This is a genomic window from Galactobacter caseinivorans, from assembly GCF_003640665.1.
Lineage (GTDB): Bacteria > Actinomycetota > Actinomycetes > Actinomycetales > Micrococcaceae > Galactobacter > Galactobacter caseinivorans.
Genome location: NZ_QQXL01000004.1, coordinates 1 through 56,834, shown reverse-complemented (window position 1 = coordinate 56,834; position 56,834 = coordinate 1). Strand labels below are relative to the sequence as shown.

The 56,834-nt window shown below is 68.0% G+C and carries 52 protein-coding genes, 1 tRNA gene, 1 pseudogene and 1 riboswitch (1 of these 55 running past the window's edge); of the genes and pseudogenes, 33 read left to right on the top strand and 21 right to left on the bottom strand.

The features are described 5' to 3' along the window. On the top strand, nt 1-844 hold the 3' portion of the coding sequence (locus tag DWQ67_RS07495) for a GNAT family N-acetyltransferase (protein WP_121484988.1). Its footprint begins 260 nt before the window's first position; the window shows 844 of its 1,104 coding nt (coding positions 261-1,104); the start codon falls outside the window, past its left edge; it ends in the stop codon at nt 842-844. Between the two features lie 78 nt (nt 845-922). Beyond that, nucleotides 923-1,486 carry a DUF4442 domain-containing protein gene (locus DWQ67_RS07490; protein ID WP_121484987.1) on the top strand — a complete coding sequence of 188 codons (564 nt, stop codon included), beginning with the start codon at nt 923-925 and terminating at the stop codon, nt 1,484-1,486. 12 nt (nt 1,487-1,498) lie between these two features. On the opposite strand, the gene DWQ67_RS07485 is transcribed toward DWQ67_RS07490, so the two are convergent. Beyond that, a complete protein-coding gene (locus tag DWQ67_RS07485) occupies nt 1,499-1,993 on the bottom strand; it encodes a DUF3817 domain-containing protein (protein ID WP_121484986.1) in 495 nt (164 codons plus the stop codon). 200 nt (nt 1,994-2,193) lie between these two features. Then, nucleotides 2,194-2,526, bottom strand: a complete 333-nt coding sequence (locus DWQ67_RS07480; protein WP_233555974.1) for a cell division protein CrgA — start codon at nt 2,524-2,526, stop codon at nt 2,194-2,196. Between the two features lie 118 nt (nt 2,527-2,644). On the opposite strand from DWQ67_RS07480, the gene DWQ67_RS07475 reads away from it, so the two are divergent. From DWQ67_RS07475 to DWQ67_RS07465, 3 genes are read left to right on the top strand one after another with little or no spacing between them, the layout of a single operon-like run. Next, nucleotides 2,645-3,385 (top strand): class E sortase, encoded by a 741-nt coding sequence (locus DWQ67_RS07475; RefSeq protein ID WP_199712666.1) that lies wholly within the window; start codon nt 2,645-2,647, stop codon nt 3,383-3,385. Nucleotide 3,386: 1 nt separating this feature from the next. Next, nucleotides 3,387-3,599 (top strand): hypothetical protein, encoded by a 213-nt coding sequence (locus tag DWQ67_RS07470; RefSeq protein ID WP_121484985.1) that lies wholly within the window; start codon nt 3,387-3,389, stop codon nt 3,597-3,599. After that, nucleotides 3,596-4,240 carry an anthranilate synthase component II gene (locus DWQ67_RS07465; RefSeq protein ID WP_121484984.1) on the top strand — a complete coding sequence of 215 codons (645 nt, stop codon included), beginning with the start codon at nt 3,596-3,598 and terminating at the stop codon, nt 4,238-4,240. The genes DWQ67_RS07470 and DWQ67_RS07465 overlap by 4 nt, the downstream gene beginning before the upstream one ends. A gap of 55 nt (nt 4,241-4,295) precedes the next feature. Here the strand turns inward: DWQ67_RS07465 and pknB are convergent, their stop codons facing one another. Genes pknB through DWQ67_RS07430 form a run of 7 tightly spaced genes read right to left on the bottom strand, consistent with a single transcriptional unit; the run spans nt 4,296 to nt 13,949 of the window. Next, nucleotides 4,296-6,563, bottom strand: a complete 2,268-nt coding sequence (gene pknB, locus DWQ67_RS07460; RefSeq protein WP_121484983.1) for a Stk1 family PASTA domain-containing Ser/Thr kinase — start codon at nt 6,561-6,563, stop codon at nt 4,296-4,298. 33 nt (nt 6,564-6,596) lie between these two features. After that, nucleotides 6,597-8,261: a protein kinase domain-containing protein gene (locus DWQ67_RS07455; RefSeq protein WP_121484982.1), complete on the bottom strand. Its 1,665-nt coding sequence runs from the start codon at nt 8,259-8,261 to the stop codon at nt 6,597-6,599. Continuing rightward, a complete protein-coding gene (locus DWQ67_RS07450; protein ID WP_121484981.1) occupies nt 8,258-9,715 on the bottom strand; it encodes a penicillin-binding transpeptidase domain-containing protein in 1,458 nt (485 codons plus the stop codon). Before DWQ67_RS07450 ends, DWQ67_RS07455 begins: the two co-directional genes overlap by 4 nt. After that, nucleotides 9,712-11,205 carry an FtsW/RodA/SpoVE family cell cycle protein gene (locus DWQ67_RS07445; RefSeq protein WP_121485190.1) on the bottom strand — a complete coding sequence of 498 codons (1,494 nt, stop codon included), beginning with the start codon at nt 11,203-11,205 and terminating at the stop codon, nt 9,712-9,714. Before DWQ67_RS07445 ends, DWQ67_RS07450 begins: the two co-directional genes overlap by 4 nt. Before the next feature lie 5 nt (nt 11,206-11,210). Further along, nucleotides 11,211-12,638, bottom strand: a complete 1,428-nt coding sequence (locus DWQ67_RS07440) for a PP2C family protein-serine/threonine phosphatase (protein WP_121484980.1) — start codon at nt 12,636-12,638, stop codon at nt 11,211-11,213. Nucleotides 12,639-12,640: 2 nt separating this feature from the next. Beyond that, entirely contained in the window at nt 12,641-13,141 is a 501-nt protein-coding gene (locus DWQ67_RS07435; RefSeq protein ID WP_121484979.1) for an FHA domain-containing protein FhaB/FipA, read from the bottom strand. 4 nt (nt 13,142-13,145) lie between these two features. Beyond that, entirely contained in the window at nt 13,146-13,949 is an 804-nt protein-coding gene (locus DWQ67_RS07430; RefSeq protein WP_121484978.1) for an FhaA domain-containing protein, read from the bottom strand. A gap of 349 nt (nt 13,950-14,298) precedes the next feature. On the opposite strand from DWQ67_RS07430, the gene DWQ67_RS07425 reads away from it, so the two are divergent. The 5 genes from DWQ67_RS07425 (at nt 14,299) to DWQ67_RS14250 (ending at nt 19,050) form a co-directional block, all read left to right on the top strand. Continuing rightward, a tRNA-Leu gene (locus tag DWQ67_RS07425) sits at nt 14,299-14,382 on the top strand. Nucleotides 14,383-14,516: 134 nt separating this feature from the next. Next, entirely contained in the window at nt 14,517-15,578 is a 1,062-nt protein-coding gene (locus DWQ67_RS07420; protein ID WP_121484977.1) for an LLM class flavin-dependent oxidoreductase, read from the top strand. A 109-nt stretch (nt 15,579-15,687) separates the two neighbouring features. Next, a complete protein-coding gene (gene phoA, locus DWQ67_RS07415) occupies nt 15,688-17,184 on the top strand; it encodes an alkaline phosphatase (protein ID WP_121484976.1) in 1,497 nt (498 codons plus the stop codon). Between the two features lie 277 nt (nt 17,185-17,461). Beyond that, nucleotides 17,462-17,992 carry a hypothetical protein gene (locus DWQ67_RS13885; RefSeq protein ID WP_199712643.1) on the top strand — a complete coding sequence of 177 codons (531 nt, stop codon included), beginning with the start codon at nt 17,462-17,464 and terminating at the stop codon, nt 17,990-17,992. A 353-nt stretch (nt 17,993-18,345) separates the two neighbouring features. Further along, complete coding sequence (locus DWQ67_RS14250) at nt 18,346-19,050, top strand: transglycosylase family protein (RefSeq protein ID WP_325049619.1); 705 nt, start codon at nt 18,346-18,348, stop codon at nt 19,048-19,050. Between the two features lie 303 nt (nt 19,051-19,353). On the opposite strand, the gene DWQ67_RS07400 is transcribed toward DWQ67_RS14250, so the two are convergent. After that, the gene (locus tag DWQ67_RS07400; protein WP_121484975.1) at nt 19,354-20,838 is read right to left on the bottom strand and encodes an APC family permease; all 1,485 of its coding nucleotides are present in this window, start codon (nt 20,836-20,838) and stop codon (nt 19,354-19,356) included. 403 nt (nt 20,839-21,241) lie between these two features. Here DWQ67_RS07400 and DWQ67_RS07395 point away from each other — a divergent pair, with 403 nt between their 5' ends. Then, nucleotides 21,242-22,936, top strand: a complete 1,695-nt coding sequence (locus DWQ67_RS07395; RefSeq protein WP_121484974.1) for an MFS transporter — start codon at nt 21,242-21,244, stop codon at nt 22,934-22,936. Nucleotides 22,937-23,063: 127 nt separating this feature from the next. Here DWQ67_RS07395 and DWQ67_RS07390 read toward each other — a convergent pair whose 3' ends face one another. After that, nucleotides 23,064-25,076: an acyltransferase family protein gene (locus DWQ67_RS07390; RefSeq protein WP_121484973.1), complete on the bottom strand. Its 2,013-nt coding sequence runs from the start codon at nt 25,074-25,076 to the stop codon at nt 23,064-23,066. A gap of 215 nt (nt 25,077-25,291) precedes the next feature. On the opposite strand from DWQ67_RS07390, the gene DWQ67_RS07385 reads away from it, so the two are divergent. From DWQ67_RS07385 to DWQ67_RS07345, 9 genes are all read left to right on the top strand, one after another. After that, nucleotides 25,292-25,780, top strand: a complete 489-nt coding sequence (locus tag DWQ67_RS07385; RefSeq protein ID WP_121484972.1) for a carboxymuconolactone decarboxylase family protein — start codon at nt 25,292-25,294, stop codon at nt 25,778-25,780. Beyond that, the gene (locus tag DWQ67_RS07380) at nt 25,761-26,771 is read left to right on the top strand and encodes a pirin family protein (protein ID WP_121484971.1); all 1,011 of its coding nucleotides are present in this window, start codon (nt 25,761-25,763) and stop codon (nt 26,769-26,771) included. The genes DWQ67_RS07385 and DWQ67_RS07380 overlap by 20 nt, the downstream gene beginning before the upstream one ends. A 34-nt stretch (nt 26,772-26,805) precedes the next feature. Beyond that, a complete protein-coding gene (locus DWQ67_RS07375; RefSeq protein ID WP_121484970.1) occupies nt 26,806-27,141 on the top strand; it encodes a GNAT family N-acetyltransferase in 336 nt (111 codons plus the stop codon). 186 nt (nt 27,142-27,327) lie between these two features. Continuing rightward, on the top strand, nt 27,328-27,756 hold the full coding sequence (locus DWQ67_RS07370; RefSeq protein WP_121484969.1) for a universal stress protein: 429 nt from the start codon (nt 27,328-27,330) through the stop codon (nt 27,754-27,756). Between the two features lie 11 nt (nt 27,757-27,767). Beyond that, the gene (locus DWQ67_RS07365; protein WP_121484968.1) at nt 27,768-28,622 is read left to right on the top strand and encodes a type 2 periplasmic-binding domain-containing protein; all 855 of its coding nucleotides are present in this window, start codon (nt 27,768-27,770) and stop codon (nt 28,620-28,622) included. A gap of 182 nt (nt 28,623-28,804) precedes the next feature. After that, the gene (locus DWQ67_RS07360; protein WP_121484967.1) at nt 28,805-29,614 is read left to right on the top strand and encodes an enoyl-CoA hydratase/isomerase family protein; all 810 of its coding nucleotides are present in this window, start codon (nt 28,805-28,807) and stop codon (nt 29,612-29,614) included. A 224-nt stretch (nt 29,615-29,838) separates the two neighbouring features. Continuing rightward, entirely contained in the window at nt 29,839-30,762 is a 924-nt protein-coding gene (locus DWQ67_RS07355) for a carbohydrate kinase family protein (RefSeq protein ID WP_121484966.1), read from the top strand. After that, nucleotides 30,759-31,568 (top strand): HAD family hydrolase, encoded by an 810-nt coding sequence (locus tag DWQ67_RS07350; protein ID WP_121484965.1) that lies wholly within the window; start codon nt 30,759-30,761, stop codon nt 31,566-31,568. The genes DWQ67_RS07355 and DWQ67_RS07350 overlap by 4 nt, the downstream gene beginning before the upstream one ends. Next, nucleotides 31,565-32,392: a glycerophosphodiester phosphodiesterase family protein gene (locus DWQ67_RS07345; RefSeq protein WP_199712642.1), complete on the top strand. Its 828-nt coding sequence runs from the start codon at nt 31,565-31,567 to the stop codon at nt 32,390-32,392. Before DWQ67_RS07350 ends, DWQ67_RS07345 begins: the two co-directional genes overlap by 4 nt. A gap of 94 nt (nt 32,393-32,486) precedes the next feature. On the opposite strand, the gene DWQ67_RS07340 is transcribed toward DWQ67_RS07345, so the two are convergent. The 6 genes and pseudogenes from DWQ67_RS07340 to DWQ67_RS07315 form a co-directional block, all read right to left on the bottom strand. Beyond that, nucleotides 32,487-33,854: a hypothetical protein gene (locus DWQ67_RS07340; protein WP_147433646.1), complete on the bottom strand. Its 1,368-nt coding sequence runs from the start codon at nt 33,852-33,854 to the stop codon at nt 32,487-32,489. An 84-nt stretch (nt 33,855-33,938) separates the two neighbouring features. Beyond that, nucleotides 33,939-35,170 (bottom strand): annotated as a pseudogene (locus tag DWQ67_RS07335) (uracil-xanthine permease family protein). 184 nt (nt 35,171-35,354) lie between these two features. Next, nucleotides 35,355-36,821, bottom strand: coding sequence for a bifunctional hydroxymethylpyrimidine kinase/phosphomethylpyrimidine kinase (gene thiD / locus DWQ67_RS07330; protein WP_121484963.1), 1,467 nt, complete (start codon nt 36,819-36,821; stop codon nt 35,355-35,357). Then, nucleotides 36,818-37,477: a thiamine phosphate synthase gene (locus DWQ67_RS07325; protein WP_121484962.1), complete on the bottom strand. Its 660-nt coding sequence runs from the start codon at nt 37,475-37,477 to the stop codon at nt 36,818-36,820. The genes thiD and DWQ67_RS07325 overlap by 4 nt, the downstream gene beginning before the upstream one ends. Continuing rightward, entirely contained in the window at nt 37,474-38,364 is an 891-nt protein-coding gene (gene thiM, locus DWQ67_RS07320; protein WP_121484961.1) for a hydroxyethylthiazole kinase, read from the bottom strand. The genes DWQ67_RS07325 and thiM overlap by 4 nt, the downstream gene beginning before the upstream one ends. Next, nucleotides 38,354-38,453, bottom strand: a riboswitch (TPP riboswitch). Its footprint overlaps the gene before it by 11 nt. Before the next feature lie 153 nt (nt 38,454-38,606). Beyond that, nucleotides 38,607-39,200 (bottom strand): TetR/AcrR family transcriptional regulator, encoded by a 594-nt coding sequence (locus DWQ67_RS07315; protein ID WP_121484960.1) that lies wholly within the window; start codon nt 39,198-39,200, stop codon nt 38,607-38,609. A 132-nt stretch (nt 39,201-39,332) separates the two neighbouring features. Here DWQ67_RS07315 and DWQ67_RS07310 point away from each other — a divergent pair, with 132 nt between their 5' ends. Both DWQ67_RS07310 and DWQ67_RS07305 read left to right on the top strand, forming a co-directional pair. Then, nucleotides 39,333-40,772 carry an aldehyde dehydrogenase family protein gene (locus DWQ67_RS07310; protein ID WP_121484959.1) on the top strand — a complete coding sequence of 480 codons (1,440 nt, stop codon included), beginning with the start codon at nt 39,333-39,335 and terminating at the stop codon, nt 40,770-40,772. A 96-nt stretch (nt 40,773-40,868) separates the two neighbouring features. Beyond that, nucleotides 40,869-41,456 (top strand): NADPH-dependent FMN reductase, encoded by a 588-nt coding sequence (locus tag DWQ67_RS07305; RefSeq protein WP_233555973.1) that lies wholly within the window; start codon nt 40,869-40,871, stop codon nt 41,454-41,456. Here DWQ67_RS07305 and DWQ67_RS07300 read toward each other — a convergent pair. After that, a complete protein-coding gene (locus tag DWQ67_RS07300) occupies nt 41,453-42,931 on the bottom strand; it encodes an amidase (protein ID WP_121484958.1) in 1,479 nt (492 codons plus the stop codon). The genes DWQ67_RS07305 and DWQ67_RS07300 overlap by 4 nt on opposite strands. 149 nt (nt 42,932-43,080) lie before the next feature. Between DWQ67_RS07300 and DWQ67_RS07295 the strand changes: the two genes are divergently transcribed. Further along, nucleotides 43,081-43,407, top strand: a complete 327-nt coding sequence (locus tag DWQ67_RS07295; RefSeq protein ID WP_121484957.1) for a rhodanese-like domain-containing protein — start codon at nt 43,081-43,083, stop codon at nt 43,405-43,407. After that, a complete protein-coding gene (gene pheA, locus DWQ67_RS07290) occupies nt 43,404-44,339 on the top strand; it encodes a prephenate dehydratase (RefSeq protein ID WP_121484956.1) in 936 nt (311 codons plus the stop codon). The genes DWQ67_RS07295 and pheA overlap by 4 nt, the downstream gene beginning before the upstream one ends. A 104-nt stretch (nt 44,340-44,443) precedes the next feature. Here pheA and DWQ67_RS07285 read toward each other — a convergent pair whose 3' ends face one another. Further along, nucleotides 44,444-45,481: a diacylglycerol/lipid kinase family protein gene (locus DWQ67_RS07285; protein ID WP_158595396.1), complete on the bottom strand. Its 1,038-nt coding sequence runs from the start codon at nt 45,479-45,481 to the stop codon at nt 44,444-44,446. A 132-nt stretch (nt 45,482-45,613) separates the two neighbouring features. Between DWQ67_RS07285 and serS the strand changes: the two genes are divergently transcribed. Together serS and DWQ67_RS07275 are read left to right on the top strand one after the other, a co-directional pair. Beyond that, nucleotides 45,614-46,900 carry a serine--tRNA ligase gene (serS, locus tag DWQ67_RS07280; protein WP_121484954.1) on the top strand — a complete coding sequence of 429 codons (1,287 nt, stop codon included), beginning with the start codon at nt 45,614-45,616 and terminating at the stop codon, nt 46,898-46,900. 135 nt (nt 46,901-47,035) lie between these two features. Then, on the top strand, nt 47,036-47,893 hold the full coding sequence (locus DWQ67_RS07275) for an HAD family hydrolase (RefSeq protein ID WP_121485186.1): 858 nt from the start codon (nt 47,036-47,038) through the stop codon (nt 47,891-47,893). An 8-nt stretch (nt 47,894-47,901) separates the two neighbouring features. Here the strand turns inward: DWQ67_RS07275 and DWQ67_RS07270 are convergent, their stop codons facing one another. Both DWQ67_RS07270 and DWQ67_RS07265 read right to left on the bottom strand, forming a co-directional pair. Then, nucleotides 47,902-48,537 (bottom strand): hypothetical protein, encoded by a 636-nt coding sequence (locus tag DWQ67_RS07270; RefSeq protein WP_121484953.1) that lies wholly within the window; start codon nt 48,535-48,537, stop codon nt 47,902-47,904. A gap of 113 nt (nt 48,538-48,650) precedes the next feature. Further along, nucleotides 48,651-49,139: an inorganic diphosphatase gene (locus DWQ67_RS07265; protein ID WP_121484952.1), complete on the bottom strand. Its 489-nt coding sequence runs from the start codon at nt 49,137-49,139 to the stop codon at nt 48,651-48,653. A 138-nt stretch (nt 49,140-49,277) separates the two neighbouring features. On the opposite strand from DWQ67_RS07265, the gene dacB reads away from it, so the two are divergent. The 7 genes from dacB to ftsH all read left to right on the top strand — a co-directional run bounded on the left by dacB (nt 49,278) and on the right by ftsH (nt 56,674). Then, a complete protein-coding gene (gene dacB / locus DWQ67_RS07260) occupies nt 49,278-50,648 on the top strand; it encodes a D-alanyl-D-alanine carboxypeptidase/D-alanyl-D-alanine endopeptidase (RefSeq protein WP_158595395.1) in 1,371 nt (456 codons plus the stop codon). Between the two features lie 125 nt (nt 50,649-50,773). Continuing rightward, nucleotides 50,774-51,007, top strand: a complete 234-nt coding sequence (locus DWQ67_RS07255) for a type II toxin-antitoxin system ParD family antitoxin (protein WP_121484950.1) — start codon at nt 50,774-50,776, stop codon at nt 51,005-51,007. Beyond that, on the top strand, nt 51,004-51,303 hold the full coding sequence (locus DWQ67_RS07250) for a type II toxin-antitoxin system RelE/ParE family toxin (RefSeq protein WP_121484949.1): 300 nt from the start codon (nt 51,004-51,006) through the stop codon (nt 51,301-51,303). The genes DWQ67_RS07255 and DWQ67_RS07250 overlap by 4 nt, the downstream gene beginning before the upstream one ends. A gap of 123 nt (nt 51,304-51,426) precedes the next feature. Further along, entirely contained in the window at nt 51,427-52,632 is a 1,206-nt protein-coding gene (locus tag DWQ67_RS07245; protein ID WP_121484948.1) for a zinc-dependent metalloprotease, read from the top strand. Next, nucleotides 52,633-53,685 (top strand): tRNA lysidine(34) synthetase TilS, encoded by a 1,053-nt coding sequence (gene tilS, locus DWQ67_RS07240; protein ID WP_121484947.1) that lies wholly within the window; start codon nt 52,633-52,635, stop codon nt 53,683-53,685. It begins immediately after the preceding gene. 106 nt (nt 53,686-53,791) lie between these two features. Beyond that, entirely contained in the window at nt 53,792-54,343 is a 552-nt protein-coding gene (gene hpt / locus DWQ67_RS07235; RefSeq protein WP_121484946.1) for a hypoxanthine phosphoribosyltransferase, read from the top strand. A 210-nt stretch (nt 54,344-54,553) separates the two neighbouring features. Next, the gene (gene ftsH, locus DWQ67_RS07230; RefSeq protein WP_121484945.1) at nt 54,554-56,674 is read left to right on the top strand and encodes an ATP-dependent zinc metalloprotease FtsH; all 2,121 of its coding nucleotides are present in this window, start codon (nt 54,554-54,556) and stop codon (nt 56,672-56,674) included. The last annotated feature ends 160 nt before the right edge of the window (nt 56,675-56,834 follow it).

Here is a 56,834-nt window from a genome sequence, read left to right as displayed (position 1 = left end):
GGAGTGGGAGACGCCCGGACTGGAGCGGGAGCGCGACATTCGCGTGGTGGAGGTTGAAGGCACCCTCATCGGCTGGGTCACGGTCTACCTGAGCGGGGCCCCACGAGACGGGGAGATCCGGGTTCACGTCAGCGGAGGCGTGCACCCGGAGTACCGCAAGCGTGGCGTGGGCACAGCGCTGGTGACCTGGGGCATGTTCCATGGGCGCGGCCTGGCGCAGGAGAAGTTCCCAGAGTCGACTCCGGCGCTGGAGGCGTGGGGCCGCGAGGAGGATTCTGACTCGGCGGAGCTCCTGAGCAACCTGGGCTTTGAGGCGGCACGCTGGTTCACGGATATGCGCGTGGTGCTGGATGAGTGGAGTGATCCAAGCGGCAGGACAGAGGATGACCCCCGCGGGCGAATCCCCGCCTTTTCCGGCTCCAACAATGACTCGGAGGCGGTGCGCCTGGCCCACAATGAAGCCTTCAGGGACCACTGGGGCTCCAGTGAGAGCACGCGGGAGCGGTGGGAAAGCTTCCGGAGTCGCCGTGTGAATCGCTCTGAGCTCTCCCGTATCGCGGTGGATCCCGCGCTTGACCCGCTGGATGCGGTGGACGCCTACATCCTCTCCGAGGAGTGGGAGCCGGGTGAGCTCTACGTCGCGCTGGTGGGAACCCGCCGCAGGGCGCGGGGTCGTCACCTGGCCACCGAGTTGCTGGCTGACGTGGTGCGGGCGGCCAAGCGGGCCGGCATGGACCGCGTGGACCTGGGAGTGGATGCTGCGAGCCCCACGGGCGCCAACGGCGTCTATGAACGGGTAGGGTTCAAGCCGGTGCGCATTGGCGTCTCCATGAAGCGGTACTAAAGGAAACGGTGCTGAAGACACCATGGCCCGCGGCCGGGTCGTTTGTTACTGACCAGTAGCGTCACGTACCGTGAAGCCATGAACGCACCCACGCGCCGTCGGGCAGGCCTGCGCCTTCCCGCACCCGTTTCCAAGGCGGCCAGCACCGTCCGCCACGCCAGCTCCGGCGCGTGGAGCGAGGTGCTTGGCTCGCCGCGCACGCTGAAGTGGGGCATGAACATCTGGCCGCCGTTCCTGGGAGCGGGCGTTGTGGTGGAGCATATTGACCCGGAATGGCGCAGCGTGCGGGTGCGTCTGCGCCGCTCGCCGCTGAACGCCAACTATGTGGGCACCCAGTTTGGCGGCTCGCTGTTTTCCATGGCGGATCCGTGGTTCATGCTGTTGGTCCTGCGCGGCCTTGGTCCCGGTTACGTGGTGTGGGATCAGGCCGGCGAGATCGAGTTCGTCTCTCCGGGCCGCCGCGCCATACATGCGACCTTTAGCGTGAGCCAGGAGCAACTGGAGCAGCTACGAGCCCAAGCTGAGGGAGGCGAGAAGGTGCTGCGCTGGTTTGAGACCGAGCTGACGGCGCCGGATGGCACCGTGGTGGCGCGCTATCGCAAGCGGATCTACGTCCGGCGCAAGCGCGCGTCCCAGGGGTAGAGCGGCGGGGGCTTAGCCCTTGGGGACTGGGGGGCCAAGAATCAGCAGCACGGTGACCACTGCGGCCACCAGGACCACGCCGAGGACCACCGCGAGCCACGGATTGCGCAGCGCCCAGGCCTGCAGCTTCTCTGGCAGGCTGGAGGGTGCCTCGCCGCCTGCTCGCAGGCGCCACTGCGCTCCGAGGAGCCCGCGCCGGTCCATGCTGCGCTCAAACGGGTAGGTGCAGAACGGGATGATCGCGGACGCCAGGCCAAGCAGGCCGCGGCCCAGGCTCCAGCGGCCGTCGATCCACACAAAAACGGTCACCACGCAGTACGCCACAAAGACGATGCCGTGGATCATGCCAAACACGGGCACAAAGGCCTGGCTCACGCCGGAGTACTTGAGCACCATTCCCAGGATGAGCAGGGCCCACGTGACCATCTCCGCCAGGGCAAGGAAGCCGTAGAGGCGCTTGGGGGAGAGCGCGGCGGGGGCGCTTTGCGCGGGTGCTGGCGTGGGCATGTGGGGCTCCTTGGGGCGTGGTGCCCGCTGGCTGTGGTGGTGCGTCAACAGTTATCGACGCCGCGTCGGTAAGACTCCAGAATACACTGCCCGACGGCGCGCGATGCGTCAGCGGGCGACGTCAGGGAACGGCGAAGGGACCCCGGCGTGAAGCCCGAGGTCCCTTCGCAGCAAGTGACAGCGCACTCGGCGCCGGAAAACTAGTCCCGCCAGCCCATCATCATGATGAAGCCGACCAGGGCAATGCCGAAGCCGACGAAGATGTTCGCGTTGCCGATGCCGGGAATGGGGATCTGGACGCCCACGAGGCTGGCGACGTAGAAGGTGATGATCCACAGCAGGCCAAGGATCATGAGGCCGAACATGATGGCCTTGTACCAGACCGGGACCGGCCTGTATTCCTGCGCTTTGGCGGCCTTGCGGCGCTGCAGCTCGCGCTCCTCCGCGGCGCTTGCGCGCTTGGCGGGGTTGCCGATCTTCTCCAGGTCGGAGTCTGCGGACTCAGAGGGGCGGGACGGCTTCGACTCGGGCACGGTTTCCTCCTGCGACCCCGGTATGGGGGCGACGGGCGATAGGCTGGACCGACCCCGCGTGCGCGCGGGATCACGGTTTAGTCTAACCGTCCGCCACGCCACGCACAGGGAGATACACGTGGGATCCAGCCATAGAGCAGGGCAGAGGCCTCGCCGCGGCGCTGTTTCGATCATCGTGGGAGGCTTCGGCGAGCTCCTGCTGACTGCCGGCGTGCTGCTGTTGCTCTTTGTGGCCTGGCAGCTGTGGTGGACCAACCTGGAAGCGGAGGGCGTTCAGAAGAACGCCTTGACCACCATCACCCAGGAATGGAAGGCCCCGGCAGCAGAGCCAGGAGCCAAGAATCGGGTGATCCCGATTGAGGGCGAGACCTGGGGGATTCTCTACGTTCCACGGTACGGCGGGGCCTATGCCAAGCCGATCGCGGAGGGGACAAGCATGGAGGTGCTGGACACGGTGGGCGTGGGGCATTACGCCTCCACGCAGATGCCGGGGGAGAAGGGCAACGTGGCGTTGGCTGGGCACCGCCAGACGCACGGACAGGTGTTCTGGGATCAGGACAAGCTGGCCGATGGCGACAAGGCGTATATCCAGACCAAGGAAGGCATCTACACCTATACCTTCCAGAACACGCAGATTGTGCCTCCCAGCCGGTCAGACGTGATCCTCCCGGTCCCCGGGGACCCCCAGGCGGAGCCCAAGGACAGCCTGCTCACGTTCACCACCTGTGATCCGCCCTTCAGCACCTCCATGCGGATGATCACGCACATGAAGCAGACAGAGTTTGCGCCGGTCGGTGAGGCGGCTCCCTCTGAGATCGCCGACTTGGTGAAGAAGACCGTCCCCGGAGGGAAGAGCTGACGTGTACTCCTGGATCTTTCGCCACCTGCCCGGCCCGCTCTGGATCCGCATCATCCAGACGTTGCTGCTCATCGCCTTCGTGGTGCTGGTTCTCATGAACTTCGTGTTCCCCTGGGCCAACCAGTTCTCCCCGTGGACCGAGTCCACCATCGACGCCGCCGCAGCGCCCCACGCCCTGACGGGCACGCCCACCCACATCGAGGCCACCGCATGAGCACCACAGTCCTGGTGATCGATAACTACGACAGCTTCGTCTTCACCCTGGTGGGCTACCTGCGAGAGCTTGGCGCGCACACCACGGTGATCCGCAACGACGATCTTCCGTTGGATCAGGTGCTTGCGCTGATGGAGGAGCATGATGGCGTGCTGGTCTCCCCGGGCCCCGGCAACCCCGCGGGCGCCGGGGTCTGCCTCGACGTGATTCGGCACAGCGCCGCTACCTCCCAGCCCATGCTGGGCGTCTGCTTGGGCCACCAAGCGCTGGCCGAGGCCTTTGGGGGCGTGGTCTCCCACGCGGAGGAACTGATGCACGGGAAGACGTCGCTGGTGCGCCACCAGGGGCATCCGCTGTTTGCGCGGGTGAGCGACCCGTTTACTGCCACCCGCTACCACTCGCTCTCCGTGGAGCCGCCCACGGTTCCGGCCGAGCTGGAGGTGATTGCCAGCACCGAGGGTGGGGTGATCATGGGCCTGGCCCACCGCACCGCACCGCTGTGGGGCGTGCAATTTCACCCCGAGTCCGTGCTGACGGATGGCGGCTATCAGATGCTGGGCAATTGGCTTGAGACCCTAGGGCTCGACGCCGCTGGGGAGCGGGCCGGGGCACTGTCGCCCCTCATTCGGCGCGAGCCATAACCCCAGGCGCCTACCCAGGCGCCTGCCCGGGGCCGGGCGGGCGCCTGGGTAGGTGTTACTCCTCCGGTGCCTCGGCCGGCTTCTGCACCGTGAGGGTCACCGATGAACCCTGCTTCACCTCTTCGCCTGAGGGGACGCTCTGAGCGAGCACCTGTCCCGGCTTGGTGGTGTCCTGATCCACCTCGGTGATTTGGACCTCGAGGCCGTAGTTGTCGGTGTTGCGCAGCAAGTCGCTGGCCTCCTGACTTGTCATGCCGAGCACGGAGGGCATGGTGACGGTCTTGGGACCATTGGAGACCTTGAGGGTCACCGGCTCGTCGATTCCCAAGGTCTCGCCGCTCTTTGGCGTGACGGCAAGGACCTCATCCTTATCCGCCTTGTCATCCACGCGCTCGATGGTGATGGAGTTGAATCCGGCGTCGTTCAACGACTTGGTGGCCTCGTCCACGGACTTCCCGACCAGGTCCTCCGGAATCTTGGTCTCGCCCTTGGAGACCGAGAGCTTCACCTTGCCGCCGACCTTGATCTTGGAGCCGGGGGCGGGATTAGTCGTGACCACCAATCCCTTGGCGATGTCCGAGTTGTCCACCGTGGTGACCTTTTTGTCCACCACCAGGCCAAGGTCGGTGAGCTCCTTGCGCACCTCCTCCTCGGTCTTGCCGTCCAGCCCCGAGGGGATGTTGACCTGGCCCTTGGAGACCAGGATCGTGACGGCGGAACCGCTCTCCGCGGAGCTACCCTCCTTGGGGTCGGTGCCGGCCACCAGGCCCTTCTCCACCTTGGCGTCCTCCACCTCCCGCGTCTGCGGGGCCACCTCGAGGTTCAGGCCCTGAAGGGTGGTCCTCACCTCATCAACGGTCTTGCCGCTCAAGTCCTTGGGGATCTTGACGTTGGCAGGTCCCTTGGAGGCGTGAATCGTGACCTGGCTGCCCTTCTTCACCTTCTGACCCGCCACGGGGTCGGTGTCGATGACCTCCCCCTCTTTCACGGTGTCGGAGAAGGCCAGTTCAACTGAGGGGCTGAGTTCTAGTTCCTTGAGTTTTTGCTCGGCCTGCGCCGAGGTCTGGCCGGAGAAAGAGGTGATCTCCACCAGGGCATTGCGCTCGCGCTCGTCCGCGAGCCACCGGAAGAAGAACACGCCGGCCACCGCGATGATGGCGACCAGCACCAGCGAGACCACCCAGATGAGCGTCTTGCGGCTGCGCACCTCCTCGAGGTCGTCGTCATCCTCCTGGGACTGACGCAGGATGGCGGGCTGCAGGCCCGTCTCATCCACGGCGGGCTGATAGCCGGTCTGAGGGTCCTGATAGGCGCCCTGGAACTGCTCGGTCGGGGCGCCAGCGGCGCCGACGGCCAGGGGAACAGCCTGCGTCGCGTCCAGGGCAGAGTCCTGGCCTTGCGCGGGCATCTCGCCACGCTGGGCGGCGCGCAGGGCGGCAGAGAACTCATCTGCCGTCTGGAAGCGCTGGGTCCGGTCCTTGGTCAGCGCAAGGGCCAACACGGCGTCGAGCTGAGGGGTGACCGTGGGGTTCAGCGAGGAGGCGGCCTGCGGGATCTCGCCCACATGCTGGTACGCCACAGAGACCGGGCTGTCGCCGATGAACGGCGGGCGGCCCGTGAGCAGCTCAAAGAGCAGGCAGCCGGTGGAGTACAGATCCGAGCGCTCGTCCACGCTCTCCCCGCGCGCCTGCTCCGGGGAGAGATACTGCGCGGTGCCCACCACGGCCTGGGTCTGCGTCATGGTGGCCGCTGAATCCGCCAAGGCTCGGGCGATGCCAAAGTCCATGACCTTGACCGTCCCGGCCTCCGTGATCATCACGTTGGCGGGCTTGATGTCGCGGTGAACAATGCCTTGGGCGTGGCTGGTGTTCAGTGCCGCCAGCACACCCAGGGTCGCGTTGACCGCGTCCTGTGCGGGCAGCGGACCACCGGAGAGGCGCGACTTGAGCGTATGTCCACGCACAAACTCCATGACGATGAAGGGAACCTTGAGCGGGACCACCTCACCCGGCATCAGCACATCGGTATCGCCCGTGTCATACACGGCCACGATCCCGTGGTCGTTGAGCCCGGCTACGGCCTTTGCCTCGCGTCGGAACCTGGCCTGGAACACGGGGTCCCTTGCCAAATCGGAGCGCAAAATCTTCACGGCCACGTCGCGGCCAAGGAGGAGGTCGCGAGCCAGCCACACGTCCGCCATTCCTCCGCGACCGATGGGGTCGCCGAGCTCGTAGCGATCGTTGAGGACCCGCTGGCGGGGCGTTGCGGCGCCCGTCTCATCACGGCCCTCGTCGGTATGGCGTCCATTCGACTGGTCGCTCACGTGTCACCTCCTGGCAACGTGGATCTGAAGAAGTTAATTATTCTCCCCAGCCTTCTCGCTGGAGGACTTCGTGGTGGGCGGGGTGCTCTGAGTCTCCGGGGGCTCAGAGCTCTCCGGCGTCTCGCTCGTCTCCGTGGGCTCCTGCGTCTGCGCCGGAATGGCGTAGTACAGCACAATCGGCGTGCTCGTGGTGACCCGGCGGCCCTTGGGACTGATGTTGATGACCGTGCCCTCGTCCACCTGCTGACTGGTTGCGGTGGCCTGCGTGGTCACCGTGTAGCCCAGCCCCTCCAGCTCGGCCTGGGCCTCTTCGAAGGGGCGCCCAATGTAGTCGCTACCGCGGATCAAGGTCCCTTCCTCGCTCTCCTCCGTGGCAGAGGTCTCCGGTTCCGAGCTGGACTCGGTGGTGGGCGCGGAGGAGCTCTCTGACTGGCTAGAGGAGGACGAGGAGGAGCTCTCTGACTGGCTAGAGGAGGACGAGGAGGACGAGGAGGCTGGGGGAGCGGAACTGCTCGGCTCTTCCTTGTTTCCCGTCAACATGGGGACAAAGATGATGCCCAGGATCACCAAGACCAACGCGGCCGCGGCCACGATGCCCCAGATGAGTCCCTTTTTGCTCTTGGGCTCGTTCTGGTCCAACTCATCATCCGGGTCCATCCCCGACTGCGAGTACTGCCCTGAACGGGCCGTGGCCGCCAGCGAGGGCTCGTCCTCCGCCGGCAGCATCGGCAAGGCGCTGGTCCGCGGTGCGGCCTGGGCGGAGAGGGCCTGGGTGGACTGCGTGGGCATGTCATTGGCTGTGGTCATGGCCTGCGTCGCCACGCCGCCGGCCGCCATCAGCGCAAGCATGCTTGGAACGGCGTTGGTGGCGTCCTGAACACGCCCGGAGCGCAGCGCGTCAGCGGCCAGGGCCAGCTTGTTTGCGTCCGCGGGGCGGTCAGCCGGATCCTTGGCCAGCATGGACAGCACCAGGGCGCGCACCGGCTCCGGGATGGAATCCGGAAGCGCCGGCGGGCGGTCGTTGACCTGCGCCAATGCGATGGCGATCTGGGACTCGCCAGAGAAGGGGCGGCGGCCTGCGAGGCACTCGTAGCCGATGACACCCAGCGCGTACAGATCAGACTGGCCGGTGGCGTTCTGGCCCGTGGCCTGCTCCGGGGCCAGGTACTGGGCGGTGCCCATCACCTGTCCGGTCGCCGTGAGCGGAACCTGGTCTGCCAGGCGGGCGATGCCAAAGTCGGTGATCTTGACCTTGCCGTTGGGCATGATGAGCAGGTTGCCTGGCTTGACGTCGCGGTGCACCAGCCCACGCACGTGGGCGGAGGCCAGGCCGCGGGCGGTCTGGGCGATCACGGACAGGGTGAAGTCCGGGGTCAGCACGCGCTCGCGCTCAATGATGGTGGAGAGGGGCTCGCCAGGAACCAGCTCCATGACCAGATACGCGGAGCCGTCAGCCTCGCCGTAGTCAAAGACGTTGGCGATACCGTCGTTGTTCAACAAGGCAGTGTGGCGTGCCTCTGCTCGGAAGCGCTCAAGGAAGCCGGGATCACCCGTGTACTCCTCCTTGAGGATCTTGATGGCCACGACGCGTCCAAGGACGTCGTCGAGCGCCTTCCAGACCTCACCCATGCCTCCAATGGCGATCCGGTCGGTCAGCTGATACCGGCCGCCGAGGGAGTTGCCGCTCGTGGGTCTCACTTGTTGAACACCGCCTCTTCCACTTTTTTCATGATCGTGCTCGTGAGACCGTGCGTCTCGCTATAGGGGAGGTCCTGCACGTTGACCGTGATGGCCACCGTTGGATCATCTGCCGGGGCAAACCCGGTAATCCAGGCATGGACGCGGTTCGTATTACCGATCTGCGCCGTGCCCGTCTTGGCTGCAAGATCCACACCGGAAACCTTGGCCTTCATGGCGGTACCGGATTCCACCGGTCCGCGCATCAAGTCAGTGATGTCGTTGGCGATCTTGGCGGTGGTGACCGTCTTGTACTCCTCGGCCTTGTAGCCCTGGAGCACCTGCAGATTGGGGCTCGTGACCTGCTTGACCAGCTGGGGCTTCATGAGCTTGCCGTCATTGGCCAGGCCCATGGCCACCATGTTCATCTGCAACGTGGTGGCCTGCACATCAAACTGTCCAAGCGAGGAGTAGGCCAGCGTCGCGTCGTTGAGCTCCTTGGGGAACACGGAGGTGGACGTGGGCGCCAGCCCGAGCCAGTCCGGCTTGGCATTAAAACCGAAGCGCTCCGACACCTCCCGCAGCTTGTCCTGGCCAATCTTCTGGCTGGCCTGACCAAAGGGGGTGTTGCAGGACTGAGCCACGATGAACTTCAGCGAGGCCTTGCCGGGCTGGCTGGAGCAGGTTCCGCCGTCAAAGTTGCCCAGCATCTTGTTGGTGCCAGGGGGAGTCCACTTCGGAGAGTTGTCATACTCGCCATCCGCGGCAAAGTCCCCGGTCTCAAAGCCGGCCACCAGGTCAAGGAGTTTGAACGTGGACCCGGGGGACACGCGCTCATACACCGACTGGTTGGTGGCGATGCGCAGCCCCGGGGTGGAGTTGAGCTTGGTGCGGTTCTTGGCCAGTTCGGCGGAGGACTGCACGGCCATCAGATTGGTGTCAAAGGTGGGCTTGGACGCCATCGCCAGGATCTCACCAGTCTTGGGATTGGTCACCACGACGGAGCCCTTTTTGCCATCCGGAAGCGCGTCGTAAGCCGCCTTCTGGATCTTGGGGTCAATCGTGAGCTCCACGTTGGCACCCTGATCTGCGGTGCCGGTAAAGAGGTTGGAGAGGCGGTCAAAGAACTGATTATCCGAGGTCCCCGCGAGGGTGGACTCCAAAGAGGACTCCAGCTGCGTGGACCCGCTGCCCAGGCTGTAGTACCCGGTCAGGCCGGAGTAGAGCTCCGGGTCGTTGTAGACGCGCTTGTAGTCAAACTGCCCGCCGTCCGTCTTCACGGACTCGGCGATGGGCTTGCCCCCGGCCAGGATGGCGCCGCGCGGGTTGCCGTAGTTGGCCAGCAGCTGGCGGCTATTGAGGGCGTTGTTGTTCAGGGCGTCTGCGGCAAAGAACTGCACGTAGGTGGTGGCGCCAAGAATGATGGTCAGCAGCACGACGGCGGCGACCCAGATGCGTCGAATGGCCTGGTTCACGAGGTCTCACCTCCCAGGCGCTGGGTGGAGTCCGGAGTGGCGTCAAGGGCCGAATCCGTGGAGACCTTCAAGTGGCGGTCGATCATGCCCTGTTCTTGAGTGGAGAGGGTGCCGCCGCCGGTGGAGGGGCGGCGGGCGTTGTGAGAAATCATGAGCAAGATGGCGATCAGCACCCAGTTGGCCAGGAGCGAGGAGCCACCGGCGGAGAGGAAGGGTGTGGTGAGCCCGGTCAGGGGCATGACGCGCAGCACGCCGGCGGTGACGATGAAGAACTGCAGCGCCAGGATGAAGCTGAGGCCGGTGGCCAGCAGCTTGCCAAAGCCGTCCCGCGCGCCAAGGGCGGCGCGGATGCCGCGGCTGATGAGGAGCAGGAACAACATGACGATGGCGCTGAGGCCAATCAGGCCCAGCTCCTCGCCGAGGGAGGCGTAGATCATGTCCGAGTTGCCCAGGGGGATGCTGTTGGGCTTGCCCTCGCCAAAGCCGGTGCCGGGCAGGCCGCCGTTGGCCATGGCAAACAGGCCCTGGACAATCTGGTAGCTACCGCCCGTGGCCTGGTAGACGGTGGGATCAAGCGCGTCCAGCCACACGTGAACGCGGCGCTGAACGTGGCCCATGAACATCATGGCGAAGGTGCCGCCGGCGGCCACAAAGACCAAGCCGATGGCGATCCAGGAAATGCGCCCGGTGGCGACGTAGATCATCACCATGAACAGGCCAAAGAACATCAGGGCGGAGCCCAGGTCCTTCTGGAAGACCAGGACCGCCAGGGCCACCAGCCAGGCCACCAGCATGGGGCCCATGTCGCGCAGGCGGGGGAACTGCAGGCGGCCAATCTTCTTGCCTGCCAGCAGGATCAGGTCTCGCTTGGAGCCAAGGTAGGAGGCAAAGAAGAACGCGAGAGTGATCTTGGCGAACTCGCCGGGTTGGACCGAGAAGGGGCCAAGCTTGATCCAGATGTTGGCGCCGTTGATCTCGCGACCAATGCCCGGGACCAGCGGCAGGATCAGCAAGAAGACGGAGAGCGCCAGCCAGATGTAGGTGAAGCGGCGCAGAATGCGGTGGTCCCGGATGGCCCACAGGATGATCACGGCGCAAGCCATGCCCAGTCCGGTATATAGCAGCTGAGACGTGGCGACCGTGGTGGCCTTGGCCGCGCCAAGGTCCAGGCGGTGAATCATGGCCAGCCCAATGCCATTGAGTGCAATCACGATCGGAAGAATGAACGGATCGGCATATTTAGCCCAGATGCGCAGGGAGATGTTCATCCCAAGGCCGAGCAGGCCCATCACCAAGATATGCGTGATCCAGGATGTATCGTTTGCCGGCGCCACCGGTGAGGCGGAAACCAGGAAGTCCGCGAGCGCCGCCACACCAAGGGCCGGGATCATCAGGAAGAGCTCCAGATTGCGCTTGGCGCGCTGGGGCTTCACCTTGACCGGCTTGGACGCACGGCCGGAGCCGCCGGCCGGGGCAGCGGGGGGTGCCATGGAGGTCACTGGGGCACCTCTTCGGTGCAGTAGGCCGGCTCTTCCGTGGTGGCCCCATTGGGCGCGGCCCCGGGCGCGGTCACGTCGCAGTTCTGCTTGGCCGTGGTCAGGACCTGAGCCAGCGTTTCCATGGCCTCCTGCCGGGTATCCCCGGGAATGCCGGAGTTGAGGCCGGACTGGGTGAAGGCGGGCAACGCGTCAAGGGGGATCTGCGTCTGGGCATCCACGTGGGAGAGCTTGAGCGGGCCAAGGTCCTGGGAGACACCCTGGAAGAGCGCCACCTTGCCGTCATTCACTCCGACGTAGTAGCGGGTTTGGGTCCAGGAGTAGCCGAGCCAGAGGACGGAAGCGAGCATTGCCACGCAGACGACCAGGATGGCAGGGAGGATCCAGCCGCGTCTTTTTCTAGGCGGCTCGTCAGTGAGCAGCTCGGAGTCCGTGGCAACGCTCTGCGTTTCCTCCTGAGCCGTCTTGTGATTGAGCAGCGCGGCCGCTCGGCGTTCGCCAGAGCGCTGGGTCACGATGGCCAGCTGGCCGGATTCGGTGGCCAGCAGGGCAGCGCCCACCAGCTCATGGGGGCGGTTGGCCATGTCGTGGCGCAGGATGGCGCGGTTGGCCTCCAAGTCGCCGTCCGCGGCCACACGCAATTGCGCCGTATCAGGGGAGGGGTCCTCGGGGAGTGCGCTGAGGTCAAGCGAAGGTGGCGTCGCAGCGTCGTCCAGCACCTCAACCACCACAGCGGTGACGTTGTCCGGGGAGCCGAGCTCCAGCGTGCGCTCCACCAGGCGGTCCGCGGCCTCGCGGACCGTCGCGGAGTCCCGCATGATCTGCTCGGTCTCTTCCTCAGGGACCACGGCGTTGATGCCGTCCGAGCAGAGCATCCACCGCTCTCCCGGTTCCACCGGGTACTCAAAGAGATCCAGCTCGGGGGAGGCGTCTGAGTCGCCGAGCACCCGCATGATCACGTTGCGGTGCGGATGCACCTTGGCTTCCTCAGCGGTGATCCGGCCCTCTTCCAGCAGCTTCTCCACGAAGGTGTGATCGCGGCTCATCTGTTCCCAGACGCCGTCCTTGAGGCGGTAGGCGCGCGAGTCGCCGATGTGCGCGTAGCGGAAGCGATCCCGGGTCAAGAGCAGCGCGGTGACCGTGGTGCCCATGCCAGAGAGCTTGGGGTTTTGATCCACCAGCTCGTTCAGGATGATGTTGGCCGACTGGATCTCATCCGCCAGCATGGTGGCCGGATCCTCGACGTCGGAGCGGTCAAGGTGCACCAGGTCCAACACGGTGGACGCGGACGCGACATCGCCACCCACGTGCCCTCCCATGCCGTCGGCAACCACGGCAAAATAACGCCCGGCATAGCCCGAGTCGTCGTTTTTCTTGCGCACCTTTCCAACATCTGAGTGCGCGGCAAAGTCTAGATAGAGCGCCATGGTCAGGGCCTCAACTCCATGACGGTCTTGCCAATGCGGATGCGCTGACCCAGGTCAACGGGCTGCGCCCGGCTGAGCTGCGCATCGTCAAGGAAGGTGCCGTTGGTGGAGCCAAGGTCCTCGAGGAACCAGCGGCTCCCCTGGGGAAAGAGGCGCGCGTGGCGGCCAGAGGAGTAGTCATCATCCAGGACCAGCGTGGCCTCCTGGGCGCGCCCAAGCAGCAGCGGGGCCTCTGCGAGTGGCAACTCGGTGCCCGCTGTGGGGCCCTCAAGGACCACCAGGCGCCGCGCGTTTTGGCGCGGTTCGCCCTCGGGATCGGCGGGCGGCGCGGCGTTGACCGCTTGCGCCTGTTGGCGCTCGCGGCGGCCGGCCCCGGCGGGGACAGTGCGGGTGCGCTGGCCCACGCCGAGGTCGCGGCGCAGGGCAAAGATCACAATCAGAACGAGGAGCCACACCAAGGCCAAGAAGGCAAAGCGCAGCAGAGTCAGAACCAGAGGAGCCACTGGGCTACCTCACCCCCTGCGGCTTGTTTTCGAAGCGGAAGGTCACGCGGGTGTGCCCCACGGTGACCACTGAGCCGTCGTGCAATTCAACGTCGCCCTGAGCGCGTTGCCCGTCCACAAAGCTGCCGTTCGTTGAGCCAAGGTCGTGGGCAAACACGCGCTCGCCACGCTTCACGATGCCCACGTGCTTGCGGGACACACCCGAGTCATCCACCTGAATGTCTGCCTCCGAGGAACGGCCAATGGAGATCTCGGAGGCGTTGATGGCGTAGCGGCGCCCCTCCACCTCAATCACGGCGGTGGCGGCGGCTGGTGCGCGCGGCGCGGGAGCGGGGGCGATGGGCGCCGTGGCGCCCGCGGGAGCGTCCAAACGCGGAGCCGGCGTGCTCTGCGCGGCCCGGGGCGCGGGGCGCTGGGGACGCGGGGGAGCGGCCTGCGGGCCACCCAAAGACGCATCCACCACGAGGTGGCCCTTGCTCAGCTCGGAGTCGTGACGGAACGTCACCGTGACCGCGTCGCGGAGCGTGTAGTCCTGGTGTTGCGCGTGCTCCAGCGCAACGTCTGCCAGCTCCTGGGCCAGCGGGAGGCCCCATTCGCGGGCCTTGGCGTAGTCGTCGTCACCCAAGCGCACCGTAAAGGCGTGCGGAGCGACGGTGCGGCCCTCAGAGAGAGCAAAGGCCTCGTCATCCATGACGTTGCGGAGCCGGTTGGCAATCTCCACCGGCTTCACGCCGTCCGCGGAAGCGCCGCGGAAGGCCCGTGCCACCATCTTCTCGAGGCCGCGCTCGAGTCCCTTCACAAGTCCCATCGTGGCCTCCTTCCTGATCTGGCTGATGAGCCCGGCGCGGTGGCGCCGAGACGGTTGCGGGTCCGGGTTCCCGCACGGCCCACTTGGCCCCGAAATGCGGGGGAAAAACGGGCTCGACAGGGACCACCGAAGCCGGTGTCCGGGGTCGACTCTACCGAAACGCGCTGAACGCGGCTCCTGATCCAGGTGAGTAAGGGCTGTGAAGACGCCCCAGCGGGCGCGTTTCACGAGGGGGGTCGGTGGGCGGCCGAGGAGCGGGCCCCACCCGATTAGGTGTGGGTGCGGGGTTCGGTATAGGCTAGTAATCGCTTCGAGGCCATCGTATCGCTTTGGTCTGGGAGTCCACTCTGCGCGAGTGGCGGAATTGGTAGACGCGCTGGCTTCAGGTGCCAGTATTCGAAAGGATGTGGGGGTTCAAGTCCCCCCTCGCGCACAAACGACAAGGCCGCTGATCTTCGGATCGGCGGCCTTTCGCTTTTTGACGTACCGCCGCGTTTTTCTTCACGCACGGCCTCGGTTCGTCCTGCGCCTTCGTCCCAGCGCGCTGGGAGTCGTAGCGTCACCCACATGAGCCCCGCCTTGCATCGCGACCGCCCCTTAAAACGCCTGGGATTCCTGCACCTGGTCCCCTTTACTGCCCAGGATCCGGGCGCCGGATTGCGTGATGCCCTTGACCTCTTTACTTACGCCGAGGAACTGGGTTTTGATTCAGGCTGGATCCGCACGCGGCACCTCCAGTACGGGGTGGGTGCGCCCGGAGCGTACTTGGGGGCGCTCTCCCAGGTCACCTCCACCCTGGAGCTGGGCAATGCAGTCATCCCGCTGGAGTTTGAGAATCCTTTCCGTCTGGCGGAGGACCTGGGCACGGTGGACCTGCTCTCTGGCGGGCGATTGCGCCCGGGTTTCAGCGCGCACCCTCCCCGGTTCGACGCCGCGGTGAACGCCCGCGTGTTTGGCGCCGGCTGGGAGCGTGAGGACTATGGAAACGAGCGCCTGGAGCGGCTCTTGGCCCTGTTGCGTGGGCAAGCGGTGCGGGAAGTGGGGGAGTACCAAGGCTTTGGCGGCGACTTTGATGCGCCAACCGTGCAACCGCTGAGCCCCGGTCTGGCCCAGAGGGCGGCCTACGGTGCTGGCTCGCTGCGCTCCGCCGAGTGGGCAGGGGCGGCGGGGTTGAGCCTGCTGGTCAGCAACATCTCCACCATGGAGAACGGGGTGCGCAGCGTCAACGCGGCCCAAGCCGCGCAGATGCGCGCCTTCCGAGCCGCCCACCCCGCAGGGGAGGCGGCGCACGTGAGCCAAGCGCGCGTCGTCGTGCCCTTGGATGGCACCACGCCAGAGCAGGAGGCGCGCTACCGCGCCTATGTGCAGCGGCGCACGCCGCGCACCCGCGGGGTGGTGGGAGCAAAGACCATCATTGCGCCGGATGTGATGGGTTCCCTAGAGGAGATTGTCCACAGCTTCGCCGAGGATGAGTCCTTTGCGTTGGCGGATGAGGTGATCTTTGAGCTGCCCTTTGAGCTGGAGCCGGAGGACTGGCGGCATCAATTGCGGCAGGTGGCCACCAGGATTGGGCCAGCACTCGGATGGCAGCCGCGGGCGCAGCACAACGGAGGAAATAGCGCGCGCTGACTAATTCACACAGTGTTTGCTTGGTGATCCACCTCTGGATATTTAAGAGGTGTTGCGTGGGATCCACGACGGGGTGTGTGCCCCGACCTTTGAGAACTAGGGGAACACCATGCAGAGGACACTCGCTCGCACCCTCGCCGTCACCGGCGTCACGGCGCTGCTCGCCGGAGGAGTCGTGGCCGGAGCCGCAGCCGTCACGGCCGCTCCCGCGCCGCAGGCACCCGCCGCGCAGGCACGCGTTCAGCCCGTCACCGATGACATCACCAAGCACGGCGGCGGTGCCCGCACCCAGGGCGATCGCACCGAGGCGCTGAAGCAGGCCATGAACGGCTCCAAGGCCAAGAACGTGATCCTGCTGATTGGCGACGGCATGGGCGACTCGGAGATCACCGTGGCGCGCAACTACGAGCACGGCGCCGCCGGCCGCTTCCCGGGCATCGATGCACTGCCGATGACCGGCCAGTACTCGACCTACAGCCTGGACAAGAAGAACGGCAAGCCGGACTACGTCACCGACTCCGCCGCCTCCGGATCCGGCTGGGCCACGGGCACCAAGACCTACAACGGCGCCATCTCCGTGGACCTGAAGGGCCAGGGCCAGAAGTCACTCCTGGAGCTGGCCAAGGAAAAGGGCCTGCGCACCGGCAACGTCACCACCTCTGAGCTGCAGGACGCGACGCCGGCCGTTCAGGTTTCCCACGTCTCCCAGCGCTCCTGCTACGGCCCGGATGAGACCACCGCAAAGTGCCCCGAGAACGCACTGGAGAAGGGTGGCCGCGGCTCCATCACCGAGCAGCTGATTGGCACCCGCGCGGACGTCACCTTCGGTGGCGGCGCCAAGAGCTTTGACCAGAAGGCCAAGGCCGGCAAGTTCAAGGGCAAGACCCTGATGGAGCAGGCGCAGACCACCGGCTACCAGGTCGTCACCAACCGCAGCGGCCTGAACCGCCTGAGCGTGGCCAACCAGAAGAAGCCGGTGCTTGGCCTGTTTGCCCCGGGCAACCTGCCCACCGACTGGCAGGGCCCCGGAGCCACCCGCAAGGGCGGCAAGGAAGCAGCCGTGCGTTGCACCGATAACCCCGCACTGACCTCGCGCACCCCGCGCCTGCAGGACATGACGCTCAAGGCGATTGACCTGCTGAAGAAGAAGAACAAGAAGGGCTTCTTCCTCCAGGTGGAGTCGGCCAGCATCGACAAGCAGGATCACGCAGCCAACCCCTGTGGCCAGATCGGCGAGACCGTGCAGCTGGATGAGGCAGTGGAGGCGGCTCTCGCCTTCGCCAAGAAGGACAAGAACACCCTGGTGGTTGTCACGGCAGACCACGCTCACTCCTCGCAGCTGGTCTACCCCGGTGAGACCACGCTTGGCCTGACCCGCACGCTGACCACCAACGAGGGCCAGCCCATGACCGTTGCCTACGGCACGGCGGATGAGGGCGGCTCGCAGATGCACACCGGTACGCAGCTGCGCATCGCGGCCTCCGGTCCCCAGTCTGCCAACGTGCTTGGCCTGACGGACCAGACGGATCTGTTCTTCACGATCCAGCGGGCGCTGAAGCTGGGCAAGGGCGGCGCCATGGCGCAGTCCTCCTCCTCCTCCCGCTGAGCGGCCGTGAGCGCAGTCCGGAAATAAAGGCAGCACAGAAGTAAAGACAGTTCAGAAGTAATGGCAGGGGCGGGTGCGCGGAAAGCGGTTGCGCACCCGCCCCTGCGTCATGTCAGAGCAGGCGAGAGTGGCCTTTTCCGGCGGATTCATTGAAGGCACAATCACTCAAAGAACCGTGGGAGTATCTCTGAGAACGTGACGAACGCGTCGAGAATGCCCTAGTCTCACGGTGTCACCGATTGTTACCACCCTGTTGATTTTGAAAGTTGGCACCCTCGTGAAGAAGTCATTCCCCAAGTTCGTGTCCGCCGCAGCAGCCGCCGGCATCCTGAGCCTCACGCTGGCCGCCTGCAGTGGCTCCGCCCCGGCCGGGTCCTCCTCCGCGCCTGCCCCCTCTAGCTCCGCCGCGTCCAGCTCGGCCCCGGCCACGTCAGCCCCGGCCACCTCCTCCTCGGCTGCCGCTGGCAGCGCCTCCACCGGGACCGCGGCCGGCGCCAATGTCTGCAAGAAGGCTATGGACGCCTTCACGGGAGCCAACACAGACTTGTCCTCCATGATGACGGGCGACCTGACCAAGATGGTGGAGACCCTGAACAAGTCTGCGGCCGACCTCAACGCCATCGCTGACGAGGCGTCTGACCCGACGCAGAAGGCGGCCATCCAGGAGATGGGCAAGTACTGGAACGACATTTCCGCCGCCGCTGCGGCCAATGACGCGAAGAAGATTCAGGAGATCGCCAAGGCCGCCGCGCCCAAGGACAGCAAGCTGATGAAGGCCACCGCAACCGTGGGCAAGTGCTCCGTCTGATCTGAGACGTTTACCCGCTAGCACGGCGGGCGCCGCTCCCTACTCGGGGGTGGCGCCCGTTTGGCGTTTGTGGGCCCAATACACCCAAGCTGAGCCCCACACGCCGTTGACGTGACAAGTATATTTGTGAGCTTCCTCATGCTGCGCATCCCAGCGCTGGCGCGGGAAGCCGAAGACCCTCAGGTCACAACCTCGCATCGGCTAGGTTACGGAATGGTCACGCCTTTGGTAGCGTTCTCCGAGTTCGTCCCCCACGACTTGCAGGAGCCCGAAGATCGGGTCTCCTCTGAGCGAGTTTGCTGGGGCGGCCTGGCAGGTGTGTCGAGGCCCCAACCTGAACGGAGACACCTCCCATGCAGAACGTTCGCACCGCAACGCGCGTCGGCGCAGCCACCGTCGCAGCGGCCGCAGTGGCCCTCGGCGGTCTCGCGGCCACGACCGCCACGGCACCCGAGGCGCAGGCCAAGTCATCCGGCATCGTCAAGGGCATGCACATCAACAAGGCCGCCAACGTCAAGGTGAAGTCCAAGACGGCCAAGTACAACTACAAGCCCGGCTCGGTTCGCCTCGCCAAGGGCCACAAGCTCGTGAGCCGCAAGGTCAGCGTGAAGCAGTGGAGCCCCAAGGTGAAGTCCTGGATCGCCACGAACAAGTCTTCCGTGAAGCTCAAGCCCGGCCACTACTGGGTTGTGACCTCGGTGAAGTACAAGGCCAAGGGCTCCTCCAAGATCCGCTCCGCCCGCCAGGCTGACGGCGCATGGGTCACCGTCAAGGCGGCCAAGAAGACCGCCAAGGTCTCCTCCTCGCGAGTGAAGATGTGGGACCGCGTCGCCAAGTGCGAGTCCGGCGGCAACTGGAAGATCAACACGGGCAACGGCTACTACGGCGGCCTGCAGTTCGCTAGCGGCACCTGGCGCTCCTTCGGCGGCGGCAAGTTCGCCAGCACCGCGAACCGCGCCAGCAAGGCCGAGCAGATCATCATCGCCGAGAAGGTCCTCAAGGGCCAGGGCGCCGGCGCCTGGGGCGGCTGCGGCCGCAAGGCCGGCCTGCGCCGCTAAGACTGAGCGCACCGCCCGGCGAGGGCACAGCGAAGGGGGCCGACGACGCATGATCACCACGCGTCGTCGGCCCCCTTTCGCTGTGCGCCCTTGGCTGTGCACCCTTGGCTGTGCGCCCTTGGCTGTGCGCCCTTGGCTGTGCGCCCTTGGCTGTGCGCCCTTGGCTGTGCCGCGGTTCGCTGTGCCGCGTCACGCCTCCCGTGCGGCGCTCCCGGCCGGTGAGCTAAGGCCCCGTAGACACAGCGCTGCGCCGGGGCAATGCCCCGGCGCAGCGTCTGAACGGCCTGCTGAGTAACGCGAAAGCTACTTGCCGATTTCCTCGGGGTGCGTGCGCAGGCGGGAGTGGCGGTAGCCGTAGGCGAAGTAGATGATGAAGCCAAGGACAAGCCAGAGCGCGAAACGCATCCACGTCTCCACGCTCAGGTTCATCATGAGCCAGAGGCACACGATGCCGGAGAAGATGGGAAGCACGGGGTTCCACGGCACCTTGAAGGTACGCGGCAGGTCGGGGCGACGCTTGCGCAGCACCGGGATGCCGAAGGAGACCAGGACAAACGCGGACAGCGTGCCGATGTTGATCATCTCTTCCAGCACACCCACGGGGATGATGGCCGCGATCAGGGCCACGACAACGCCGACGATGATCTGCAAGCGGGCCGGCGTCTTGGTCTTGGCGTTTGTGACTGAGAACCAGCGCGGCAGCAGCCCATCGCGAGACAGCGCAAAGATGATGCGCGTGGCGCCCATGAGCAGCACCAGGATGACCGTGGTCAGGCCAACCAGAATGCCGATGGAGATGGCGGCAGCGGCCCATTCAGCACCGACCAACTGGAACGCGGTGGCGAGCGAGGGTTGCTCTTGTGCCGCCAAGTCCTTGTAAGAGACCATGCCGGTCACGACGAGCGTCACCAGGATGTACAGCACGGAGACGATCACCAGGCCGGAGAGAATGCCCTTGGGGAGGGTCTTCTGCGGGTCCTTGGTTTCCTCTGCCGTGGTCGCGACAACGTCGAAGCCGATGAAGGCGAAGAAGACCAGTGCCGCGCCACCCAGCACGCCAAAGACGCCGTACATGGTGGGGGCCTGTCCGGTCAGGAAGGCAAAAAGCGTGGTGTGCAGGACTGAGGTGCTCTCCGCGGCCTCTGCCGGCGGGATGAACGGGCTGTAGTTCTCTGCCTTGATGTAGAAGAAGCCGGCCACGATCACAAAGAGCGTGATGCCCAGCTTGATCAGCGTGAAGACGTTGCCCACGCGTGCGGACATCTTGGTGCCGGCCACCAGTAGCGCCGTGAAGGCGGCGACGATAAAGAGCGGAGCCCAGTCGAAGTGCAGACCATCAAACTTACCCAGAATGGTGGTGCTGATCTGCAGGTTAAAGACGTCGAAAACGACGGCTAGATACACTCCCCAGTAGCTGGCGATCACGGCCGCGGCGAGCATCATTTCCAGGATGAGGTCCCAGCCAATAATCCAGGCAACCATCTCGCCCATCGAGGTGTAGCTGAAGGTGTACGCGGAGCCGGCCACGGGGATGGTCGCGGCGAACTCGGCGTAACACATGATCGCCAGGCCGCAGACGATCGCGGCGATGATGAACGAGATGATGACGGCGGGGCCGGCCTTGGTGGCGGCTGCCTTAGCGCCCACCGAGAAGATGCCCGCGCCAACGGCCACGGCCACGCCCATGAGGGCCAGGTCCCAGGCAGTCAGGGTTCTCTTGAGATTGCGTTCCTCGTCCTCTGTGGAGGCCAGGGCTGCTTCGACACTTTTGCGTCGCATGACACTCATGGCTGTACTCCTTCGCGTCATTAGAAGTGATGATGTAGTGATGTTGAGAAACAGCGTACGTCAGTGTGTGTGGCTCACATCACATCGATACGCAAAGGTTGCGTCATAGTCTGGGTTTGCTTGGCCCATCGCGCCCCGCCGAGGTTACTCGGGAGGCTCGCGATTGGACCATATATGTCGAATTGACTAAGCTCGATCCCCGTTGCTGGCGCTGGCCGAGGCGAGTCCGATCCGGATTCCCCTGGCGCCCGGTCCCCAACCACCACCGACAGACGCTCGGGGTGGCTCCGCAAGACGCGGGTAAGTGCGGGCGACCACGCGAAAATCGCGGCTACGCGAGCGGTCCTTGGGGGATCCTCCGTAGTAGAGACGTAAAGGAGTGCCGGACTCTCCGGCTCCACCCATGGAACCCAAAGAACAGAATCTCAGCACGCCTGACGGCAAACGCGACGATCTTCACCCGGCCGCCCAGCAGGCGCGTCGGCGTTTTATTGACCGTCTGCGACCGCGAAGGCGCCGCCTGAAGGTAGAGGACGTCACCGTCGTCGACCGAGGGATGCTCAAGAAGGCGATCAGCGGCACCGTGGTGGGCAACCTCATGGAGTGGTACGACGTGGGTGTGTACGGCTACCTGGCCGTCATCATCGGCAAGATCTTCATGCCGGACACGGTGAGCTCCACCGCCCAGACCCTGTTCTCCCTTGGCGTCTTTGCTGTGACCTTCGTGGCCCGCCCGCTGGGTGGCATCATCCTTGGCCAGCTGGGTGACCGGGTGGGACGACAGAAGATCCTGGTCTTCACGCTGCTCATGATGGCCCTGGCCACCTTCGGCATCGGCATCCTGCCGGATTACTCCGTGTGGGGCGTTGCCGCACCGATCCTGCTGGTGGTCCTGAAGCTCATCCAGGGCTTCTCCACCGGAGGCGAGTACGCAGGCGCCACCACCTTTGTGACCGAATACGCCCCGGATAAGCGCCGCGGCTTCTACGCCTCGCTGCTTGACATGGGCTCCTACCTTGGCTTTGCCCTCGGTGCGGCCTTCGTCTCCGTGCTGCAGCTGACGCTGAGCGAGGACGTTATGGAGGGCTTCGGCTGGCGCATCCCCTTCCTGGTGGCCCTGCCGCTGGGCGCGATTGCCCTCTACATCCGCAGCAAGATCGAGGACACCCCCGCCTTCCGCGAGGCGCAGGAGAAGCGTGCCGAGGCCGGGGAGGCCGCTCAGGCGGACGCCCCCAAGGGCGTCATTGCCCTGGTGAAGGCGTACTGGCGCGAGCTGCTGACCGCCTTTGTGCTGGTCTCCGCGGCCAACACCGCCGGTTACGCCCTGACGAGCTACATGCCGACCTACCTGAGCAACACCCTGCATTACGACCCCGTGCACGGCAACCTGCTCACGCTGCCCGTCCTGCTGATCATGTCCGCCTGCATCCCGCTCACCGGCGCGCTCTCTGACCGCGTGGGCCGCAAGAAGGTGCTCGCGGTGGGTGCCGGTAGCGCCATTGTCTTGGCGTTGCCCGCGTTCTTGTTCATGATGCACGGCGAGATCTGGTCCACGCTGGTTGGCCTGTTCATGCTGGCCTTCCCGGTGACCTTCTACGTGGCCAACCTGGCCTCCTCCCTGCCGGCCCTGTTCCCCACGTCCTCGCGCTACGGCGGCATGGGCATCTCCTACAACCTCGCCGTCGCCATCTTCGGTGGCTTTGCCCCGTTCATCATGGAGGCCCTGGTCGCCATGACCGGCTCCTCCCTTGCCCCGGGCTTCTGGGTCATGGGAACGTCCGTGGCCGGCGCCGTGGCGATCTACTTCCTGCGCGAGTCCGCTCGCAAGCCGCTGCCCGGCTCCATGCCGGCGGTCGCCTCACCCGAGGAGGCAGTGGAGTTGGTGCGCACGCAGGATGAGAATCCGGACATTGTGCTGGAGGAAATCTTCGCGGAGGAGTACGCGATGGCTGGCGCCCCCGCTGGGGGTCAGCCGGGCAAGTCCGACCTGGAGGGTTCCGGCGCGGCCGCCCCTCTGCCTGAGGACAGCCTGCCCGACGTCGCCGGGTCACCCGGCGCTGCAGCCGAACGCGAGCCCGAGGGCCCGGAATCGCGCTGACGCGCTGACGCGACCGGGCACCCGATCTGAACGCCCGGTCGCAAGAACTGAACGGAAGGGCCCGACGGCCGCAACGCCGTCGGGCCCTTCCGTTTGTGTTGCAGCAACTCCCGGCGGGGGCGCGATGCTAACCGGCGTCCGCGTCCTTGGCGGCCCGTTTAATGAGGGAGGAGTAGAGGGCGGCACCCTGCGGGCCAGGGTGGATCCCGTCCGAGGCAAAGTCCGTGACCTGGTCGCGGGCCGCGTTCCAGTCCGCCAGCTTGACCCGATCCGGATTGTCCCTGGCCAGGCGGCGCATGGACTCAGTGACCTCCGGTATCCAGTCCCTGTCCCCGGAGGGAGTGACGAGGACCAACGTGCGCTGCGGCCCCACGGCCCGCAGCACCTCGTCCCAGACCTCCTGGCGGGGCTTTCCGTTGGTGCCCAGGCTGACGACCACGATGGGGCGCAGGTTTCCGGACTTGTGAAGGGTGCCAAGCAGCTCCGGCGCGTCCTTGGCCTGCCGGCCCACGTCCGCCTTCACGTTGATGCCGGGCATGGACTTGAGCAGGCTCGGGGCGGCGGCAAGCGTGACGGAGTCCCCGATCACGTCGATGCGGGTGCCGATCTTGGCCTTGGACCCAGGCTTGGCTGCGCCCTGCTTGGCCTGCTCCTGCTCCTGGGCCTGCAAGGCGCTGCGTGCCTGGTCCAACTGGGTCTGCAAGGCGCTGACGGAGGGGGCAGCCACAATCGCTACGGCTGCGGCGAGCACCACGACCGTCGCGGCGGCGAGCCAGGCAACCGCCACATTGCGCCGCGCACCGCCCGCTGACAGGGCGCCGCGAACACCGCGCGCCCACGCCCGGGTGGTGGCCTTGAAGCCGTGGCGCATGATGGGATCCTCCACCCAACGCCCGCTGAGCTCCGCCAGCACAAACGTCAGGGCCACGGCGAGGACAATGACCAGCGGATCCAAGGCATCTGGGCTCACGCGACGGCCGATCACCAGCAGCGGCCAGTGCCACAGATACGCGGCGTACGAGCGGCGCCCGCACCACCGCAACCAGCGGGCGGAGAGAGCGGAGCTCAGGGCGTTGTGCCGGGTGACCAAGTGCAGCACCAGGCCAGCCAGCACCACGCAGAGTCCCACCAAGCCACCGCGATACGTCAGCGCGGAGTCTGCCGGGAGCCAGAACAACGCGGCGGCGAGCATTGCCAGGCCCGCCCACGCCGCCATGGCCCAGCGCCCTGCGGGGCTCGAGAGCGACGCGGTAGTCGGGTGCGCCGGGTTGGCCTGGTGTGCTGGGTTGGCCGAGTACCCCGGGTGCGCCGAGTGCGCCGGGCTGGCCGCGGCTCGCCCAGCCAACAGCAGCGCCACCGCCGCTCCCAGCAGCAGCCCAAAGGAATGGGTATCCGTGCCGAAGTAGAGCCGGCTGGGATCCTCGCCATCGCGGAAACCGAGCGCCATACCCAGCGCGCTCGCCGCGGCAAGGGCCAGCGCCGCCCGGGTGCGCCACAGGATCACGCTGGGCCGGGTCAGGCCCCACCGCCCCGGGCGGATGAGCCAGCACAACCCCCACAACAGCAACGGCCAGAGCAGGTAGAACTGCTCCTCCACCGCAAGGGACCACAGGTGCTCAAAGAGCGGGGGAGCGCTTTGCTCAAAGTAACTCTGCCCGGCGGCGATCTGCAGCCAGTTGCCCGTGTACGTCAACGCGCCGAGCCACTGACGCCGCAGGCCAGCGGACGCATCCGGGAAGGCAAGCCAAGACAGCGCCGTCGCGATCACCAGCAGGACTGCGAGAGCCGGCCACAGGCGTCGGGCACGCTTGACCCAAAAAGAGCGCAGCCCCGGACCCTTCCCGGCGTCCAGACGGCGGACCAGACCCGCCGTGATCAGGTAGCCGGAGAGCACAAAGAAGAGGTCCACGCCCACAAAGCCGCCCGGAAAAATGCCGGGCCAGGCATGGAAGGCCACGACGGCAAGCACGGCGAGGCCGCGGAGCCCATCCAGCGCCAGAATGCGGCGGTGGGGCGCGGCGGCGGAAGGCTCGCGAGGCGGAGGGCCAGCCGGGGCGTCAGAGGGGGTGCCAGCCGGGGCGTCGTCGCGTCCGCCGGCCGAGACGTGTGGCGCGGGGGAGGGGGGATCGCTGGCTGGCATGCATCAATACTCGCGCGGGCGGCAATCGGAAACCTTACGGGCACGCCGCGCGTACCCGCCCGTGGGCTGGGAACTTGCCGGGAACTACCAGGGCGCGGGTCGGCGGCAGTGTGGGCGGAGCCGGGAGCCGCGGGGGACGCCGCGCTCTAGCGGGGAATGCGCTGTGATGTGAGGATGTTGAACGGAACACATCCATCGTGAGGAGAAGCCCCGCAGTGCGCCCCTACCTAGACAAAGCAGAACCCGAAGCATGGAAGGCCGCCCAGGCCCTGCATCAGGTCATCACGTCCTCGGCGCTTGAGCGGGGGCTGACGCCGGTGGAGACGGAGCTCATGAAGGTGCGCGCCAGCCAGCAGAACGGCTGCGTCTTCTGCCTGGACATGCACGCGCGTGAGGCGCGCGTAGCCGGCGTACCCCAGCAAAAACTTGACCTGTTGGCGGCCTGGCGCGAGGCCACACTCTTCACGGAGCGCGAGCGAGCGGTGCTCGGCGTGGTGGAGGCCGCCACCCGTCTCCCGCTGGATGAGAACTCCGCCGCGGACCTGGAGGGGGCCCGCGCGGAGCTGGGCGACGCGGCCTTTGCCGCCGCGGAATGGGTGGCAGTGGCCATCAATACCTTTAACCGCATCTCCATCTTGAGCGAGCACCCCGTGCGCCCGCGCGACGCAGAGGGAAGGATTATTCGTGAGCAATCTCGATCCTGAGCCCCAGCTCAGCCAGTTGCCTGCCGGCCAGCCGTGCACCGCCGTGGAGGTCCTGACCCCGCGCGCGGTACCGCTGGGCGGCATTAGGGCCATGACGGTGCACCGCACCCTTCCCCAGCGGGCACGTTCCCTAGTGGGTGCCTGGTGCTTCTTGGACCACTATGGGCCCGACGACGTGTCAGTCACCGGAGGCATGTCGGTGCCACGCCACCCCCACACCGGCCTGGCCACCGTCTCCTGGCTGTTTTCAGGGGAGATTGATCATCTTGACTCCGCCGGGAATGCCGCAACAGTGCGCCCAGGCGAGCTCAACCTCATGCTGGCCGGGCAGGGGATCACCCACCAGGAGATAGACCGGCCCGCGACCACGACCCTGCACGGGGTGCAGCTCTGGTACGCGCTGCCGGACGCGGAACGCTTCGGCGAACACGAGTTTGCCCACTACGTTCCCGAGCCAGTGAGCGGTCCCGGCTACGAGGCCAAGGTCTTCATCGGCTCCCTGCTTGGCTCCACCTCACCCGTGCGCACCCGGACCCCTGACCTGCTCGGAGTTGAGCTGGTGCTGCGGGAAGGGGCCTCCGTGAGCATCCCCGTCCGCGCCGACTTTGAGATCGCCGTACTGGCAGAGAATGGGCCCGTCACCGTCAACGGCGCCCCCGCGCAGCACCGCGAGCTGGCCTACACGCCGCCCGGAGCGGACACGCTGCACATCAGCGCCGCCTCGCTGGCGCCGGGCCAGGAGAGCGTGCGCGTGATCATCCTTGGCGGCGTGCCGCTGGGGGAGCAGATCATCATGTGGTGGAACTTCGTGGGGCGCACCAGCGAAGAGATCCAGGAGTTTCGCCGCCGCTACCAGGCCGAGCTGGGCTTTGAGCCAGCCGACCCGCGGGACGCGGACAAGTCGCAGCTGTTTGGCCCGTTCCCGGACGGTCAGCCAGATCCCCTGCCCGCGCCGGTGCTGCCGACAGTGCCGCTCAAACCCCGCAGCTAGAAACCACCCACCGCTGGAGCATCAGGAGACGAACATGCCAGAGAACAACGACACCATCACCATCGTGGCCAAGCCAGAGCGGCGCCGCTTTGAGGTCCAGGACAACGCGGAGCCCATCGGCAAGACCCAGTACGTGGATCACGACGGCCGCCGCGTCTTCTTCCACACCGACGTGGACGAGGCCTACGCGGGCCGCGGCCTGGCCTCCGACCTGGTGCGCACGGCCCTGGACACCACCCTGGCCGAGGGCCTGGTTCCGGTCGGAGTATGCCCGTACGTGCATGCATGGCTGGAGCGCCACCCGGACGTGAAGGCCAAGGCATCCGAGCCCACCGACCCGGACTTCGCCGCCCTTCGCCCCCGCGGCTGAGCCGCCCGGAACCCCCGCCCCGCCAGGGGCGACGCGACCCGCGTACGCGACCACGCGGCGTCGCCCAGCAGGGAACTTGTCAGTGAGTCCACTCTCCCCCCGTGTCCTCACGGCGTTACTCAGGCTACGATCACGAGGACGCCGCTTCCGCACGGAACGGCCAGCACCCGTACGGAAGGAACTCCCATGAGCACGTACATCGTCGGTGTCGACGGTTCCGAAACTGCACTGAAGGCCGCTCAGCGTGCCGCCGGGCTTGCCGCCAAGACCGGCGACACCCTGGTCGTGCTCTCGGCGCACTCCAAGGACAACACCGAGGTCGTCACCATTGGCTCCGATACCTGGATCCTGGATGACGCAGATCAGGCCGGCAAGCTGGCCGAGCGCGTCTCCACGCGCCTGCGCGAGGACAACCCCGGCGCCAAGATCGAGTCCGGCGCCGTCTTCGGCAAGCCGGTCGACGCCCTGATCGGCGCCGCCAAGGAGCGCTCCGCGCAGGTCATCTTCGTGGGCAACGTGGGCACGCACGGCCTGGGCCGCGTGCTCGGCTCCGTCGCCACCGGCGTGATCCACAACGCCCCGTGCGATGTGTACGTCGTTCGCACGGTGAGCTGACCCGTTCTTCCGTGTCTCAACTGAACCTTGTCTATGCCCCCGGCGTGATGCCGGGAAAGTGGCTGAGGCGCTTTGTGGAGACGCACCCGGACGCCGTCCTGGACGCCCGGCCGCTGCCCGAGGGGATAGATCCCTTCGAGGAATTGGCGGCCGGGCGCGCCCGTGTGGCGTTGGTGCGATTCCCGGAGGGCCACTCGCCCGCGTCCCTGCGCTGGCACGTCATTCCGCTCTACACCGAGCGTCCCGTGGTCTGCGCCGCCAAGGACCACGACGCCGAATACTTTGACCAGGAGACGGAGATTGCGGCCGCGGAGGCCGCGAACTGGACCCGTCTGGACCCCGCCGACTACCCTCCGGAGGCGGGCGGCGCGGCGATGATGCTGGAGGTCGTGGCCTCCGGCGCCGGATCCGTCGCGATCATGCCCCTGCCGATGGCGCGCCTGCACTCACGCAAGGACGTGATTTGGCGCTACATCGAGGGCGAGGACCCCACAGTGGTGGGGTTGGCCTGGGCGCGCATTGACCCTGCCCTGCCCGACGACGCGCAGCGCGTCGCGATCGAAGCCAACGCAGACCCGCTGGTGGAGGAGTTCATCGGCGTGGTGCGTGGACGCCGCGCCAACAGCTCCCGGCAGCCCTCCGTGCGCGAGCGAGAGCAACGCGAGGCGGAGGAACGGCGAGAGAAGCGCGCCGAATCCCAGTCCAAGCAGGCCAAGCAAGAAAACGCCGAGCGCCGCGCCCGGGCCGCCAAGTCCGGCGGACGACCGGGTGGATCCCGCTCAGGCAAGGGCGCCGGCTCACGCGGGCGCCCCAGCTCCGGCGGCAAGGGCAAGGGGAAGGGCAAGGGCGGCAAGGGACGGCGGTAGGCGGTGTGGGTGGCCGAGGTGCTGTGGCCGAGGTGCTGGGTGGCCGGGGTGCTGTGGCCGAGGTGCTGGGTGGCCCGGGTGGCCGGGGTGCTGTGGCCGAGGTGCGGCCCGGCCCGTTCTGGCATGCTGGGCAGTGACGCGCATCGCCGCGCGCCTCTGACCGGCCCTGTCGAAGGAGAACCATGGATTTTGGGACGTACCCCACCCTGCAGCTGGAGCACGCTGGTCCGGCGCTGATCGTGACCGTGAACCGCCCCGAGGCGCTCAACGCGCTGGCCGGGCAGGTCGTGGAGGACCTCACACAACTGTTGCTGGTGCTCTCCGAGTTGGGGCGCGAGGGGCAGTGGCCAGTGCGCGGCGTGATCCTCACCGGTGCCGGCGAGAAGTCCTTCGTGGCCGGCGCGGACATCGTGGAAATGAACACCATGGATGCCCAGGCAGCGACCGAGTACGGGCGCAAGATGCACCGGGTCACGCTGGCCCTTGAGGCGCTGCCCGTGCCCGTGATCGCGGCCGTGAATGGCTTTGCGCTGGGCGGCGGCTGCGAGCTGGCCCTGGCCTGTGACTACATCTACGCCTCATCCAACGCGCGCTTTGGCCAGCCCGAGGTCAACCTGGGCCTGGTGCCAGGCTTTGGTGGGGCCGTGCGGCTTCCCCGGCGTGTGAGCCCCGGGATGGCGCGGGAAATGATCTTCTCTGCTCGCCCCATCAAGGCGGACGAGGCGTATCGCATTGGCCTCGTCAACGCCGTGTTCGACAACAAGGCGGCGCTGCTTGAGGCAGCACAGGAGGCCGTGGCGGAGTTGGCCACCAAGTCCCCCACCGCCGTCGCCAACGCCAAGGCCGCCATGTCCGCGATGGTCGGGCTGAGCACCGTGGACGCGCTTGAGGTGGAGTCCACGTCCTTCCACTCCGCCTTCCTGACCGAGGATTCGGTGGAGGGGCGCAACGCCTTTGTGGCCAAGCGGGCGGCGCAGTTCCCCGGAAGCTAAGGCCGTTTCTGCTCCTGTTTCGTGGATTTGCCCTGCTTTCGTGGATTTGCCCTGCCCAATGGACGGAGCAAATCCATAGAACACGAGCAGATCCATGGAACAAGGGCAGATCCGGGGCCGGCGCCCGTTCCGCCACGCACCCGCGTCCGGCCGCTCGCACGGATTAGACTTCCAGGCAGGGCCGCGGGCCCGGTATTGACGTTGGACGGCGCGGAGGAGGGGACATGTTCCTGGTCATGGGCGAGGCACTGGTTGATGTGATTTCTGGCGGCGTGGAGGCTCCCACCTCCCACGTGGGCGGCAGCCCCCTGAACGTCGCCGTGGGGCTGGCGCGCCTTGATTGCCCGGTCACCTTCGTCACCCGGTATGGGCGGGACGCGCACGGGGACATGATTCACGAGACCCTCCGGTCCAACGGCGTGGCGGAGCTGCTGGAACCGGATCAGAAGCCCACCACCACCGCCATCGGCATCCTGGACCCGGCTGGCGCGGCTGAATACGAATTTGACGGCTTTGACTGGTCCCTGGACGGCTTTGTGGGTGAGCGCGCCGCTCGCGCCATCCAGGACGCCACTGCCGTGCACATGGGTTCGCTCGGCGCGGCCCTTGATCCCGGCGCGGAGACGGTGCTGCGCGCGGTGGAGCAGGCCCGCCCGCACGCGACCATCAGCTTTGATCCCAATGTGCGCCCGCGCCTCACGCCGGATCGCGACGCGGCCCGGGCCCGGGTGGAGGCCTTTGTGGCACTCTCCGACGTGGTCCGTGCCTCCGACTCCGACCTGGACTGGCTCTACCCGGACCGCACTCCGTTCGAGACCGCGCGCGCATGGCTGGCCAACGGCCCGTCGCTGGTGCTGGTCACCACCGGCTCCGGCGGCTCGGACGCCTTCGCCCGCGAGCTGAACGTGCACGTTGACGCCGTCCAGACCGAGGTGGAGGACACCGTGGGCGCCGGAGACTCCTACATGGCGGCCCTCCTGGTGGCGCTGCAGGAGCGCGGCTACGCCGGCGCGTCCGGTCGGGCGGCCCTGCGCGGCATCACGGCCGAGCACCTGCGCGAGGTCCTCACCTTCGCCGTCCGCGCCGCGGCCATCACGGTCTCCCGAGCCGGCGCCAACCCGCCGACCAGGGCGGAGCTCACCGCGTGAGACTGATCGCCACCGACCTGGACGGCACCATTGTGCGTGCCGACGGTTCGGTGTCCCCGCGCACTGCGGCGGCCTTCGCGGCCGCCCGCGAGGCCGGCGTGGAGGTCCTGCTGGTGACCGGGCGCCCCACCCGCTGGCTCGTGGGGCTGCGCCCCGCGCTTGGTCGCCTTGGCACCGCGATCTGTTCTAACGGCGCGGTGGTGTTCGACGACGATGCGCAGCGAGTTATCGAGGCGACGGTGCTTGACGTCGGGCTACTAGTGCAGGCCCGCGAGCGGGTGCTGCAGCTGGCACCGGACGCCGTCTTTGCCGCGGAAACCGTGCAGGGGCTGCACCTGGAGCCAGGCTTTCTCCCGTCCGCGGAGCACCGCGAGGGCGTGCCGGAGGCGCCCTTTGACGCTGAGGCGTTGGCAGCCGAGGGCGTGGTGAAGCTGTTGGCCCGCCGCACCCGGGGCACCTGCGGGGAGTTTGATGAGTTGGTCCGCCCGGAGCTGGAGCAACTGGTGGCGGTGACGCACTCAGCGCCCGGCGTTCCCATGATCGAGATGGCCGCGTTGGGCGTGGACAAGGCGGTGACGCTGGCCCGCCACGCCGAGCGGCTGGGGATCAACGCGGCGGACGTGGTGGCGTTTGGCGACATGCCCAACGACGTGGGGATGCTGCGCTGGGCCGGCACCGGATTTGCCGTGGGTCGCGATCAGCCGGCCGTGAGGGCCGTGGCTGATCGCGTGATTGGCACGGTGGAGGAGGACTCGGTGGCGCTCGCCGTCGAGACCCTGCTTGGTCTTGAGACGGGACTGCGGTGAAGCGCCGCGGTTCTGCGCCGTACCTGCTCAACCGCAGGGGTGGCCCGCTGGAGGGCAAGCCGCTCGGCTTTGCCCACAGGGGCGGAGCCACGTCGGATGAGAACACGTTGGCGGCCTTCCGCAGGGCTCATGACTTGGGGTACGCCTACCTGGAGACGGACGTCCGGCTGAGCTCCGACGGCGTGCTGTACGCGCTGCATGACCCCACGGTGGACCGGATCACGGGCGGCACGGGTGAGGTGGCGGAGTTGAGCTCCGAACAGCTGGATGCGCTCACCGTGCACGGGCCGGCCGCGGAGCCTCCCGCGCGTTTCTCCACGTTGTTGCGAGAGCTGCCGGGGGCGCACTGGAACGTGGACTTAAAGGCGGCCGGATCCGCGCAGGCCTTGGTGGCGGCGGTGGTTGCCGCCGGGGCCCAAGACCGGGTGCTGGTGGCCTCCTTTGCTGCCACCCATCGGCGCGAGGCGCAGCGCCTGTGGCCCACGCTCCCTGGAAGCGGAGGGCCGGGACTGGTGGCGGCCTCCGTGTTCCTTGGCCCGCTCGCGACCCCGTTCCTGCGTAGGGCGAGCCGCCGCGGCGTGGTGGCGTTGCAGGTTCCGCGCCGGCAGTTTGGCATCACGGTGGTGAGACCCGGTTGGGTGCGGCGTGTGCAGTCGGCCGGCCTGCAGGTGCACGTGTGGGTCGTGGACCAGGCCGAGGCGATGCGGGATCTGCTGGGGCTCGGCGTGGACGGGATCATGACGGATGAACTCGAGGTACTCGCGGACGTCCTGAGCCGGCACGGAGCCTGGCCGCAGAACCAGGAAGAACTAGCCACTGAGTAGGCGCCGCTCTGAGCGGGCGTGAGACGGGGGCAGCCCGCCGCCGAGTAGGGCCCGCCGGTGAGGAGTGCCCGGCGTCAATCGGGAGACCGAGGGGCTAGGAGCCCTCTTCCGCCCTGCGGCGAGACCTGCGCGTGACAGGCGGACGCCCCGCGTTCGTCTGGGGCGGGTCCTGCTGCGTTGGCGTTTGCGGTGGCGGGGTCTGCTGCGCAGGCGCTTGCTGGGGTGAGGTCCGCTGCTGCGCGGGGGTCTGCTGCGCAGGCGCTTGCTGGGGTGAGGTCCGTTGCTGCGCCGGGGTCTGCTGCGCCGGCGTTTGCGGCACAGGGGCGGCCTGAGCCGCTGCCACCTGGGCGGGGCTCGCCGGTGTGGGCGGCGCTTGATGTGCTCGGGGCGTGCCCTGGCGGCGCCCACCCGTACCGCGTTGCTTTTGCCTGCGGGAGGCGTGGCCGCGAACGCTGCGACGGGTGGCGGGCGGGGCCGCCAGTGCCTCTGCCAGCAGGGCCATGACTTCTGGGGCGGCGGCCGCCTGGTCCTCCGGCTCCGCTGCGAGCAACAGATCCATGAGCGCCTCGTGCCGCTGCGCGTGGGAGAGCAACAGTGCTGGTGCCAGCAGATCCTCCAACTGGGACTGCGGGGCAAAGCGCGTGAAGGGGGCCAGATACGCGGAGACGATGGTGCGCACCGGCTCATCCGAAGGCTCGCACTGATAGGAGGTGCACAACTGTTCCACGGCGGTGCCCACGAGCTCAAAGGGGTGGGCCCAGCGTGCGGCCCCCCAACCAACAAACATGATGGGTGCCCGGTGGGAGCTGGGAACCAACACCTGCTCCGGGGCCAGCGCTCCCTGTTGCAAGGTGGGTGGCAGCGGGGAGGCGGCCAGCACTTCCGCGGCCCGCCTGACCGTTCCCATGCCCTGCAGCAGCAGATCCGCGTCCCGCGGGCTGACGTGCAGGGGATGCTCGGCCGGCAGCGAGGCGTGAGTAGTCAGTGCCTCTTCCAGGTACTCCGGGACGTAGTCCGGAAGCATGCCAGGCAGGCCACCCTCAGCGACGTGTTCCGTGGAGTCACTCAGCGCGAGTTGCAACTCAGCGGCGTCGGCAAAAACGCGGCGGGTGTGTTCCAGGTCCGCCAGGCGCGGGTCACCAGCAAGGGAGGTCCCGATGCTGGGGGAGAGCAGCCAGCCCTCCGAGTCCTCCACCGCGAGGGGCGTGGGGATGTGGCCGCGGGAGAAGGGCGCCACCCGGGCCACCAACTCCGCTTCGTGAACGCGCGGCGGCGCCACGGCCTTGAAGTACAACTCGCCCTCAGAGGTGGGCACGGTCCAGACGGTGGCACCCAAGCCGAGAGTGACGCGGTAAAGGGGGCCGTTCTGGTGCACGCCATAGGCTTTCAGGACGCGCGAAATCCAGTCCTGGACCTGCTCGAACCAGGACGAGGATTCCCATTGCCTCACCCATACCGCCACGATCGAAGAGTCTACCTAATGGGACTGACAGTGCGATGGGAGGTCGCCGGGTGGCCGGAGGCGCGCAGCGCGCCCGGCCCCGGATCAGCCCAACTTGCCCGGGTTCGGGGCGTCCAACTCAGTTGAGTCCGCCGGCTCGGTCCGGCGCCAGCGGGCCGTGGCGCGCATCAGGTGGAACACCGCGAGCGTGACGGCGGTGCCAAGGGCAATGCCGCCCACGGAGAACGGGCCCCACTGCAGGTCACCGGTGGCGGAGTTCACGGCCAGCGCGGTGATGAGGCCGGCGCCGGCGCTCATGAGGTTGACGGTGTTGGAGAAGTCCACCTTGTTGGAGACCCAGATGCGGGCGCCCATGACGCCGATCATCCCGTACAGAACAATCCCTGCGCCGCCCAGCACGCCCGGCGGGATGGTTGCCACGGCCGCCCCGAACTTGGGGAGGAACGCCAGCAGGATCGCCACCACGCCTGCCACCCAGTACGCGGCGGTGGAGTACACGCGGGAGGAGGCCATGACGCCGATGTTCTCCGCGTACGTGGTGGTGCCGGAGCCGCCGCCGAACCCGGCGACCATGGACGCCGCACCGTCCGCCATCAGCGCCCGCCCGTTCATCTTGTCCAGGTTCTGCCCCGTCATGAGCCCCACGGTCTTCACGTGACCCACGTTCTCGGCAATGAGCACAAACACGACCGGGAGGAAGAGCAGGAAGGTATTGACGTGGAACTCGGGCAGGTGGAAGGCCGGCAGACCGAGCCACGCCGCGTCGTCGAACGCTTGGAAGCTCACCTGCCCCTGAGCCAGGGCAAGCAGGTAGCCCACCACCAGGCCAAGCAGGATGGAGAGGCGGCCAAGCAGGCCCCTGAACAACACGGAACAGAGCACGATGGCGAGCATGGTTCCGAAGGTGGTCAGCGGCAGGGCCTTCATGGCTGGGAACGTGGAGGTCGCCAGGTTGAGCCCAATCAGCGCCACGATGGTGCCCATGACCACGGGCGGCATGAGCGCGTGAATCCAGCCCGTGCCGGTCTTTTGCACCACCAGTCCCACCACAAAGAGCGCGGCGCCGGCTATCACGATCCCGCCCAGCGCCCCACCGATGCCGTTGGTGGACATGGCGCCCGCCACCGGCGCGATGAACGCGAAGGAGGAGCCAAGGTAGGAGGGCACGCGGTTGGCCGTGATGAGCAGGAAGAGCAGGGTGCCCACGCCAGGCGCTCGTGCGGCGCCACCACGGCGTCCAGTCCCACGGTGCGGCCGTCGCCGTGCAGCGCCCAGCCAAAGTTGAGCGGATTCGTAGCTCCGTTGCGGTTGCTCACGGGGTGCCTTTCGCGCGGACCGGGGCGTGCGAGGACCCGGTCATCAAGGGGAGAGAGTGACCAGGCGTTGGCACAGCAGGCCAGCGGCGATCACTGCATTCTACGGCCCGACGCCGCGGCCCCCTTCCCGGGGCGGGTCCCGTTGCGGGGCACCCCCTGGGAGGGGGGCCGGGCGGCCCCGCACTCAGCGGTCGAAGAAGGCGATCTCCCGCTCCAAGGACTGCGCCATGGCCCGGCGCATCCGCTCACGCGTGGCAGGGTCCGCGTCCTCCGCCAACTCATCCAGCCGCGCCATGGCCTCGGCCGCAACAGCGGCAAAGCCCGGATCCGCGTACGTGGTGACCCAATCGCGGACCTCCGCTGCGGCGTCGTCCGCTAGGTCCGGAGCCAAACGCGCCCCCACCTCCGCGTAGAGGGAGAAACAGGGCAGCAGCGCCGCGACCAGGACCGGGTACCCGGCGGCGCTCGCGGAGGCCAGATGATCCGCGTAGGCCCGCGTCACCGCGTCCGGCTCCGGAACCTCCGCGCCCAGCCGGGTGTGCAGCTCCGGCTCCTCCTCGCGGCACACCGTGGCGGAGGCGGCCCAGAAGGCGGCCCCGTCCACGTCCCCGCGGTCAGCGGCCGCGTTGGAGGCAGCATCCAGGTGCTCGGCGTAATCCTGGAGATAGGCCAGGTCCTGGCCAAGGTAGAGCTGGAACAGCTCCGGCTCCACGCTCCCGCTCGCCAGCGCCCTGACCACGGTGGTGGCGTCACTGGCCCGCGCCCGCGCGGCGAGCTGGGCCCACCAGCCGCTCGCGAGCCCCAACGAGGGCACGCCCTCTCCGTCCCACAGCCCGGCCAGGTGATGCACGGGCCCGTGGCCGGATCCGATGCCCAGCTCATCCGCGTGGGCCAGGGCGTGAGCCAGGTAGTCCACGGCCAGGCGGGTGGCGGCGGGCCAGTCGGCGCCGCGCGCCGCGAAGGTGGCCAGCGCCGAGGAGAGCGAGCAGCCGGTCCCGTGCGTGTTGGTGGTCTCCACGAACGGGTGATCCACCGCCTGCACGTCCCCCTGCGGGGAGAGCAGCACGTCCGTCACCGTGCCGCCCGCGGTGAGCCCGTCCACCAGGTGGCCCCCCTTGGCCAGCACCCACACGTGATGCCGATGCGCCAACGCGCGGGCCTGCGTCACCAGATCCGCGGTGCAGGTGGGCTCCGCGCCTGCCGCCAGCACCCCCAGCTCCGGGGCGTTGGGCGTCACCAGGTCCACGTGCGCCATGAGCCGGTGCAGGGCCGCCTCCGCGTCCGCGTCCAGGAGCCGGTCCCCGCTTGTGGCCACCATGACCGGGTCAAGGACCACCAGGGGGCGCACTCCGGCCGCCTCCAGCGCGAAGAGGGCCTCCCTGACGGTGTCGATCACCGTGGCGGAGCCCAGCATGCCGATCTTGATGGCGGCCGGCGGGACGTCCGTCAACACCGCATCCAGTTGCTGAGCCAGGAACTCGGTGGGCGGCACAAACACAGCGCTCACGCCGCGCGTGTTCTGCGCCGTCAACGCCGTCAGGACGCTCATGCCGTACCCGCCACACGCGGAAATGGTTTTAAGGTCTGCTTGAATGCCGGCTCCCCCGGAGGGATCGGAACCGGCGATGGACAGGACTGGGACCCCGATCATGCCGCGGCCTCCCATGCCGTGAGCAGCGCCGCGGCGGCGGTGCGCGGATCCGGCGCACCGGCCACCGCCCTCACCACCGCCATGCCCGCCGCGCCCGCGGAACGCACCCCAGCGGCGTCGGGCAGGTCAAGCCCGCCGATCCCCACGCACGGCAGCGCGCTCGCCGCGACGACGTCCGCGAGCCCGCCATAACCCAGGGGGTCCGGGGCGTCCGGCTTGGTGGGGGTGGCATGGATGGCGCCCACGCCCAGGTGATCCACCGCGCCGGCGCCCAGGCCCGCGGCCTCCCGCGCCTGCGCCGCGGTGGAGGCGGACAGCCCAAGGATCGCGTCCGGACCGATCAACGCCCGCACCGCCGCGGCCGGCAGGTCCGACTGGCCCACATGCACCCCGTGCACATGCTCCGTGACCGCGCGGGCGGCCAGGTACACATCCACACGGTCATTGATCACCAGCGCTGCGCGGCCCGCCACGGCCTGGCCCATGGCGATGAACGCGGCCAGCACCTCGCGCGTGGGCGCCTCCTTGGCGCGCAGCTGGATGATGCCGGAGCCGCCGGCGGCGGCCTCCGCGGCGATGCGAGGCGCCTGGTCAAGGGCGGCCACGGACGTGTCCACCACCGTGTAGACGCGCAGATCTGGGGCAAGGCGGGTCATGGGCGGGTTCCTTCTGTGCTCGACGACGCGTGGGAAGTGATGCGCTCCGTGTGAGCCAGCGCGGGGTCGGCGGGGTCAAGGAGGCTGAGGTGATCAAGGAACGCGACCGCAAAGGAGCCGGGCCCCTTGGTGTGCTCGGCTGCGCGCTCCGCCGCGACGGAGTACAGGGCGTGCGCGCAGACCGCGGCCCACGCCGCCTCCCGTGCAGTCATGTTCCTGCCCTCGGGACGCAGCACACCGGCGATGGCGCAGACCACCGCGCCCAGCGCGCAACCGCCGCCCGTCACCTGCGTCAGGCGCACCGAACCGCCGCCCACGCGCCACGTGCGCTCGCCGTCCGTGATGAGGTCTGTGGCCCCAGACACCGCGACCGCGCCGCCGGTCGCGCGCGCCAGGCCCGCGGCGGCGTGGGCCACGTCATCCGGGGTGGCCAGCGAGTCTGTGCCGCGCCCGCCATCGCCCGCCCCGGCCAGGGCCGCGACCTCCGAGGCGTTGCCGCGCACAACGGTGGGGCTCAGCGCGCCCAACTCGCGGGCCAGCTTGGTGCGCACCGGCAGGGCGCCAATCGCCACCGGGTCAAGCACCCACGGGGTGTGGGCTCCCTGGGCGCCGGCCACGGCCTCTCGCATGGCCTGGGACTCCTCCGCGTGCGGCGTGCCCACGTTGATGAGGACGCCAGAGGCAATGGAGGCAAAGATCCCGGCCTCGCCGGCCGTGTCATCCATGGCGGGGGAGGCGCCTAGAGCCAGGAGCACGTTGGCGCTGAATTGTTGGACCACGGTATTGGTGAGGCACTGCACCAGGGGCGGATTGTTGCGTAGCCGGGCCAGCACCTCCCCGGGCGTGGGCAGGGTGGACAGGTGATGGGTGCAGGGGACAGAGCCCATACGACATCCCTCCGCTCGAATGATCGAGATCAGGTGCGACGGGTGTGATCTCAGTCCCCGAATGGTCAGGGACACCCCGTGCCGCTGGGGCAAGCCTAGCGGCTTGGCGGCGTGCGGCGCTGATCGACGTTTGCGGCCGGTGTTCTGGGGTTTGCGGCCGCGGATCGACGTTTGCGGCGCCGGGTGGGGCCGCTAACGTCGATGGCGGGCCGCAAACCCGGCGCGGCTCGACGGCGGCAGGGCTAGCGGGCGGTACCGGCGCCGTGCTCGCGCGCGAACGGGCCAAGAAGCGCGCTGACCCGCGCGGAGACGGCAGCGTGGTCGTCCCCAGACTCCAACATGCGCGTGGCGGCATGTACCACAGCGTTGACCAGAGCGGCCACGGCAGCGGGATCCGGCACGTCCAGGCGCTCCAGCGCCTCCGTCAGGGGCTCGCCGATGCGCTGGTGCATGGCGCGGGCCTGCTCGTTCAGTTCCTGCCCCGGCGCCAGCCCGGCCAAGGCCGCGCCGACGGCGTGCTCGCCCTCCGCGACCAGGTCCAAGTTGGAGAGGGCGTAGGCCATGACGGCGTCCGCCGGGCTGCCGGCGCGTTCCATGGCGTCCGTGATGCGCCGGGTCCAGCGCGGGAACACGTCCTGCACCACCCCGCGCAACAGGTCCTGGCGGGAGGAGAAGTACTGGTACACGCTGGAGCGGGCCAGCCCGGCCCGCGCCGCGACATCCGCCATAGCGGGCGCCTGCCCGGTCTCGCGCAGAAGCTCCCGCGCGGCGTCCAACAGCGCGCGCTCTTGCGCGGCGTGATGTTCGGCGACCGAGGGTGCGCTGATCTTGGGCATGGGATCCTTCCAGGTGCGGTGATGCCCGGTCAGCCTAGCCCGTGCGTGCGGCGTGAGGCATGTGAGACCTGAGAGCGAGGCGAAGGTGCGCGCCGCCTGGCCCAGCCAGGGGCCGCCACGTAGGGTCGGATCATGACGGCGACCCAGGACGTTCCCCCCACCCCCACCGACCGCGTCCGGCTGGATCCGGGCGCCGTCGCCGAGCGCGGCGCCACGGAGACCGCGGAGCACCTGCGCCAGGGGGCGCACTCGCGGGTGGCGCACGCCAAGCGCTTCCGGGTGGCGCAACTGGAGGCCTTTGAGCGCATGCTGCGCATCCATCGTGCGGACCTGCTGCAGGCGCTGGAGGATGACCTGGGCAAGAGCCAGCTGGAGTCGCAGGTGACTGAGCTGCAGATGGTGCAGAACGAGGTGGAGCACGCGCGGCGCCACCTGGATGACTGGATGCGCACGCGCGCCGTGGCCTCACCTTTTGCGCTGGCGCCAGTCTCCACCACCGTGACCGCGCGCCCGCTGGGCATGGTGCTGGTGATTGCGCCGTGGAACTACCCGGTCAACCTGACGCTGACCCCGCTCGTGGACGCGATCGCCGCCGGCAACACGGTGCTGCTCAAGCCGAGCGAGCTGGCCCCGGCCACCGCGGCGCTGCTGGAGCGGATCATCCCGCAGTACCTGGATCACCGCACCGTGGCGGTCGTGACCGGCGGCCCCGAGGTCACCACGGAGTTGCTGCGCCACAAGTTTGACCACATTCTCTACACCGGTGGCGAGCGCGTGGGGCGCATCGTCTATGAGGCCGCCGCCAAGCAGCTCACGCCCGTCACGCTTGAACTGGGCGGCAAGTGCCCGGTGCTGGTCGCGGATGGGGACGTCATGGGCATTGCCCGGCGCATTGCCCACGGCAAGTTCACCAACGCGGGGCAGACCTGCGTGGCGCCGGACTACGTCCTCGCCGTGGGCTCCATGGGTGCCAAGCTGGCCGCCGCCATGCCCAAGGTGATCCGCGAGTTCTACGGCGCGGACCCGCGCACCTCCCGTGACTTTGGCCGCATCATCAACGCCCACCACGTGCGCCGCCTGGCCGGGCTGCTGGAGGAGGGGCACGTGACCGCGGGGGGCATCGTCAACGAGGCGGAGCGTTACGTGGCACCCACCGTGCTCACCCAGGTGGTGCCGGAGCACTCGGTGATGCAGGAGGAGATCTTTGGCCCCATCCTGCCCATCCTGCAGGTCGCCACGGTGGATGATGCGCTGCGCTTCATCGGCGACCGCCCCGACCCGCTGGCCGCCTACGTCTTCTCAGAGCGCGGTGGCGTGGTCAAGGCGTTCGAGGAGGGCGTGCGCGCCGGCGCCGTCGGCGTGAACGCCACGATTCTGCACCTGGCCGTGCCGGAGTTGCCCTTTGGCGGCGTGGGTGCATCCGGCATCGGCGCGTACCACGGCAAGACCGGCTTCGACACGTTCAGCCAGCAGCGCCCCACGCTCTCCAAGTCCATCCGCCTGGACACCCTGCGCATGCTGTACCCGCCGTACGGCGCCGCCAAGTCGGCGGTGCTGCGCAAGATGCTCTGATCGGGTTGCGTTCCATGACGGTGCACGACGGCGGGTGAAGACTCTGTTCCTTGGGTGCCGGTGAGCGTGCCACGGTGGGGGAAAGACGCTGTGTTCGTGACCCCGCCCAAGGAGCCCGCCGTGCCCATCACCGTCCTGACCCTGGTTGGCTCGCTACGGGCCGGGTCCACCAACCGCGCGTTGGCCCAGGCCGTGGCCCATCACGCGCCGCCCGGCGTGGACGTGGTGGTCTTTGAGGGGCTGGGGGAGCTGCCCTTCTACAACGACGACCTTCAGGAGGCGGGCGCCCCCGCGTCCGTGGTGGCCCTGCGAGAGGCCGTGCTCGCCGCGGATGCGGTCCTGCTCGTGACGCCGGAGTACAACGGGGGATTGCCTGCCGTGCTGGGCACTGCGATCGACTGGATTTCGCGCCCGTACAACGTCGGCGCCGTGCGCGGGGTGCCCGCCGCCGTGATCGGCACGGCCCTGGGGCGCTCCGGCGGGACGCGGGCGCAGGAGATAGGCCGCCGCGCCCTGAGCATTGCCGGGGCACACGTGTTGGACGCCGAGTTCCTGGCGGTTCCGGGGTCAAGCAAGCGCTACGCCGAGCTGCACCCGCGCGACGACGCAGACGTGGAACGCGGCGCCGCGGCCGTGCTGTCCGCGCTCGCCGCCGCCGCCGAGCTGGCCCGCGTCCCGGCCTAAGCGTTCTGCTGGGCCGCCCTCCCCACCAGCGCCGCCAGCGCCAGCAGCTGCTCCTCTGAACCGGCCCGCCCAATGAGCTGCACGCCCATGGAGAAGCCGGACGGGGTCCAGAACGTCGGCACCACAATGGCCGGCAGCCCGGACACGTTCACGCTAGAGGTGTACGGCGTGTACCGGCACTGCAGCTCGTAGTCGGTCTCCGGGTCCTGGGACGTGTAGAAGCCGATGGGGCGCGGAGTTTGGGCCATGGCCGGCGTCAGCACCACGTCGTACCGGCCCCAATCCCGGCGCAGCCCGGCGGCAATCTCCGTCAGACGAACCGCAGCGGCCCGCTGGGCATCGCCTCCGCGGGCCGTGGCTTCGCGGCGGAAGTCCCGGGCCAGGGCGCCCATTCGTGCCACGGCCGCGTCCGGCACGGCGGCCTCCGCCAGCCCCGCGGTCCACACGGCGCGGAACGCCTCCGCGTAGTCTGCCGGGACCTCCCACTCGGCCTCCTCAAGCGCGCCACCCAGGCCCGCAATCAGCCCCTGCCCACGCTCAAAGGCGGCCGCGGCCTCCGGCTCCAACACGGGATGCAGCGACGCCTCAAACGCTGAACGCGCCGTCACACCCACCCGCAGCCCGCGCCACGCGTCGCCGGCTTCCAAGGCCGCCTGCACGACGTCGAGCGCCGGGGTCGCTGACGGACGCGCGGGATCGCAGCGCAGCCCGTCGTAGAGCAGCGCGGCGTCCGCGGCGTCGCGTCCCAGGGGGCCGCTGACCGCCAGGCGCGGCGCGCCCCAGCGGTCGGTGAGAACGGGCGTCCCGTCCGCGCCGAGCACGTCCTCCGGCAGCGCACCCAAGCCGGGCTTGAGTCCCACCAGCCCGCAGGCCGCCGCTGGAATGCGGACCGAGCCGCCGCCGTCGTTCCCTGGGGCCAGCGGCAGCATGCCGGCCGCCACCGCGGCCGCCGCGCCCCCGGAGGAACCGCCGGGCGAGGTGCCCGGATCCAGCGGGTTGCGCGCGGGCGGGTGAATCAGGTTCTCCGAGTGCGAGCTCAGCCCAAACTCCGGCACGGCCGTCTTGCCGAGCAGCACCACACCTGAGGCGCGCAGCCGGGCCACCAGGGGGGCGTCCCGCGCCGCCAGCAGCGGCGGGAACGCCGCGGTCCCGAAGGAGGTGGGGAAGCCGGCCACATCCACCAGATCCTTGAACGCCGTGGGCAGCCCGGTCAGCGCCGGCACCTCCGCGCCGCTCTCCCGCGCGGACGCCAGGACCGCATCGGCCGCATCCGCCGCGGCCAGCGCCGCCTCCCGATCCAGCGTCACAAACGCGTGCAGCTCGGGATCCAGCTCGGTGATGCGCGCCAGGCACCGCTCCGTGAGTGCGCGGGCGGTGAGGCTTCCGTTCAGGAGCAAACGCCGCAGCTGGACTGCGCTGGGTAGCCCGCCGTCCACGTGGCGCGCCGGTCCCTGGGCGGTGGTGTGGGTCGTCATGCCACCATCATGCCCCGCCGCGAATCGGGGTGGGCCCGGACTCACCACCACATGCAACGGCGAACCCGACTAGGCTAAATATCGCCGCGCAGTCAGCGGCGAGTCACCCCGCGCGGGACGCGCGCGGGCAGCGTTCGTAGGAGGACATGATGAGCGACGTCGAGACCGTTTCGGTGAACCAGATCCCCGAGGGTGGCTTCATCCTTGACGTACGCGAGGACTACGAGTTTGAGGCCGGGCACGTGCCGGGCGCCCGCCACATCCCGCTGGCGGAGATCCCGATGCAGTACACGGATCTGGATCCGGATGAGGATACGTACGTCATCTGCCGCACGGGCGGGCGCAGCGCGCAGGCAGCGCTGTGGCTCACGGCGCAGGGCTTCACCGCGATCAACGTGGCTGGCGGCTCCGGTGCGTGGATCGATGCGGGCAAGCCGATTGTCTCCGAGAACGGCCTGGACCCGGTGATTAAGTGACCTTCACTTTCCTTGGTCCGGCCGGCACCTTCTGCGAGCAGGCCCTGCTGAGCCTGCCCGGCACGGAGGCGGAGGAGCGCGTGCCCGCCGTCAGCGTGGATTCCGCCCTGGCGGCGGTCCGCGCCGGCGAGGTGGATGCGGCGATGGTGCCCATCGAGAACTCCGTGGAGGGCGGCGTCTCTGCCACCTTGGACGCGGTGGCGCACGGGGACACCCTGCAGATCGTGGCCGAGGCCCTGATTCCCATCACCTTTGAATTGCTGGTCCGCCCCGGCATTGAGCGCCTGGAGGACATCAAGATCATCTCCACGCACGGGCACGCCTGGGCGCAGTGCCGCGGCTGGGTGGAGGCCAACATTCCCGGAGTGAGCTTCCTTCCGGCCTCCTCCACGGCGGCCGGCGCCATGGGTCTGCTTGATCCGGAGTGCACCTATGACGCGGCCCTGTGCTCCCCGCTGGTCTCCCAGAACACTGCGTTGCGGGTGCTGCGCCAGGGAGTGGAGGACCACGAGGGCGCGGTGACCCGCTTCATTTTGGTCACGCGCCCGGGCGCCATGCCGGATCCCACTGGCTCTGACAAGACCACGGCCGTGGTCACCATGACGGATGATCACCCGGGCGGCCTGCGTGAGCTGCTGGATCAGTTCGCCACGCGCGGCGTGAACCTGACGCGGATCGAGTCCCGGCCCACAGGTGGCGGCCTGGGTCAGTACTTCTTCTCCCTTGACCTGGAGGGGCACCTGAATGAGCCGCGCGTGGCGGACGCCCTGGCCGGCGCCCACCGCATGAGCGCGGATGTGCGCTTCCTTGGCTCCTACCCCTCGGCCACGCCGCTGGCCTCTAAGGTCCCGGCGCACGCCTCCTCGGAGGCGTACCGGGCGGCGGGAGACTGGATCTCGCGCCTGCGCCGGGTTGGTCGCGGCGAGGACTGAAACACCCGGAAAGGCTGGACGGCGCGCGGTCGGTACCGCGCGCCGTCGAGCAGGGTTCTGGCCGAGTGGCGCTCACCCCGCGGGCGCCCGGACGCCGCGCCCGGTTACTTGTTCTTGCGCGCGTTGCGCCACTGCAGCGAGAGGCGCTGCCCGGCCCTGCGGGCCTCGGCGACCGGGGGCAGCCCGGCGATCTGATCCATGGGCAGCTTGGAGCCGAGCGGCCCGCCCGGGGCAAGCCGATCCTCTTCCAGGGGCACGCGCACGCGCAGGGCGTGGGGCAGCACAGTGGAGGTGAGCGTGGTGACCTGACCAATCGGGTCGCCGTCCACCTGCGCGGCCAGCGGGTAGAACGGGCGCACGGTGATGCTCACGCCGCGCCGGTAGCTGACCACGGGAACGTTTTTGCGCAGGCGCAGCACGGTCTTGGCCGCCACAAGCACCCAGCCGGAGAGCGAGCGAGGCGTCAGGAGCACGGCCTGCTGCTGGCCATCATCTAGGCGCACGTCCGGCGCGTACTGGATGCCGCCCTGGATGTAGCCGGCGTTGGCCAGCATGATGGTGCGAACGTATTCGGTATCCCAGGCGCCCTCATCCACGCTGAGCCGGACGGGGTGGCGGCGCCAGCCAAAGATCTTGCTCAGCGCGGTGGCGATGTACGCGGCCGGGCCCACAAACTTTTTGAGCGTCTCGTTGGTCTCTGACATCACCTCTGCGTCCATGCCAAGGCCGGTCGCCACGAGTCCCACATGGGATTCCTCGGTGCGGTCCGCTAGGACGACGTCGATCCGCTGGGCATCAAGCGCCTCCACCGGTCCCTGCAGGGCCGCCTTCAGTGCCACGTCAAAGTCGTTGACGTCCAGGCCAAGGTTGCGGGCCAGGAGGTTGCCGGTGCCAAGGGGCAGGATGGCGAGCTGGGCCTTCGGGTGGTTGAGCAGCTCCTCCGCCACGGCGCGCACGGTGCCGTCGCCGCCGGCGGCGATCACCAGGGTGGCGCCCTTGTCCAGGGCCTCACGCGTCATGCCGCGGCCCGGGTCCTCCGCGGTGGTCTCCACGATGAGCGGCGCGTCCCAGCCCTGTGCGGATACGTGGCGGCGCACGGCGGCCACCGCCTCGTCGGCCTGGTTCTTAATCGGATTCAGCACCAGTGCGATGCGTTGTGATTCCGGCACGGTTGCCCCCCATAATTGGACATCTTGTAGGACATCGTTGGACATGCTCTAGCCCCCATCCTAAGGACACCGGCCAATTCCCCTGACACCCGGTAACCTAGGTGCGTGATTGACCTCAAGCAGCTTTCCGACCAGCCCGAGCTCTACCGCGCCTCGCAGGCGGCGCGCGGTGCCGATGTGTCCCTCGTGGACTCTCTGTTGGAGGCGGATCGCGAGCACCGCGCCGCGCTGTCCCACTTTGAGCAGTTGCGCTCCGAGCAGAAGGCCTTTGGCAAGCGCGTTGCCGCGGCCAAGGGCGAGGAGAAGCAGGCCCTGCTGGCGCAGGTCAAGGACCTTGCGGTCAGCGTCAAAGAGTCCGACGCCGCTGCTGACGCCGCCAAGGGGCGGCTGGAGTCCCTCTCGCGGCTGATGCCCAACCTGATTCAGGAGGGCGTTCCGGCCGGTGGCGAGGATGACTTCAACGTGCTCAAGACCGTGGGAACCCCGCGTGACTTTGCCGCGGAGGGCTTTGAGCCGCGGGATCACCTGGAGCTCGGCGAGCTGCTTGGCGCCATCGATATGACGCGCGGCGCCAAGGTGGCCGGATCGCGCTTCTACTTCCTGAAGGGTGTGGGTGCGCGCCTGGAGATGGCGTTGGTGCAGATGGGCATGGACCTGGCGCTGAAGAACGGCTTCACGCCCATGATCACGCCCACCCTCGTGAACCCGCAGACCATGCAGGGCACCGGCTTTGATGTGGCGCATGATGACGAGATTTACCGCCTGGGTAATGACGACCTGTACCTGACGGGCACCTCTGAGGTGGCGCTGGCCGGGTACCACTCCGAGGAGATCATTGACCTGGATTCTGGCGATCTGCGCTACGCCGGGTACTCCTCCTGCTACCGCCGCGAGGCCGGTTCGGCAGGCAAGGACACCCGCGGCATCATCCGTGTGCACCAGTTCAACAAGCTGGAAATGTTTGTGTACTGCAAGCAGGAGGACGCCGCCGCCATGCACCAGCAGATGCTGGGCTGGGAGGAGGCCATGTTGCAGGCGCTTGGCCTGGCCTACCGTGTCATCGACACCGCCGCCGGGGACTTGGGCATGTCCGCCGCCCGCAAGTTTGACTGCGAGGCGTGGGTGCCCACTCAGGAGGACTTCCGCGAGCTGACCTCCACCTCTAACTGCACCACCTTCCAGGCGCGCCGTCTCAACATCCGCGAGCGAGTGGTGGACGCGGAGGGCAACGCCAAGGGCACGCGCGCCGTGGCCACGCTGAACGGGACGCTGGCCACCACGCGCTGGATCGTCGCGATTCTGGAGACGCACCAAAATGCTGATGGCTCCGTGACGGTTCCGGAGGCCCTGCGCCCGTACCTGGGTGGCATGGAGCTGTTCCCGGTCCTGTAGGGGATTCGCGGCTCAGCTTCGCGCAAAAAAACGGTGCCCGGTTCCATGAACCGGGCACCGTTTTTTCACGCCCTGTTCACTCGCTCGGAGATGTTGGTCATGGCATGCGTCGGGGGCTTGTGGTCCACTATTGGCATGACAACTACGATTCAAACCGGCAACGACGACCGGTCACAGAACACTCAGACCCTTCCCGCCACCGCCCAGCGCATGGTGTGCCTGGATGTGGACGGCACCATCGTGAATCACGACGGGCTCATGTCAGACCCGGTGCGCCAAGCCGCCACGGACGTGGTGAAGGCGGGTCACCGCGTGGTCATCGCCACCGGCCGCTCGCTGGGGGCCGCGCTTCCCGTGGCACAGGCCCTTGGCATCACCGAGGGGCACATTGTGTGCGCCAACGGCGGCGTGACTGCGCGCCTTGATCCGTCCCTGGAGGCCGGCTACGAGGTCACGGTGCGGCGCACCTTTGATCCGGGGCCGGCCCTGCGCGCCGTCCGCGACGTGCTGCCCACCGCCAAGTACGCGGTGGAGACCACCGAGGGCAGCTTCCTCTCCACCGAGCGCTTCCAGGACGCCAGCTTTGGTGCCCCGGCCCAGGGAGTTCCTTTTGAGGAGCTGCTGGTGGCCCAGGCCGTGCGCCTGGTGGTCTTCTCCACGGATTCCACTGCGGAGGAGTTTGGCCGCGCGGTGGAGTCCATCGGCCTGCACGGCGTGACGTATTCCGTGGGGTGGACCGCCTGGCTGGACATCGCAGCGCGCGGCGTCACCAAGGCCTCCGGGTTGGAGGTGCTGCGCGCCCACCTTGGTGTGGAGCGTGAGGCCACGGTGGCCGTCGGTGACGGCCGCAACGACATCGAGATGCTGGGCTGGGCTCACCGAGGTGTGGCCATGGGCCAGGCACCGGATGAGGTCAAGATCGCCGCGGATGAGATTACCGGCGGCGTGGATGAGGACGGGCTGGCGCCGGTCCTGAGGTCCCTGTTGGGCTGAGCCTGGCCTCAGTCCACCGCAAAGGACGCCAAATCCAGCAGCATCCGTGCCGCGGGGCGGGCCTCCCACTCCTGGGCCCAGCGCGCCCGGGAGATGGACTGGGACACGGCCTGGACCGTAATCCCCAGGCTCTCCGCCACGGCCTTTTGCTGCCCCCGGACGCCGGGGACCAGCAGGTCAAGGGCGGCCCATTCGGCGCTGGTGCGCGCGGCGACCAGCTCACCCAGCAGGCGCAGCACTCCCTCGGCGGCGCGCGCCGAGTCCGGGGCGGGGGGCACGCCGTCAAAGCCCACGCCGGCCGGCCCGGCCTCCACGGCCACGGGTAGGGGGGCCTTGGCGCAACGCTCCAGCGCGCGGCGCGAGCGCGAGGGACCGGGCCCAGCCAAAACGCCGTCGGGCTCTAGGTCAACCCGGCCCACGCCGATCCCGACGCCCCAGCGGCGGGTGCCGCGCTCTCCCTGGCGCAGCGCAGCGAGCGTGGCCTGCACCGCGGCGTCAGCGGACTCGGTGGCCCCGACCACCTCGGTGCCCCAGCTGCGCCGGAAGGCGTGCGTGGTGGGCAGGCCGTGCAGCACGGCCAGCAGCTCCTCCGCGCGATCACCGGCGGTCGCGGCATCGCGCTGGGTCAGGGTCAACACAAACATGGGTTCAGTCTGCCGCAGGCGGGCGGCAGGAGCGGTGCACAACGCGGACGGGGCCGCACCGCCGTGAAGGCGATGCGACCCCGTCAGGGACTACTGGGTACAAGCAGAAACGATCAGTGACCCTCGGTCTTGAAGCGCTCGATTGACTCGGCCAGCTCCTTCTCGGCGACCTCGCGGCCGGCCCACCCCTCGGCCTTGACCCACTTGCCGGGCTCCAGGTCCTTGTAACGGGTGAAGAAGTGCTCAATCTCGTTCTTGGTCCAGGAATCCACATCCTCGATCTCCTGGATGTGATCAAAGCGCTTGTCCGCGGGGACGCAGAGCACCTTGGCGTCCGGGCCGCCGTCGTCCGTCATGTTGAACACGCCAACGGGGCGCGCCTCAACGATGACGCCCGGGTGCAGGTCAACGCCCGGCATCCAGACCATGGCGTCCAGCGGATCGCCGTCCAGGCCAAGGGTGTCCTCGAAGAAGCCGTAGGCGGTGGGGTACTGCATGGACGTGAAGAGCACGCGGTCCAGGCGCAGGCGGCCCGTCTCGTGGTCCATCTCGTACTTGACGCGGGATCCGGCCGGGATCTCGATGGTGACGTCGTGTTCCATTTTTTCCTTCACTTCCTCTTCCGTGCGGCAGGCCTCACCGGTGCGCGGCTGCGCCCGGATTAGTCTGAGGTGTTGGCCTCAGTCTACGTACTGGGGCACCGAACATGTGGCCGTGACCGGCTCAACCGAGGGGGATCTGTGGCACGCTTCGTGACCCGTGGCATCTGGGCTGTGGTCGTGTTGTTGTGCGTGGGCCTGGTGGCTTGGCATCTGCTGACGCCGGCGCAGCGCGGCGAATCCGCGCCGGAGACGGTGGCGTTGCCCTCCAATGCGGCCCAGCCGTGGGGCGCCAGTGGCGCTGAGGCTCCCCTGCCCGACGCCGCTGAGTTGAGTCAGGCGGTCGCGAAGGCCACTGAGGGTCGCGGCGGCACGTATCGGGTGTCCGTCGTGGATGTTGTCACGGGGGAGACGCTGGTGGACCGGGACGCGAAGACGCCGGGCACCCCGGCGTCCAGCCTGAAGTTGCTCACCGGTGCGGCCGCGCTGGCCTCCTTTGATCACGATCATCGTTTTGCCACCACGTCCACGCTGGCCGGCGATGGGTCGCTGCGCCTGGTGGGCGGGGGAGACGTGCTGCTCGGTGACGGGGCGTCTGATTCCCAGGCGGTCAACGGTCACGCCGGGCTGGCCACGCTGGCGCAGCAAACGGTGGCGGAGCTGCACAAGCGCGGCGAGCCGGCGGAGAGCTATCAGGTCAAGGTGGATGCGTCTCTCTTCCCCGGGGCCGGGCTGAACCCTGATTGGGCGGATGACCTGATCACCACCAATAACATCACCGAGGTGCAGACGCCGGCCATGCACGCCGGGCGTCAGGAGGCCACGCCGCACTCTGCCGTGGTGCGCAATCCCTCCAACGCCGCGCTGGATGCGTACGTGAAGGCGCTGGAGGCCGCCGCAAAGAAGGCGGGGGTCAAGAGCAGCTTCACCGCCGCGGGTCACGCGGACGGCGAGGAGGGCGCCCAGCAGTTGGGCAAGGTGGAGTCCGCCACCGTGCTGGAACAGATGCATTACATGGAGCGCAATTCCGACAACTACCTCGCGGAGACGCTGGGGCGCTTGGTGGCCGTGAAGCGCGGCGCCACCGGAAGCTACCAAGACGCCACGGCGCAGGTCACCGCTGCGGTGAAGGAGCTGGGGGTGGATACGGTCGGGCTGGACATGAAAGATACTTCGGGGCTGGCCGCCACCAACCAGGTCACTCCTCACACCTTGGCCGGGCTGCTGCAGCACGCCGAGACCAGCCCCCGGGCGGATCTGCGCGAATTGGCCGGGCTGCTTCCCGTCGCGGGCGTGACGGGCACGCTTGCACAACGCCTGAACGGGAACAAGACCAAGGCGCTGATCCGCGCCAAGACCGGCACCCTGGCCGCTGTGGTGTCCCTCTCCGGGTACGTCACCACCAAGGAGGGCCGGCTCCTCAGCTTCTCCGTCATGGCCTCAGACGTGAAGGGCGCCATCGCGGAGGCCCGCGGGGTATCGGACAAGATCGCCACCGAACTGCTGGGTTAGCGGGCAAACTGCCGGATGCGGTGTGAGGTCAGAGGCCTAGACACGAACGCATTCACGCGCGTGGTCTCCTTTGACCCTCGAAGGTTCACAGGGAGCGAGTTACCAATCATTGGTACTTTACGTGCATGGCACAGAACACATCGATCAGCCTGGATGAGCACTTCACGTCGTTCCTCTCTGCCGAGGTAGCTTCCGGTCGGCACCGCTCGGCGAGTGAAGTTGTGCGTGCGGGCCTGAGATTGCTTGAAGACCAAGACACCCGGGTGGCGGCGCTGCGAGCGGAGCTGGCGAAAGGCCAACGCAGCGGGGCTCCGGAAGAGTTCGACTTCGCGGCGATTATTGCCTCTAAGCGGGCATGAACACCTATCGCCTCACCCCGGCCGCGCAGGAGGATCTGGCCTCCATCTGGGACGACACCGAGGAACGTTGGGACGCGCGCCAAACGCAGGGCTACGTTGAAGAAATTTACGCGGTGGTCCAGCGTCTCGCCGCGAGCCCATTGCTTGGGCGCCCCTGCGACGAGATCCGGGCCGGCTACCGCCAGTACGGGGTAGGAAGCCACATCCTCTTCTACATGGCACGCTTCGAGGCAGACGCTGGCGTCGACGTGATCCGCATCCTCCACCAGCGCATGGACCCCACCAGGCATCTCTGACTCTGGCTTGTCTGTAGTCCGGGTACGTGAGCATCCCCCATGACGGGGATGGCCGCTTCCCCTCAGCCACGCCATGCGTGAAACACAGGCGCGCCGAAGGGGTCAGCGTGGTCTGATGGAGGCATGACTTCCGAGCGCAGCAAGATCGCAGATCCGAGTCAGGGCAACGCGCCGGCCGGCGCAGAGCGGGGCCCGGGCGTGGTGAGGTGGGGCGTTGCCGCCTCCACGGCGCGCACCCTGGCCTCCGCTGGGCCCAAGGTCAGTGCCACCCAGGCGGCCCCCATGGTGGAGGACATTCGGCTCAAGGCTGCCGCGAGCGTGGAGCACGTTCACCGCATCACGGGCCTGGAGGCCGCGCGGGATCTGCGCGATTCCGAGGTGCTCGTGGTGGACCGGGCCGGATGGGCCACGGCCGCCGTGGGCGGCTTCCGCGAGATGCTGGATCCGTCGCTGCGCGCGGCCATGGGTTCCAAGTTCCCCCAGGGCCTGCCGCTGACCCTGCGCATGGGTGGCTACGGCGTGGGCGCGGAGCTGGGCGCGCTCGTTGCATTCCTCTCCGGGCATGTTCTGGGCCAATATGACCCCTTCAGTACATCTCCCGCTGCGCCCGGCGGACGCCTGCTGCTGGTGGCCCCCAACATTGTCCAGACCGAGCGCAAACTCCAGGTGGATACCGGAGATTTTCGTCTATGGGTCGCGCTGCATGAACAGACCCACCGGGTCCAGTTTGCGGCCGCGCCGTGGCTGCGCGGGCACCTCGCGGCGCAGATCGCGGAGTTGACCTCCGGGCTCACGAGCACGCAGGCCTCCCTGGGTGATCGCGTCAAGCGCCTTTCCGGAGGCGTGCGCAGCGATACCGAGACCCGGGCGCCGGAGGGGGCAAGCGCCGTCGGGCAGACGGAAGGGCTAGCGGCCGCACAGCAGGACCCGCTCCCAGAAGGACTGGGCCTCCTTGACCTGGTGGCCGGCCCGCAGGAGCGCGCCGCGCTGTCCCGCGTGACCGCCGTGATGTCCCTCCTGGAGGGGCACGCCAACGTGGTCATGGACGGGGTGGACGCCTCCGTGATCCCCACCGTCAAAACCATTCGGCAGCGCTTTGAGACGCGCGGCCAGGACAGGTCCGCGCTGCAGCGCCTGGTGATGCGCGTGATCGGCATGGCGGCCAAGCAGCGCCAGTACCAAGACGGCGCACGCTTTGTGCGCGCCGGGGTGGATGCCCTGGGAATGCAGGGCTTCAACGTGGTCTGGGAGGACCAGACGAACCTGCCAACCGAGGCAGAACTGCACGCGCCGCAGGAGTGGATCAGCCGCATGCGCAAGGTCTCGTAGATGGCCAAGCCCCGCTGGCCCCGCAAGATCTTCCTGTCCGTGGAGGCCGCGCGTTCCGCGGTGCGCCTGCACCTCCCCTCCAGTCTGGGGTACCTGGTGGCCTGTTCCGGCGGGGCGGATTCGCTCGCGTTGGCGGCCACCATGGCCTGGGCTCGCGCCGAGGGGGTGCTCACCGGGGAACTGGGCGCAGTGATTGTGGATCACGGCATGCAGCCTGGCAGTGCCGAGGCGGCGGCGCGGGCGGCGCGTGAGTGCCAGGCCCTTGGCTTCGACACCGTCGCCGTCATTACGGCGGACGTGGCCGGCGGCAACGAGGCGGACGCCCGCACGGCGCGCTACGCGGCGCTTGAGGCGGAGCGGGTGCGGGTTGGCGCGGACTTTGTGCTCACCGCGCACACCGCGGATGACCAGGCGGAGCAGGTGCTGCTTGGCCTGGCGCGCGGCTCCGGCACGCGTTCCATCGCCGGGATTCCCGCCCGGGGTCCGCGGCTGCTGCGTCCCTTCCTTGACCTGCGCCGCGAGGACACGGAGGCCGTGTGTCAGGCCGAGTCGCTGATCCCGTGGGAGGACCCCACCAATGCCCTCCCGGTGCACCTGCGCAACCGGGTGCGCCACGAGGTTCTCCCGCTGCTGCGTGAGGTGCTGGGGGAAGGGATCGACGACGCTCTGGTGCGGACCGCGCGCCTGGCGCGTCAGGACGCGGAGCTTTTGGATGAACTGGCGGCGGAGGCCCTGGCCGTGGCGGTCCTGGAGGATGAGCCGGCAGTGCTGGGCGACGCCGCTGACCGGGTGAGCGGGCGGGCCCCCACCGTGTGGGATCTGGACCGGTTTGTGGTCCGGGACGCCCCCGCCGCGCTGCGCTCGAGGATGCTGCGGCTGGCTGCCGTGTCCGTGGGCGGCCGGGCCCCCACGGCCGAACGCACGGCGGCCCTTGAGCGCCTGGCGGACGGCGAGGGCAGCGCGGGCCCGGTGCAGCTGGACGGGCATGTGTCGGTGACCCGTGAGCGCTTGGCGGAGGACCGCTCAGTGCTGCGCTTCCGCGGCCTGGGGTGAACCGCGGCGTCAGAGGGTTGTTCACGATCCCCTCATGCGTGGCATGCTTGATAGGTGGGGTCTTCCCAGGCCCCTCAGCCTATTTTCGAGAGCAGGAGACACCTTCGTGGATGCGAATGACGTCAGCGGCGACATTGATCACGTACTGCTGAGCAAGGAAGAGATCCAGGCGGTAGTCAAGGATCTTGCCGAGCAGATTGACCGCGACTACGCCGGCCGTGACCTGCTGGTGGTGGGCGTCCTGAAGGGCGCGGTCATGATCATGGCTGATCTGGCGCGCGCCCTGCACAGCCACGTGACCATGGACTGGATGGCGGTGTCCTCCTACGGCTCCGGCACCGCGTCCTCCGGGGTGGTGCGCATCCTGAAGGATCTGGACACGGACCTGATGGGCAAGGACGTGCTCATTGTTGAGGACATCATCGATTCCGGGCTGACCCTGTCCTGGCTGCTCTCCAACCTGCGCTCCCGCGGGCCCGCCTCCGTTGAAATCTGCGCACTGCTGCGCAAGCCGGAGGCCGCCAAGGTGGAGATCGACGTGCGGTACATCGGCAGGGACATCCCCAACGAATTTGTGGTCGGTTACGGCCTGGACTTCGCGGAAAAGTACCGCAATCTTGACTTTGTGGGCACCCTGGCCCCGCACGTCTACGCCTGAGACGGCACCGCCCCTGAAGGGGGCATACAGGCGGCCCGACGCCGCGGCGTCGGGCCGCCTGACCCGTTTGTCTTGATTCGCCCGCCGCGAAACGGGAACCTTCCGGGGTACTTGTACGTGTAGAAGAGTGGAGGGGAGTGTGAGCGCTCCCCAGCACACGGCCCCCCGCGGCCGACGAGCAGGAGGGACCGGGCCGCCAGCGGCCACATCATGAACGCCATTAAGCAGAAGAAGAAGCTGCACCAGACCTGGTATTTCTGGACGGCCATTGGAGTGATCGCCCTGATGATGGCGGCCTCACTGCTCGCCTCGGGCGGTAATAACCGCATCCCCACCAGCCAGGGCATGAAACTCATCTCCGACGGCCAGGTGCTGAAGGCCAAGATGGATGACAAGGCCCAGCGCGTGGACCTGGAGACCAAGGACAGCGTCTCCTTTGAGGGTCAGGACAAGGGCAAGAAGGTCGCCTTCTATTACTCCTCGGATCGCGGCAAGGTGGTCGCTGACGCCATCTCCACCGCCAATCCCAAGGACGGCTGGGAGGACCAGCCCGTCACCAGCAACTGGTTGCTTTCCACGCTGGGCCTCATCCTGCCGTTCATCATCATCCTGGGCCTGTTCTGGTTCCTGATGGGACGCATGCAGGGTGGCGGCGGCAAGGTCATGCAGTTTGGCAAGTCCCGCGCCAAGTTGGTCAACAAGGACAACTCCACGGTCATGTTCAAGGACGTGGCCGGCGTTGATGAGGCGGTGGAGGAGCTCCAGGAGATCAAGGAGTTCCTGCAGCAGCCCGCCAAGTTCCTGGCTGTCGGCGCCAAGATTCCCCGCGGCGTGCTCCTGTACGGCCCGCCAGGCACCGGTAAGACCCTGCTGGCCAAGGCCGTGGCGGGGGAGGCCGGCGTGCCGTTCTTCTCCATTTCCGGTTCCGATTTTGTGGAAATGTTTGTTGGCGTCGGCGCCTCCCGCGTCCGCGACCTGTTTGAACAGGCCAAGGCCAACGCCCCCGCCATCGTCTTTGTTGACGAGATTGACGCCGTGGGCCGCCAGCGCGGCGCCGGCGTGGGCGGCGGCAACGACGAGCGCGAGCAGACGCTGAACCAGCTGCTGGTGGAGATGGACGGCTTTGACGCCAACACCTCCGTGATCCTCATTGCCGGCACTAACCGTCCGGACGTGTTGGACCCTGCGCTGCTGCGCCCGGGCCGCTTTGACCGCCAGATCCCCGTGGAGGCCCCGGACTTGAAGGGCCGCGAGCAGATCCTGCGCGTGCACGCCCAGGGCAAGCCCCTGGTGCCGTCCGTGGACCTGAAGGCCGTGGCCAAGAAGACCCCGGGTTACACCGGTGCCGAGCTGGCCAACGTGCTCAACGAGGCGGCGCTGCTCACGGCCCGCTCCAACGCTCAGCTCATTGACGACCGCGCTCTTGATGAGGCCATTGACCGCGTCATGGCCGGCCCGCAGAAGCGCAGCCGCCTCATGAAGGAGCACGAGCGCCAGGTCACGGCCTACCACGAGGGCGGTCACGCGCTCGTGGCGGCCGCCACCCGGCACTCCGCGCCGGTCACCAAGGTGACCATCCTTCCGCGCGGCCGGGCTCTGGGTTACACCATGGTGGTGCCCACCGAGGATAAGTACTCCATCACGCGTGAGGAGCTGCTGGATCAGCTGGCCTACGCCATGGGTGGGCGTGTGGCGGAGGAGGTCGTGTTCCACGATCCCTCCACCGGCGCCTCCAATGACATCGAGAAGGCCACGTCCACGGCGCGCAAGATGGTCACCGACTACGGCATGAGCTCCACCGTTGGTGTGGTGAAGCTGGGCACGGAGAGCACCGAGCCGTTCATGGGTGCCGGCATGGGCAGCGGGCGTGACTACTCCGAGGGCGTGGCCGTGCAGGTGGACGCCGAGGTGCGCGAGCTGTTGGATGAGGCGCACCGCGAGGCCTACCTTGCGCTGACCCTGAACCGGGAGATCCTGGATCACCTCGCGGAGACGCTGCTGGACAGGGAGACCCTGAACCAGAAGGAGCTCGAGGAGATCTTTGCCGGGATCGTCAAGATCCCGGAGCGCGAGACGTGGCTCTTCAACGCCGAGCGTCCCGGCCGCAGCACCCCTCCGGTGCGCGGCAAGCGGGACATTGCTCTGGATCAGTCCCCTGCGGCGGCGCAGCCCGGAGCGCCCGACGTCGTGGTGGACCCGGGTGCCCAGGGTCCCGGTACCGCTCTGCCCGGCTCCCCGGAGCACGGCTGGCCGGGTGCCGACGGCGGCCCGACCACGGGGCCAGATTCTGGTCCGCAGGCCCCCGGCGGCGGGCACATCGCCTCCTCCTGACGCTGTCTAGCGCTCACGCTGAAGCGGCTCACACCTTGACGGTGTGGGCCGCTTTTGCGTGTCCAGCCTACTGAGAGTCCCGAAGGTTGGTGGCCCAGGTGGTGAGGAGGGCTGCGTAGGAGGGGTAGGTGGGTCCGGTGGGGGGTGTGTTGGTGGTGAT

What these genes read in the sequence shown, in the direction of transcription:
- DWQ67_RS07420 (WP_121484977.1), top strand. Translation starts at nt 14,517, where the DNA reads ATGAGCCCCGCCTTGCATCGCGACCGCCCCTTAAAACGCCTGGGATTC.
- phoA (WP_121484976.1), top strand. Translation starts at nt 15,688, where the DNA reads ATGCAGAGGACACTCGCTCGCACCCTCGCCGTCACCGGCGTCACGGCG.
- ftsH (WP_121484945.1), top strand. Translation starts at nt 54,554, where the DNA reads ATGAACGCCATTAAGCAGAAGAAGAAGCTGCACCAGACCTGGTATTTC.
- DWQ67_RS07315 (WP_121484960.1), bottom strand. Translation starts at nt 39,200, where the DNA reads ATGCCCAAGATCAGCGCACCCTCGGTCGCCGAACATCACGCCGCGCAA.
- DWQ67_RS07490 (WP_121484987.1), top strand. Translation starts at nt 923, where the DNA reads ATGAACGCACCCACGCGCCGTCGGGCAGGCCTGCGCCTTCCCGCACCC.
- DWQ67_RS07445 (WP_121485190.1), bottom strand. Translation starts at nt 11,205, where the DNA reads ATGGCACCCCCCGCTGCCCCGGCCGGCGGCTCCGGCCGTGCGTCCAAG.
- DWQ67_RS07255 (WP_121484950.1), top strand. Translation starts at nt 50,774, where the DNA reads ATGGCACAGAACACATCGATCAGCCTGGATGAGCACTTCACGTCGTTC.
- DWQ67_RS14250 (WP_325049619.1), top strand. Translation starts at nt 18,346, where the DNA reads ATGCAGAACGTTCGCACCGCAACGCGCGTCGGCGCAGCCACCGTCGCA.
- DWQ67_RS07430 (WP_121484978.1), bottom strand. Translation starts at nt 13,949, where the DNA reads ATGGGACTTGTGAAGGGACTCGAGCGCGGCCTCGAGAAGATGGTGGCA.
- DWQ67_RS07275 (WP_121485186.1), top strand. Translation starts at nt 47,036, where the DNA reads ATGACAACTACGATTCAAACCGGCAACGACGACCGGTCACAGAACACT.
- DWQ67_RS07400 (WP_121484975.1), bottom strand. Translation starts at nt 20,838, where the DNA reads ATGAGTGTCATGCGACGCAAAAGTGTCGAAGCAGCCCTGGCCTCCACA.
- DWQ67_RS07370 (WP_121484969.1), top strand. Translation starts at nt 27,328, where the DNA reads ATGAGCACGTACATCGTCGGTGTCGACGGTTCCGAAACTGCACTGAAG.
- DWQ67_RS07310 (WP_121484959.1), top strand. Translation starts at nt 39,333, where the DNA reads ATGACGGCGACCCAGGACGTTCCCCCCACCCCCACCGACCGCGTCCGG.
- DWQ67_RS07395 (WP_121484974.1), top strand. Translation starts at nt 21,242, where the DNA reads ATGGAACCCAAAGAACAGAATCTCAGCACGCCTGACGGCAAACGCGAC.
- DWQ67_RS07295 (WP_121484957.1), top strand. Translation starts at nt 43,081, where the DNA reads ATGAGCGACGTCGAGACCGTTTCGGTGAACCAGATCCCCGAGGGTGGC.
- DWQ67_RS07265 (WP_121484952.1), bottom strand. Translation starts at nt 49,139, where the DNA reads ATGGAACACGACGTCACCATCGAGATCCCGGCCGGATCCCGCGTCAAG.
- thiM (WP_121484961.1), bottom strand. Translation starts at nt 38,364, where the DNA reads ATGGGCTCTGTCCCCTGCACCCATCACCTGTCCACCCTGCCCACGCCC.
- DWQ67_RS07360 (WP_121484967.1), top strand. Translation starts at nt 28,805, where the DNA reads ATGGATTTTGGGACGTACCCCACCCTGCAGCTGGAGCACGCTGGTCCG.
- DWQ67_RS07355 (WP_121484966.1), top strand. Translation starts at nt 29,839, where the DNA reads ATGTTCCTGGTCATGGGCGAGGCACTGGTTGATGTGATTTCTGGCGGC.
- DWQ67_RS07485 (WP_121484986.1), bottom strand. Translation starts at nt 1,993, where the DNA reads ATGCCCACGCCAGCACCCGCGCAAAGCGCCCCCGCCGCGCTCTCCCCC.
- DWQ67_RS07465 (WP_121484984.1), top strand. Translation starts at nt 3,596, where the DNA reads ATGAGCACCACAGTCCTGGTGATCGATAACTACGACAGCTTCGTCTTC.
- DWQ67_RS07375 (WP_121484970.1), top strand. Translation starts at nt 26,806, where the DNA reads ATGCCAGAGAACAACGACACCATCACCATCGTGGCCAAGCCAGAGCGG.
- DWQ67_RS07270 (WP_121484953.1), bottom strand. Translation starts at nt 48,537, where the DNA reads ATGTTTGTGTTGACCCTGACCCAGCGCGATGCCGCGACCGCCGGTGAT.
- DWQ67_RS07325 (WP_121484962.1), bottom strand. Translation starts at nt 37,477, where the DNA reads ATGACCCGCCTTGCCCCAGATCTGCGCGTCTACACGGTGGTGGACACG.
- thiD (WP_121484963.1), bottom strand. Translation starts at nt 36,821, where the DNA reads ATGATCGGGGTCCCAGTCCTGTCCATCGCCGGTTCCGATCCCTCCGGG.
- DWQ67_RS07390 (WP_121484973.1), bottom strand. Translation starts at nt 25,076, where the DNA reads ATGCCAGCCAGCGATCCCCCCTCCCCCGCGCCACACGTCTCGGCCGGC.
- DWQ67_RS07245 (WP_121484948.1), top strand. Translation starts at nt 51,427, where the DNA reads ATGACTTCCGAGCGCAGCAAGATCGCAGATCCGAGTCAGGGCAACGCG.
- DWQ67_RS07440 (WP_121484980.1), bottom strand. Translation starts at nt 12,638, where the DNA reads ATGGCGCTCTATCTAGACTTTGCCGCGCACTCAGATGTTGGAAAGGTG.
- DWQ67_RS07250 (WP_121484949.1), top strand. Translation starts at nt 51,004, where the DNA reads ATGAACACCTATCGCCTCACCCCGGCCGCGCAGGAGGATCTGGCCTCC.
- DWQ67_RS07300 (WP_121484958.1), bottom strand. Translation starts at nt 42,931, where the DNA reads ATGACGACCCACACCACCGCCCAGGGACCGGCGCGCCACGTGGACGGC.
- tilS (WP_121484947.1), top strand. Translation starts at nt 52,633, where the DNA reads ATGGCCAAGCCCCGCTGGCCCCGCAAGATCTTCCTGTCCGTGGAGGCC.